This is a genomic window from Cohnella sp. WQ 127256, from assembly GCF_024519285.1.
In the GTDB taxonomy this organism is placed as follows: Bacteria; Bacillota; Bacilli; order Paenibacillales; family Paenibacillaceae; genus Cohnella.
Genome location: NZ_JAMZCY010000005.1, coordinates 460,728 through 518,398 on the forward strand (window position 1 = coordinate 460,728; position 57,671 = coordinate 518,398).

Genomic DNA, 57,671 nt, shown 5'->3' on the forward strand with positions numbered 1-57,671 from the left:
GGCCAGTCCTTATGGTGTCTTCTGGAGAATTGTGCTGCCTATGCTGAAGCCCATGCTGGTCACCGTTATCATTCTCAATAGCTTGTGGGTCTGGAATGATTACTTGCTACCTTCTCTTATCCTGCAAAGTCAGGAGCTTCGCACGATTCCAATCGCGACGTTCGCTTTCTTCGGGCAGTATACGAAGCAATGGGACTTGGCACTTCCTACACTTGTTCTAGGAATTACTCCGATTGTGGTGTTCTTTCTGTTCATGCAACGATATATCGTCGAAGGCATCGCGGCCGGTTCTGTTAAAGGCTAAGCTAGCAACACAAGTCTGAATTTCATATTGGTTTTACGTCATTGTTAACATACATTCAAATCAAAACCGGGGGGGATTACAAATGAAAAGAATGAAGCTCGTATCTCTATTACTATCCTTAACAGTTGTTCTATCTGCATGTGGCGGCAACAACAATGAGGGCAGCGGTAGCAACAACAGCGGCAGTACCAAGGAAGCAGGAAGCTCTACGGAAATTAAGACAGTAAAAGTATTGCAATTGAAAACGGAGATCGTGGAAGGTCTTAATGAGCTGAAGGTTGAATTCGAGAAAGAGTACCCGAACATTAAGCTGGAAATCCAAACTGTAGGAAGCGACTACGGAACGACACTGAAGACGAAGTTTGCTTCCGGCGATGAGCCAGATATTTTCACAAACGGCGGTTATACGGACATGATGACTTGGATTGATAAGATGGAAGACTTGTCAGATCAGTCTTGGGTAAAAGATGTAGTACCGATGGCTAAAGAGCCAATGACCTACGAAGGCAAACTATACGGTATGCCAATGAACCTAGAAGGCTTCGGATACATCTATAACAAGGATTTGTTCGCAAAGGCAGGCATTACGGACCTTCCTAAAACGTATTCCCAATTGGAGGAAGCGGCTAAGAAGCTTGAAGCAGCTGGTATTACAGCATTCTCGAACGGTTATCAAGAATGGTGGATTATCGGTAATCAGGGCATTAACCCTCCTTTCGCCCAACAGGACGATCCGGATGCTTTCATTAAGCAGGTTAATGAAGGTGGAATAAACTTGAAGGACAATCAGAAGTTCACGGATTGGGCGAATTTGATTGATCTGACGGTCAAATATGGCCTGAAAAACCCGCTGACTATAGACTATAATACGCAAGTCGCTGAATTCGCAAATGGCAAGGCGGCTATGATGCAACAAGGGAACTGGGCGCAGCTGCAGATTGATGAGATCAACCCTGACTTAAACGTTGGCATTCTACCAATGCCGCTTGGGGAAGATGCAACGGCGAATGATAAGATCAATGTGGGTGTTCCTGCTAGCTTGGTTGTCAACAAGAACTCAAGCGTGAAGGAAGAGGCTAAAATCTTCTTGAATTGGTATGTCACTTCCGATATCGGTAAAGAGTACATCGTTAAGAAATTCAAATTTATCCCGGGCCTATCTACTATCGCTGTTACTGATGAAGACTTGGGCGATGTGGGGGCGGAAATTTGGAAATATATCCAAGAAGGCAAAGTTCAATCGCTTAATGCTCCTAAATTCCCGGATGGTGTTGCGGAGGAGATTGCTTCCGCAGTGCAGGCACACATCGGTGGTAAGCTAGATATCGCTCAAATGTACGACCAGATTAACGCATCATGGAAAAACTTGAGTAAATAATAACGGGAAAGGACCATGCCTCGATCTAGTCGAGGGGGTCCTTTCTGTATATAGGAGTGAACAACAATGAAATTTAGCGATGGCAATTGGTTGATTCAAGGGGACTATAACATTATTAGTCCGATCCAGGTGCACTCTGTTAAACAGCAGAACAATGCTTTAATTGTCTATGCAGCACCGAAGTCCGTTACTGAACGATTATCTCAACTGGACGTTCCGCTTATTACGATTACTTTATTTTCCCCGCGCGATCATATTATTGGGGTCAGAATCGAGCATTTCGCAGGTGGCTATGAGACGGGGCCCAACTTTGAGTTGGAAACAGATCCGAATGCAAAGATCACCACAGAGGATAATGAGCATGAAGCTTCACTGACGAGTGGAAAAGCGAGGGTGACAGTTCGTAAGGGCCAAGAATGGAGTATTGATTTCTATTTTGACGGCAAACGGATTACAGGTAGTGGCCCTAAATCAATTGGCTACATTGAATCGAACAAAGGAGAAACCTTCGTACGTGAGCAATTGGATCTGGGCATCGGAGAATATGTATATGGCTTAGGTGAAAGGTTCACTCCCTTTATCAAAAATGGTCAATCCGTCGACATTTGGAACAATGATGGTGGGACAGGTACACAGCAATCATACAAGAATATTCCATTCTACGTGACGAACAAAGGCTATGGCGTTTTCGTTAATCAGCCTGACCTGGTTTCCTACGAAATCGCTTCGGAGCGGGTGTCCAAGGTGCAATTCAGCATTCCTGGTCAATCGCTGGAGTACTACGTTATTGGTGGACCAGAAATGAAGGACGTACTGGAACGCTATACGGATTTGACCGGTAAGCCGGCACTGCCTCCAGCGTGGTCATTCGGCCTATGGCTTACTACGTCTTTCACGACGAATTATGACGAAGCTACGGTCAATTCTTTCGTAGATGGCATGAGGGAGCGGGATATCCCACTGCACGTCTTTCATTTCGACTGCTTCTGGATGAAGGCATTCCACTGGACGGACTTCGAATGGGACCCAGAGGTTTTCCCTGAGCCGGAGGAGATGCTCAAGCGGTTAAAGCAGAAGGGTCTGCGTATCTGTGTATGGATCAATCCGTATATTAGTCAGCAGTCTCGACTCTTCGATGAAGGTAAAAGTAAAGGTTACTTGATTCGTAAGCCGAATGGTGACGTCTGGCAAACGAATAAATGGCAGCCGGGTATGGGAATTGTAGATTTCACCAACCCAGAAGCGTGCGAATGGTATAGAGGCTATTTGCGCCAGCTGACGGATATCGGTGTGGATTCGTTTAAGACCGATTTTGGCGAGCGCATTCCAACGGACGTGGTCTATCATGATGGCTCCGATCCACACAAAATGCACAATTATTACACGCATCTCTATAATAAACTTGTGTTTGACGTATTAGAAGAAAAGCGTGGTAAAGGAGAAGCGGCTGTGTTCGCTCGCTCGGCCACGGTCGGAGGTCAGAAGTTTCCCGTGCATTGGGGCGGTGATTGCTACGCTCATTATGATTCGATGGCGGAGAGCCTGCGCGGCGGGTTGTCCCTGAGTCTGTCGGGCTTCGGCTTCTGGAGCCATGATATTGGAGGCTTTGAGAACACCTCCTCAGCCGATGTGTACAAGCGGTGGACCGCATTCGGCCTGTTTTCCAGTCACAGCCGTCTTCACGGCAATAATTCGTATCGTGTACCGTGGTTATTTGATGAGGAAGCCGTCGATGTTATGCGTTTCTTCTCACAGTGGAAATGCCGTCTTATGCCTTATCTCTTCCATTCTGCTGTGTCTACAGCGCAGACAGGCGTCCCGACGATGCGTGCGATGGTCCTCGAATTCGGCCAGGACCCGACGAGCGTCCTGCTGGATCGTCAATATATGCTGGGAGAATCCCTGCTGGTAGCGCCCATTTTCAACGAGCAAGGAGAGGTATCCTTCTACTTGCCGGAAGGTCGCTGGACCCATCTATTCACGGGTGAAGTCGTGGAGGGAAGACAGTGGAGAGACGAGCGACATGACTATCTGAGCTTACCTGTTTATGTCCGTCCTAATACGCTGCTCGCTATGGGCAACGATGCAACAAAACCTGATTACGCTTATGCGGAAGGTGTTGAGCTACACGCGTTCGAGCTGGAGGATGGCTTAGATGTAACGGCAAATGTACCTACCCTAACAGGGGAAACAGCGTTGACTGTAACGGTAAAACGGGAAGGCTCGATTGTAAGCGTGAAAGCGGACAAAGTAGGCAGCTGGAGCGTCGTGCTTCGAGGTGTTAAGTCCTTTGTATCTGTGGACGGTGCTAGTGTGGAGGAGACAGAATTCGGTCTCCGTTGTACGCCTGAGGACAGTGTAGCTTCGTTCTCGATTACAATTAATTAAATTAAACTTGCTAAGCTGGCATTGCCAAGAGTTCGTCCTATAGTTATGTCTCTGGCAAAGTGATTAACGTTGTCCGAAGTCCCGAATAATGGGGGCTTTGGACAGCGTTTTTGTTTGCGGCTTTTTCGAAGATTAACACACCAATTCCGAATGAATAATTCCTGCGTATAACCCGAAATTCAATTGATCATCCATGTCATCACCATCTTGAATTAATTGTTAGCCTGTTGCCGTGCACGCAAAGCTCGAGTCGCCCAAATACAGGTCATGAACATTAACACTCCTGATAAAATAAACAATCCCTCAATGCCGATAAGACCTGATAACGCCCCACCCATAATCGGTCCCATCATATTGCCGAGGCTCAGAGCACTGCTATTAAAGCCGAAGGCACGACTTTCCAGACCGTCTGGCGTATACCGCCGTACAAGTGAGTTGACGGTCGGAATTAAGCCTCCCATGAAGCACCCGAGCAGAAAACGGAAAATAAGCAATTGACTTACCGACCCGACAAAAGCCTGTGGAATGAGCATGATAGCTGCTCCAGCAAGCGATACTAAGAGAATGCGTATTGAACCAATGCGATCGCTTAATCGACCGAGCAGGGGAGCGCAGATCATATTGGAAATCCCCGTTACAGATCCGACGAAGCCAGCATAGAAGGCCAGATTCTCAGATGTACCATGTAATTCCTGAACATACAACGGAATCAGCGGCATCGGGCTCAACATCGCGAATTGAATGAGGAAGGTTACAGTAAGTAGCACCGGTAGCTGCCGAATGACCATTAGCTCACGAAAGCCTTTGAGCACACTCATCTGTTTCTTAAGGGCGGCTGCCGTACGATCGAAATTCTCACGAACCAACAACCAAGAGATGACCGAAGCCAAGAAAAGCAGCGCACCTGTAATATAGAAAATTGGACGGAATCCGAAGGTGTCTGCAAGTAATCCACCGATAAATGGACCAAGGATAGCCCCAGCTGTACCTCCAGATTGCAAAGTCCCCATGGCGAAGCCCATCCGATCCTTTGGCGTTGAGACGGACACAAGGGAGACAGCGGCCGGTGTATATCCGGATATGACACCGTTTAACATCCTTAGAGCGAGCAAATGCCAAGGGGTTGTGGCAAAGCCCATTAATACCATAACGATGGACATTCCGAAGCCGGATCGTAGTAGCATCATTTTACGACCGTATTTATCTGAGAGCTTGGCCCACAGAGGCTGAAACAGGAATGAGGTAACAAAATTCGCAGCAAAAATAAATCCCGCCCACACCCCAATTTCATGCTTATCCGTTAAGCCTAGATCCTGTTGCAAATAGAGGGAAAGGAAGGGAATGATCATCGTCATGCCCGCCATAACTAAGAAATTACCGCTCATTAATACGATCAGATTAATTTTCCAACGTTGCATCGGTTGCTCCTTTGTCTGCCATTCTTATGTCTAATTAGTATATCACAATCGATAAGAACGCCTTAATCGATGGATTATTTGATCATTGTCAAACTATTGTCATACTCCAGAGGGACTGTGAGGTTGTTCAAGTGAGCTAAAAGGGGCATAATGGAAGCAAAGACAGCCAATTACTTAGATAAATGAGGCAAACCTAATGATTAAAAATGATCAGTTTTTGCGTGCTTGTCGAGGAGAGTCCGTAGAACGAGTACCTGTGTGGTATATGCGCCAAGCCGGACGGTACGATCCTGATTATCGTAAAATAAAAGAGAAGTATTCGTTACTTGAAATTTGTAAGCAACCAGAGCTTGCGGCCGAAGTAACCTTAATGCCGATACATAAGCTTGGAGTAGATGCAGCGATTCTCTATTCCGACATCATGAATCCCGTTGCTTCAATAGGTATCGATTTCGATATTGTGAAGGATGTCGGGCCAGTTATTCATAATCCAATTAGAAGTGCAAGTGACGTGGAACGCCTTAAGCCAATTGATGTAGAGAGTGATTTGTCTCATGTTTTAGAAACGATTAGGATATTGGATCGTGAGCTTGAGGTTCCGCTTATCACATTTGCTGGCGCACCGTTTACGCTTGCCAGCTACTTGATCGAAGGACGTCCGTCCAAATCTTATATTCGGACGAAGACGCTCATGTATAGCGAGCCAAAGATTTGGCACAGCTTAATGGGCAAGCTAGCGGATATGGTTGCAACATACTTAAGAGCGCACATTAAAAACGGAGCCAAAGCCGTACAGCTATTTGATAGCTGGGTGGGTACTCTTGCGCCTCATGACTTCAAGGAATTCGTACTTCCTCATGTGGAGCATATTTTCGCGAGCTTGTCCGACCTGGACACTCCGAAGATTTATTTCCCGGGTGTGAGCTCAGGGGAATTGTTACCGCATCTAGGTAGCTTGCAGACAAACGTCATTGGACTGGATTGGCGCGTTTCAATATCAGAAGGTAGACGTCGTTTGGGAGGCAAATTTGCCGTCCAAGGAAATCTCGACCCTTATGTCCTGAACGCACCGACATCTGTCATTCATGAGCATGCACGTAGAATACTTGATGAAGGCATGATGGAGCCTGGGTTTATTTTTAACTTAGGACACGGTTTGTACCCAGAAGCATCACTGGAAAAACTAAGGGAGTTAACCGATTTCATTCATGCTTATAGTGAGCAGAAGATTGCGGCAGGGGTGACCTTATGAATAAGGTAGGAAGCAAAGCAATAGGTGTTCTTGTGATGTCCTATGGAACACCAGACAGTCTAGACGGAATAGAAGCGTATTACACACATATTCGTAGAGGTCATCCACCTACAGCAGAGCAACTGAAGGACCTTACGGATCGTTACAATACAATCGTGGGTGGCGTGTTTCCGTTACGTGAAAATACAAATGGTCAAGTCGAGGCGTTGCAGCACACGCTTGATCAATTGGCAGGCAAGGGAGCATACGTTTGTTATCAAGGCTTGAAGCATGCGGCTCCTTTCATTGAAGATGGAGTGGCGGCGATGGCATCAGACGGCATTACTGAGGCGATCGGAATCGTGCTCACGCCTCAATATTCCGCTATGAGCGTCGGAGGTTATATGAAACGCGCTCAAGAGGAAGCCGATAAACAAGGGATCGTATTCAAAGGGGTTCAGGAATATCATCTTCATCCTGAGCTAATTGATGCGTTGAGCAAGCGAGTGACTGAAGCATTAGATCGTTTCGGCGAGCAACGTGCAGACACGTTAGTATTGTTCAGTGCTCACAGCCTTCCCGCAAAGATCCTGGAAATGAACGATCCATACGCGGATCAATTATTGGCTACATCAGCTGCGATTGCTAAGGCGGCAGGTGTAGATAAATGGCAATTCACGTGGCAAAGTGCCGGTCAGACGGGACAGCCTTGGCTTGGACCTGACATTCTAGAGACACTTGGGAATCTTAAAGCCGAGGGTGTAAATTCGGTTCTAGTAACGCCTGTTGGATTTGTCTCGGATCATCTAGAGGTTCTCTATGACATAGATATCGAGGCGAAGAAATTTGCCGATGAGCGAGGCATTCACTTGGCAAGAATTCGTATGTTGAACGATGATCCTCAGTATATGGCTGCATTGGCAGATTCGGTTATGGGTGTGAGGAACGGGAGGACGAATGTATGACAGAGCAAATTCGCCAAGTGGCGGTGCTAGGCGGCGGTATTACCGGGCTTAGCGCCGCTTTTTATTTATTGAAGCAAGCCAAGGAAAGTGGAGAAAAGGTTGCAGTAACGGTTTTCGAAGGCTCTGATCGACTAGGTGGCAGAGTGAATACTTTGCGCCGAGATGGATTCGTCATCGAACGAGGACCCGACTCCTTCTTAGGGCGTAAGCTACCTATGATCGAATTAGCACGCGAGCTTGGCATCGATGGGGAGCTTACAGGGACAAATCCAGAAGCGAAAAAAACGTATATTTCGATGGATGGGAAGCTTCATCCGATGCCGGAAGGGCTCACGTTGGGTATCCCCTCCGATCAGGAGAAGTTTGGTAAGACGGAATTAGTGTCTGAGGAAGGTAAGCTCCGTGCGCTAGAGGATCTAATTATCTCCTCAGAAGAAGATGCGGGTGATGAGTCTGTTGGAGCATTTCTTGAGCGTCGAATGGGTAAAGAAATGGTGGAGCGCATATTTGAACCGTTACTTGCAGGTATTCATGCCGGTGATTTGTACCGACTTGGCTTGCAGGCCACATTTCCTCAGTTCAAGCAGATGGTGAGAGAGCACGGAAGCTTAATTGCTGGGACTCAAGCGACTCAGCAAGCAGCCGCAGCTAAAGCGAAGGAAAATCCGATTTCAAATGTTAATACAGCTGCCTTGAATGCGAATCAATTACCATCCACTGTCTTTATGACATTTCGGAACGGTTTGTCTACCCTTATTGAAGCATTAGAGTCGCGTCTAATAGCCGAAGAGTGCACGATAAGAGTAGGGGCGCAGGTAGAGACTATCGAACGAGTTTCAGGAGAAGATGCTAAAGCAAAGGAGTCCTATCGACTCGAGCTAGCTGATGGAACGTTAGTTGCTGTAGATGACGTACTGATCACTCTACCTGCCTATACAACAGCACAATTGCTTGCACCCCACATGGATGTAAGTGCGTTAACGAACATTCGATATGTCTCCGTTGCGAACATTGTCCTTGCTTACGATGAGGTCGGATTTAACCATGAGCTTAACGGTTCTGGATTTCTCGTACCTAAAGGTGAGCACAGGCATATTACAGCGAGTACGTGGACATCGTCCAAATGGCTTCATACAGCACCTAAAGGCAAAAGATTAATTCGTTGCTATGTCGGTCGCGCAGGGGACGAGCGAGGTGTTGAATTGAGCGATGAAGTATTGGCTGGGGTCGTTCAACGTGACTTGTATGATCTCATGGGCTTGACAGCGACTCCAATATTTGTTGAAATAACTAGACTTCGTCACTCTATGCCGCAATATCCAATAGGACATATAGATGCGATAGCATCATTCCGAGAAAACATGAAAGATGAGCTTCCCGGCGTTCTAACTACTGGAGCAGCTTTCGAAGGTGTTGGCTTACCGGATTGCATTGCTCAAGGGAAGCAAGCAGCAGAAGCTTTGCTAGCGAATCGTTAACCAATTAGCAGGGAGCTACATCTTAATGGAAACGATAGATCAACTAGACCGGTTTCGGCGAACAGCGCTGCTCCCAGAAGAAGCACAGAAGCTCATTCTAGATCGGGTTAGCCCACTTTCATCTGAATGTGTCCCATTAGCTGAAGCATGGGGGAGGAGGTTGGGGGAGCGTCTTGTCGCTCCTCATCCTTTTCCGCCGTTTCGTCGATCCGGAATGGATGGTTATGCGGTTCGTGTGGGGGATCTGGCACAAGCAACTTCAACAGCACCCGTTTCTTTGACCGTCTTGGAGTCATTACCCGCAGGTGTTGTTCCTTTGTATGCACTTCACTCCGGAGAGGCGACAAGGATCATGACAGGCGGGATGGTGCCGGAAGGTGCGGATGCCGTTGTGATGCTGGAAATGACAACAGTAGAGGAGAGAGAAGGGCAATCCTTCGTCTCGATATCGAAGAGTGTTCCTGTCGGCTTAAATATTGCGGAGATCGGCTGTGAGATTAAGCAGGATGAAGTTTTATTACCAGTGGGCCAAGTAATCGGGTCCGGTGAGTCCGCCCTGCTAGCCTCTTGTGGGTTTGCAGAAGTAGCCGTGATGAGGCGACCGCGCATCGGGATACTCTCAACTGGTAGCGAATTACTGGAGGTGGACGAGCCTTTGCTTCCGGCAAAAATTCGGAATAGCAACGCTCCGATGCTGGCTGCATTAATCAGGGAATGTGGCGGCGAGCCCGTGATGCTTGGTAAGGTTCCAGATGAGGCGACCTCTGCCCAAGCAATAATTAGGCAAGGTCTACAAGCTTGTGATTTGCTGTTGACCTCTGGTGGCGTGTCCGTCGGGGATTATGATGTCATGGTTGATGTTCTCGCTGCATCAGAAGTAGAGCTGCTGTTTAACAAAATCGCGATGCGCCCAGGCAGTCCGACGACGGTTGCCCGACTTCATAACAAGCTAATCATCGCGCTTTCCGGAAATCCTGGTGCTTGCTTCGTTGGTTTTCATTTATTTGCCTCACTCGCTCTTAAAGCGATGCAACAAGTGGCTCAGCCTTGCTTGCAACGCTTTAAGGCTTATTTAGGAACGGATTTTCTTAAAGTTAATGCTTACCGTAGATACATCCGAGCTCGAATAGAGCTACGAGACGGAACGATATGGGCTATACCAACTGGCGACGACAAATCAAGCCTCATGACCACGATTGTGAATGCAGATTGTCTGATCGAGATTCCTCCATTGAAGGAAGGTCTGAATAAAGGACATCTAGTTACGGCGTGGAAATTGTGATGTGAGGGGGGAGAAACGTGCAAATCCTACAAGTTGTTGGTTACAAAAATGCGGGCAAAACAACACTAACGTGCGAAATCATTCGGTTGTTAACCTCAAAAGGCAATCAAGTCGGAAGCTTAAAGCATGATGTCCATCATTTCGAACCTGACATCCCGAGCAAAGACACTTGGCAGCATAGGCAAGCCGGTGCATATGTAACGGCTATTACATCGCCAGCTCGTACAGCTTGGGTGCAGGAGCGGTCGACACCCATAGAGCAGCTAGTGTCTGAGATGGAAGCACGTACTCTCGATTATTTAATTATCGAAGGCTTTAAATCTGCGCCATACCCCAAGCTTGTCCTTATTCGTAAGGAAGAGGACTTGGACCTCTTAAAGTTATCAAACATTCAAGCGGTATGTATTCGCGAGCCGAACGAGGTTATAGAAGCTGCGGTTGTCGCACAGAAACTTCCTCTCATTATTCAATCGGATACTCTATCATTTGCTGGTATACTTAAGGTAGTCTTCAATTCATAATCATAATAAATCAGATATCGTAGAATAGGATAACGACTTCAAATGGATTTTTTCTCACTTAAGGAAAGTGAAATCGGCGTCGCTCTGAATGAAGTCCAACAGCAAGCTGTGACTCATACGGAAGGCGCCTTACTGCTTCTTGCCTCTCCCGGTTCAGGAAAGACGACAACAATCATTATGCGAATCGGCTATTTGATCGAAGTGAAAGGTGTATCCTTCTCACGGATTAAGGCTGTTACATTCAGTAGGGCTTCGGCACAGGATATGAAAGAACGGTTTAGACGCTTTTTCCCGAAGTTAGGTCATCAAACACCTGATTTCTCCACAATTCATAGCCTTGCATTCGAGGTGGTAAGGGAGCATTTTCACAATAAGAGAACCTCCTATCGAATGATCGAAAATAATACTGAGCTCGCGAGTGGGCAAGGGAACTATGAGGGCAATGGTCAAGCTGTTCCATTAAACAAGACAAGAATCCTCAGGGATTTATATAAAAGAATTAACAACGATAATATTACGGATGATCAGATGGAGGATTTGACCAGCTATATTAGCTTTATCAAAAATAAGCTAATCCCCTTGGATCAGCTGTCTCAAGCTAAGTGTGACGTTCCAAAAGCAGAACAGATTTTCAAGGAATATGAGCATTTCAAACAATCGGGTACGGCCCAACTGCTCGTCGATTTCGACGATATGCTAACCATCGCACACAAGGCATTCTCGAAGGATACTTCGCTGCTTCGGAAGTTTCAACGTCGTTATGATTATGTGTTAACAGATGAAAGCCAAGATACATCGCTTGTTCAGCATGCGATTATTGAGCAGCTTGTTCAAGCGCATGGCAATTTGTGTGTCGTGGCGGACGATGACCAGTCCATTTACACATGGCGTGCGGCGGAGCCTCAATATTTGCTTGATTTCAAACAGGTGTACAAGGATGCTGCCATTCTGAAAATGGAGCAAAATTATCGTTCCTCTCCGAATATCGTAGACGTGGCGAACCGCTTCATCAAGCGCAACAAAAACCGCTACGACAAAAACATGTTCACGCTGAATCCGCAACATACGCCCATTACGATTACGGGGCTGCCGGACTATAAATATCAAGCGAAATATGTGGTGGAGAAAATCGCACATAAGAATGACTTGAATGAGGTAGCTGTGCTTTACCGTAACAACTCTTCTTCAATTATGTTAATGAATGCATTAGATCGAGCGAGCATTCCTTTCTATATGAAGGATGGGGACAATCGTTTTTTCTCCCATTGGGTTGTGGAGGATATTTTGAATTTCATGCGAATGACCTTTAACGATAGACGTCCCGATATTTTAGAGAAGATTCATACGAAATTTAATGCTTACATTACAAAGCAACAAATGAACATGCTTATTGAGCTAAATGAGGATACGGACGACTCTGTTTTTGATCGATTGCTTAAGCATATTCCCTTACAAGAATATCAGATTAAACAAATAGAAGCAGGAAAAGAAACCATCCAACAGCTGCAAGGTGCAAAGCCTCAGCATGTGATCCAGACAATACGAGATAAGCTAGGGTACGATAAAGCGATCGAGAAAATGTGCGAACGGTTAGGTTTTCGTAAGGAGTATCTCATCGGGATATTGAATACGTTAGAGGAAATTGCGGAGCCATTGAACACGATGGAGGAATTCGCTAAGCGGTTGAAATATTTAGAGCAAAGCATGAAAAATTCCAAGTTCAATAATAACGGAAGCGCCGTAACGTTATCTACTCTTCATAGTTCAAAGGGGCTGGAGTTCGAATACGTCTATATGATCGACTTGGTAGAGGGTGTTATTCCTTCAAGCGATGATCACAAAAAGTTTGAAAAAGGTCAGCTTGAGGAAATGGAGGAGGCTGTTCGGCTTTTCTATGTGGGAATGACCCGGGCCAAACAGCAGTTAGAGCTGCTGTCGTACAAAATGAGAGATGGGGAGCAAGTCCAAACTTCTCAATTCGTGACGAACGTGCAGCACATTCAGAATCCCCCGAAGGATATCCCAAGTCAGCAAGCTGTTGGAACGAAGGTTCGCCAGCTCAAGCCCAAGGCTTCGGTTCCCTACAATCCGAATGCGTTAAAGGATATCGAACAATTCGTAGCCGGTAGCAAAGTTCAGCATCGTGTTTTCGGTAGCGGTGATATCGTTCTGGTCGATGGAGATAGCGTAGAGATTGAATTTCAGGCAGAGACCAAAAGGTTATCCGTTAACATCTGTATAGAGATGGGGTTATTGGAGCCCCATTCGTCATGATCCGGTAGAACGATAGTGTCGGACTCCGAATCTCCACAGAAGCAGACAAGGTATGATGAAGACACATCCTGCAAGAGGTGACAGCATGTACAGGACTGGACTGCCTTCTGTTCGGTCCAGTATATACATCAGTGGCAAATAATTGACGCAACCAAAAGGGATGACATACGTGAAGAAACGGGTAACCCACTTCTGATATATATTTAGCGGGTACTGCGCCATTTCTCTGCCGCCATCGGTGAAAATGCTTGAGATTTCTAGTCCTTGGATCGTCCAGAAGCACATTGTTGCCATTAAGATAAATATACCTGTAAAAATAAAGACGCCGCTCATAATCATGAGAATCAGGGTAACTATTTTCGCGAATGTCCAATCCATGTGGATTTGACTAACCGCCCATGCTAGCACGAGTACACTTTGTAGCAGTCGTCCTATTCGAGTGAATTCGAACTTGGATCCGAGTACCTGAAGGACGGTATTCCTTGGACGTACGAGCAGTCGGTCGAACTCTCCATTAATAACTAAGCTGGAGAACATATCGAAGCCACGAGCAAAGCATTCACTAAGGGCAAAGGCCATATGAATAACGCTAAACACAAGGGCAACCTCATAGAAATCCCAGCCTCTGATTTGTCCAAATCTCTCGAACATGAAGTAAAGCCCAGCGAACACGGAGAAGGGGATAAAAAACTGGCCAAATGATAGTAGCCAGAAAGATGTGCGATACTGCATCTGTGATTTGAACAAAATGAGCAGGTATTTGCCGAACAGTCTCATTTTCCTTACCCTCCTTGTACAACGACTCTTCGAAGGGCTTTACCCATCGTATATTTTCCTAATGCGACTAACACGGTGAGCCACAATAGCTGAAGCGGGATGATCTTCAATGCTTCACTTGTAGAAATATGTCCTGAATACACGCGGAAAGGAAAATCTGCGGTTAATCGAAAAGGGAGAACGTTTACGATAGCTTGAAGCCAATCGGGCATCAATGGAACGGGAATGATCATTCCTGCTAGGAATTCTCCGATGACCGAGAACATAAGCAGTGAGCCAGCAGCGGACATCGTTACAAAGGTAGAAATGTAGATGAGCATGGAGATGGAGATGATGATGAATAGTCCAAGAATAAGGGTGATAACGAATAATAAAGCTGTGACAGCATCGACAGGCATTGAAAGTCGATAGGGTTGCGGTAAGAAAGCGGCGATGAGGATAACAGGAAAGCATCTTAGCATAGCACTCGCTAGGCGTTGTGCAAGCAGCTTAGCGTACCAGAAGCCATAAATACCAGTTGGGCGACATAATTCGTAGGCGATATTACCGCTCGTGATAAGCTGAAACAGCTCATTGTCCCTGAACCAAAGCATGATTAGCGAGAGGAAAGCTTGCTGAAGCCATACATACGTAATAAGCTGCGGTAGAGAGATGGGTTGGGTGACAAGCGCTTGGCTGTAGAAAGCTTCGAATACCATAATGAGGATGAAGCCCCAGAAAAATTGCGTGGCAAGTCCTGCAAGTGCGGCGGAACGATACTGGAGACCATTGACGAGACGCAATCGGAATACGGAGACATAGGCTTTCATGTGATCTGGTACTCCTTGTACATACGGACGATGATTTCCTCAATTGTAGGAATAGAGGCTGCGGAGTCTTCCACATACTGGTCTCTCAATGTGTTTAAATTTCCATCGAAGAGTAATTTTCCTTTACCAATGAGTAGAATTCGATGGGCAAGCGCTTCGATATCGTTCATGTCATGGGTAGTAAGGATGACAGTTACACCCTTCTCCTTGTTAATCCGTGTAATGAATTTTCTGACTGCGATTTTGGAGACGGCGTCAAGCCCAATCGTTGGCTCATCGAGGAACAGAATGCTGGGGCTATGCAGGAGCGAGGCTGCGATCTCGCAGCGCATTCGTTGACCAAGGCTTAACTGTCGAACGGGAGTACGAATAATATCCTCAAGATCTAGTGTTTCTGTAAGTAACTTAAGATTACTTCGATACTCTTCTTCCGGCACATCGTAGATATCGCGTAGTAGCTCAAAGGAATCGATGACGGGCACATCCCACCACAGCTGGGATCTTTGTCCGAATACGACACCAATGTTCTTCACGTAAGCAACGCGGTCAAGCCACGGTGTGTAGCCCATGATGCTGCAAGTACCCTGATCCGGTACGAGTATACCGCTCATTACTTTAATCGTCGTAGATTTTCCAGCCCCATTCGGTCCGATATATCCTACGATTTCACCAGGTGCAATCGAGAAGGAAATATCGTTTAATGCCTCAACCTCTGTATACTCCCTACGAAATAACGCCTTAACTGCACTTCGAACTCCTGAGGTTCTCTTCGCAACCTTGAAGCTCTTGCTAATTCCACTTACGGTTATCAATGGTTTATCCTCCTGATTGGAATAAAAACGAAAGGAAGAAGATATTAACACCTATCTGCAAACGTTGTCAATATGGATTTGGACATTGCTTTTCTCTGCATCTCCCACCTAAGGGTTTTTAAACGGAAAATGGCAGGAGCTTGAGGCAGGAAGCGGCTGGAGATACCTATGTCCCGCGTACTGCCGCTTTAAGCTCCTGTTTAATCTTTCCTATTCAAAACCACTATCCATTTTTATCCCCACATAGTAGAAATGATAACTTATCGCTGAAATCTTCCCTCTTTATAATAGAAGGATAGTAGTTACTTTCAATCTAGCAGTTCTTACAGCTCTTCCTCCTGCTATAATGAGATCACATTCCCCGAGAGGACGGGCGTCAACAGATGAGCTTGAGCAAACGAATTTTCGCCGCTTTTGTCGCGTTTATTATCGTTCCATTGTTTGTATTAGGCAGCGTTTCTTACTTGATGTTCCAGAACGTGACGCAAGAAAAGTATGCGGAACAAACAGAATTGACGCTGAAGGCGATCGGTCGAAACATAAATAACATGATCAAGGAAGCAAACTATTTTTCCGACTTTTGGGTAACGACGAAGGACAGTATAGAGTACGTAGAAAAGTCCATAGACGGTAGCACGCCCGTAGGTACAGAGGCTCCCAAAAGTCCAGATTACGATCAGATGCTTGAGAAGGAGATGCTTCGTAAGCGAGTTCTCCTAACCTATCCGGGTATTAAATCCGTTACGTTATACCGGAACGACAATCAGCAAGTATCCGTTAATTTTACGAACGACACCCCGATTTCTCGTAAGGATTTGGAGAGCAACCCAATCTATAGTGAGGTGTTGAGGAAGAACGGTGCTCCTGTTTGGGTCGGGCCTAATGAAGACGTGAAGCTAACCGGAGAACATGATTATTTCACACAAATCCGTGTCATGCTTGACATTGATTCGCTTAAAAGCAAAGGGATACTCGTCACTCGTTTCCAAATGAACGAGCTGAATCGGATATTTAGCTTCTATAATACCCAAGGTAAAATTGATCGTCGTTTTATGATCGTTTCAGGCAATGGTAATATCGTGTTTGATAATGAAAAGGTCGGTGAAGGCCAACAAATTTCGAAGTTTGTCGATACTGTCAAAGGCATTAAAATGAACAGCGACAAAACGCAAAGCAAGACAATATCTTTCGATGGTCACAAAAGCCTAGTTTCAGTTCAGGATTTGCAGCTGCAACGTCTTGGGGTCGGAGATTGGAAGCTGGTCATGGTTACCTCTTGGCAGTATTTATCAGGGGACATGGCCGTCGTGCTCCGTTGGATGGTTGCCGTGACATCGATTTCGCTTATCCTGGCTTTAGCATTTAACCTCATGTTCATTCGCCGGACGGTCACTTTCATTGTTCGCGTTGTAAGGGCGATGCGCCAAGTGGAGAGAGGGGATCTTTCAACCCGAGTTACAGTTGTCGGGAATGATGAAACGACCGCTCTATCCAAAGGTTTCAATAGCCTGGTCACGCGGGTTGCCGAGCTTCTCGAAGATGTTAAACAGGAGCAGTCACGCAAGCGGAAAGCTGAGATGTTGGTGCTTCAGGCCCAGATTAAGCCTCATTTTCTGTTTAATGCGCTCGAGTCCATTAATATTTTGGCTGTCCAGAACGAAGGGCGCAAGGTAAGTAAGATGGTGCAGAGGCTGGCGAATATTTTCCGTATTAGCATTCAGCAGAAAGAAGAAATTACGATCGAGCAGGAGCTAGAGCATTTAACAAGCTACTTAGAAATTCAGAAGTACCGTTTCGAGGAATTATTCGAATATACATTGGATATTCCAAGAGAACTTAGGAGCAGCACCATATTGAAGCTAACGCTGCAGCCTCTTGTAGAGAACAGCATCCAGCATGGGTTCGAAGGGATTGATTACATGGGTCAGATCCATGTTAAAGCCCGCGAGGAAGGCAACAATATCGCTTTTTATATTGAGGATAATGGCATCGGTATCCCTGAGCAACAGATGGCGAAATTCGCAACAAGCGGAATAACAACTTTGCTCGAAATGTATGAAGAATCACCGGAAACCGGTGAACGTCGGGGACTCGGAGTTGGCAATGTCGCGGATCGCTTGCGGATCCATTACGGGAACGGTTACGGAATTATTTTGTGCAGCGCACCGGGACAAGGTACAGTCATTAAATGTCTGATACCACAAAGCAGTGGGGAGTGACGATTAATGAGACTTAAGGCGCTTTTAGTAGATGATGAAGTGAATATATTGAAAAATCTGCAAGCTGTTATTCCATGGGATGCCCTCGACATTGAATTAATCGGAACAGCTCGAAATGGGGAGCAAGCTCTCGAACTGGCAAAGGCGATGAGACCGCAGCTTATATTGTGCGATATTCGCATGCCAGTGATGGATGGTATCGAATTTTTGGGTGCCCTACGCGAATTCGATACTGAAGCTGAAGTCATCATGATGACAGGATATCAGGATTTCAGTTATGTTCGCTCTGTTATTCGATATGAAGTGAAGGATTATATTCTAAAACCGATCGATTATGAGGAGCTTGTGGAGACGATCAAACGTCTTGCAGAGGGAGTTCGGGAAAGAAGTCTTGAGCAACACTCTATGCAGCAGGAATGGAAGCAAGTATTTCATCTGGCATACGAGAAGGTACTATATGATCAGATTGTTGATCTCGGGGGCTCCTCAGGTCGTCCCTTCGTGAAGCTAAATGAACTAGAAAGCGATAACTTAGCATTTGCCATGATGCTTATTGATGTAGCTGATTATTCTAAGCGGGAGAGATCCTGGGATGACAAAGAACGCAAGCTCTGGAACTTTGCCATTCAGAATATTTTGCAGGAGAATCTTACAGCCTTCGGTGTGTCTTATGCCGTGCTACAAGTACGTAGCGGGGAATGGTGTATACTAATAGAGCGAAATCCGCCGGATTTCTACGACCTCCAACTATGCTTGACCTGGGCAGAGAAGCTTCGCCAAGCCGTGGAAAGTTATCTTAAGCTTAGTATTAGGGTTGCTCTTCATCCTTCGGAGGTATGTCTAAAGCAGCTAGCTAAGACGTATAAAAGCTTGCAACGTTCATTAAATTTATCTCCATCAGCCAATACGAGTGTCATTGTGTCAGAGAAGGTTAGAGGAAATGCAGATACTTCCCAGCATCTATGGGATCGGATAGAAGAGATGGTTACAGGGTTGAAAAGGTGCGATCGCCATCGAACTGAAACCGCTTTGAAGGAATTAAACGATAGCTTTCGTTTGCTGCCCGAGACATCATTCGAGCGTGTTGTCCCGATCTTACATTATTTGTGTCTTCATCTCCTACGTGAGATGAAGGAGATGGAAGTTATAAATCGTGATGAAGAAGTTGCGGTATGGAGCCAGATCGATCAGCATCAAGGCATTCGTGAAACGCTACTCGTTATTAACCGACTTATGGATCACTCGCTGGAGGTCGTGATGAAGAAGAAGACCAGTGATGTTCTTATGTTATCGGCTAGAGATTATATCGAACGGAACTTGTCAGCAGAGCTCAGCATCGATCTGCTTGCCGAGTATTTAGGAATAAGCGGAAGTTATTTCAGCCTCCTGTTCAAGCAGCATATAGGTGAAACCTTTGTTGAATATGTAACGAAGCAGAGGATGGAAATGGCCAAATCGATGCTCTCTCTGAGTGATAAGAGCGTCACGCAAGTGGGTCAGATGGTTGGTTATGTAGAAAGACGTTATTTCACCAGAGTATTCAGTAAATACACAGGGATGCTTCCGTCGGAGTTTCGTGAACGGCAACAGAATCAAGTAGGATCAGAACCGCCAGCATGGACGAATCATGAGGAGAGTGTAAAATGACGACAAATATAAGCTTCGATCAATTAGATTTAAAAGGTAAAATTGGGCAACTATTTATTTGCGGATTCGATGGCTTGGAGCCAACGAGTGACATTATTCATTTAATTAAAGATTACGGACTTGGCGGTATTATTTACTTCCGTAGAAACTTAAGTGACGCAGCTCAAGTAGACGAACTGTCAAGCAAGCTTCAAGAGGCTGCTACTCATCCTTTGTTTATTGCGATCGATCAAGAAGGTGGCATGGTTGTTCGCTTAGAGGAAGGCGTAACCGTTATGCCGGGAGCAATGGCACAAGGCGCAGCGGATAATGTGGAATTATCTTTCGAGGCAGCTAAGTGGTCGGGAGCGGAAATGCGCGAGATTGGCATAAACATGAACTTTGCTCCTTGTCTTGATGTTAACAACAATCCTCAGAATCCAGTTATCGGAGTCCGTTCCTATGGAGAGGACCCGAGTCATGTTGCTAAATTAGGAACAGCTGCTATTGATGGCTATCGTGAAGGGGGTATCGTTGCAGTCGCTAAGCATTTTCCAGGCCATGGGGATACGGCGGTTGATTCCCATCATGAAGTTCCTTTAGTCCCTCATGGTATTGACCGACTAAATGAAGTTGAGCTCCTGCCATTCCGACGGGCGATTGAACAACATGTTGATGCGATTATGACGGCTCACGTTGTGTTCCCTGCCTTCGAATCCGACAGCATCCCAGCAACTCTCTCGGAACGCATATTGACGGGCCTCTTGCGCAATCAATTAGGATTCCAAGGTGTTATCGTAACAGACTGCCTGGAGATGAACGCTATTGCAGAGACACTAGGAGTAGCTAGAGGTGCGGTAGAAGCCATTAAAGCGGGAGCGGATCTCATCTTAGTGAGCCACCGTGTAGTCCGTCAGAAGGCTGCTCTTGAAGCTGTAATGGAAGCTGTAATGACCGGTGAAATTCCTGAGTCGCGAATAAATGAGGCTGCTAAGCGAATTTGGGAGCTTAAGCAAGCACGAGGATTGTTCCAGAATACAGTTACGGAAACAAATCTAGCTCGGGCTGAGGAAGTGAAACGACAGCTATGTGAAGCCGCGGTTACGGTAGTGAAGGGCCATAACGAAATTCCGTTGTCCAAGGATGGCAAAACAGTTGTCGTATGGACCGAGGCGCGTGTGGGTACAGAAGTCATTGAGGTCATCTCTCAAGAGTGGACGATAGGCGCTGCTCTTGCCGAATTGGGCTATGAAATACAAGAGGTTAGAATTGGCATTGATCCGACAGCTGAAGATGCGGCAGCGGTTCGTTCAGCGGCGGAAGGATGCAAGTCCGTCGTATTTGCCTCCTACGATGCTGGATTCTCCTCTGGACAGACGGAACTGATCCGTGAGTTGTCGGGGAATGGAAGCTATAAGTTCGTATGGGTGTCGACGAGAACGCCATATGATTTATTAGTTGCCCCAGAAGCTCCAATTTATTTATGCACCTATGAGAATAAGCCGGCTATGATGACAGCATTAGCAGGTGTATTGTCTGGTGAAATTCCTGTTCAAGCGAAATTACCAGTTACGATTGGTGACTATAAGCGGGTATCCGCAGGGGAGTAATTATGGGCTACCGAATTGGGATGGATGTTGGCGGAACGAACATCGTGGCAGGGATCTTTGATGCTGACGGAAAGCTGCTTCGGCGAAGTAAAACACGTACAGTTAAATCAAGCTCGAATGAGCTATTGGAGCAATTGGCTAGCTTGTGCAAGGAATTGCTAACTGTAGAGCAGATTTCGGAGGAGCTTCTAATCTCTGTTGGAATTGGACTTCCAGGGTTTATCAATAAGGAAACAGGCTTGGTAACTGCTGCGAACTTACCCTTTAACGATATTCCAGTTGCCGAGCGTCTTAATGTCTTGATCGGAGTACCCGTAACAGTAGAAAATGATGTGAAGATGATCGTATACGGTGAATCCTTAAAGGGAGCCGGAAAAGCCTATTCACATGTTTTGGGCATTACGTTAGGTACGGGGATGTCATCGGCTTGGGTGACTAATGGTAGCTTGCATGGAGGAGCTGGGGGCTTAGCAGGAGAAATTGGTCATATTGCTTTTGCTGATATTCCTTACGTCTGTGGATGCGGCATGACTGGTTGCTTAGAAACGGTCGTTTCCGCATCCGGCGTTGCTAGACAAGCACGGGACGGATTAGCTGCTGGCTGGGTAGGCTTGCTCGCGGACCGATTTCCTTCCGAACTGCGTGATGAGCTAACATCTAAAGACGTGTGGCAAGCCTATATGGATGGCGATGCATTTGCCGGCCAAGTGTTCCAGCGAACGGCGAGTTGGTTATCAAGAGTCATCATACCCTCCGTTGCCTTGCTTAGCCCAGATGTTATTATTGTGGGTGGTGGAGTTGCTGCGGCTGGGGATGTATTCTTTGAACCCTTAAGGGCCTATGTTTCGGAAAACCTACATCCTCTATATCGGGAGCGTCTCCTCATTGTCCCAACATTACTTGGAGAAGACTCAGGAATTTATGGAAGTGCAGAATATGCTGCTAGGCAACGTATAGCGTAAAAAATAGCAAATAATGACGATTTCCCTCTCATTTTGTACGAGAGGGAAATCGTCTTTTTCATTGTGTTGATGTATAATAACTGGCAAGGGAGATAGGAGGACGGATGAAACGATGACTTATTCGCGATCGCGAACGCAACATCAGCAGAAAGCCAAGAAGCGCAGTAAAACTCGATTTTTGCTCATTGTTAATGGAGTTTTAATAACCTGTATTGTAGTGGTCGCTGCTCTGGTATGGAAAGCTAAGGACGACAATGATGGGCAAGCTAATCAGGGTAAACCATCGCAAACACATAGCATTGCCTCACCTTCAGGTGAACAACCTTCGACGATCCCGCCGGAGCCAAGCGATGAAGTTGATGAAGTCATTTCAACACCTACAACGGAGTATTTAGAGCCAGAGGGTACGGCCGACACCATAACCTTAGCACTTGTTGGAGATATATTACCCGCTGCAAGGGTATTGGAGTTGATGAAAATCAATGGCTTCGATTATCCTTTCCGCCAAGCCAAAGCTATTTTGGAAGCAGCGGATATTACAGCCGGAAATCTAGAAGCGCCGATTACGAAGCGGGGGACTCCGGCGCAGGACAAGCAGTATGTATTTCGTGGGAGTGAAGAGGCCATTCCCGAGCTGAAGGCAGCGGGTTTCGACTTCTTATCACTTGCGAACAATCATACTTTGGATTATGGCTGGGAAGGACTAAGTGATACGATGGATGCACTGGACGATGCTGATCTCAAGCATGCGGGCTCAGGTAATGACGATCGTGAGGCTTTCTCGCCGGCATACATAGAAAGTAAAGGGATTACCGTCGGGTTTGTAAGTGTGACGCGGGTCGTACCGGAAGTCTCTTGGAAAGCCGATCGTAACCATCCAGGTGTTGCTGAGGCTTACTCGCCTGAGCGAGCAGTTGCAGCGATCAAGGAAGCAAAGGAAAACGCGGACGTTGTTGTTGTGATGGTGCATTGGGGGGTAGAACGTGCGGATCGCCCAGTTGAACATCAGAAAGATCTAGCTCATCGCTTCGTGGATGCGGGTGCTGATTTGGTTGTTGGTGGCCATCCGCATGTGCTGCAAGGCTTCGAAGCATATAAGGGGAAATGGATCGCATATAGCTTGGGTAACTTCGTATTCTCGACGACGGGAACCAAATCCTCGGAAACCGGTGTGTTGAATGCTGAATGTGGTAAGGATGGAGCATGTACACTATCGTTTAACCCGCTATTCGCCAAAAACTCTCAGCCTGCTCCGATGGGTGAACTTGAAGGTAAAGCGTTGCTGGCGCGATTATCAGAATTATCCTATGACTACGGAGCATCTGTAGAGGAGGATGGGAAGATTGTTGCACGGGATTAAAAGCTTTATGAAGGGACTCAGAAATTTGCCTTTTCGATTTTATACAAGAGGGGGAAGTATGATGGATAAGAATACTCGTGCTAAGCTACATCCCTGTGTTGCTCATCGTGGCTTCTCGGGGATGGCTCCTGAGAATACGATGGCTGCATTTCGACTAGCAATGAGCCAGCCTGATGTAAAATGGATCGAGCTAGACGTTCATCTTTCACGAGATGGTGTACCTGTCGTTATTCATGATGGCACTTTAAAGCGGACGGCGAATATCGAAGGGCGCGTGATCGACTTTACTGCTACTGAGCTTGGTCGATTGGATGTGGGCAGCTGGTTTAATCCCTCTTTCTCCAAGGAAGGGATCCCTACTTTGGATGAGGTATTAGCTTTAACAAAAGGGAAATGCGCATTAAACGTAGAGCTCAAGGGGGATGACTCAGATCCAGAGCAACTCGCACAACGGGCAGTCGATATCATTCGTTCCCATCAATTAGAGCACGATATTGTCATTACTTCATTTCATCCGAATATTCTTCGTGCTGTACATCGCTGTGCTCCAGCCTTGAAGACTGGACTTATAATTGACGATAACCCTAAGGATCTTGTAGAGTCGCTTATCGCGCTTAATGCGTCGTATCTTTCTATCGGATTTCGGCATATTAATGAGCAGCTTCTTAAGCAGACTTCAGAAGCCTCTATCGATGTGATGGCTTGGACGGTTAATTCGGATGGAGATTTACGCAGGCTTGCTAGCCGACCGGAAGCTTTTCAGCTTTGTACAAACTATCCAGACCGTTGGCTGACCGCAATTAAAGAAGGTGAATAATTCCATGAATGATAAAAGTAAGCTATCACTATTGGATGTACGCAATATCTATTGTGTAGGACGGAATTATCGGCTGCATGCCGCTGAGCTGGGTAACGATGTACCCACCTCTCCAATGATTTTTACGAAACCCACGCATGCCCTTGTTGAAATGAATGATGATGTTGTTGTTTTTCCCGGTTCCCGAGGAAGCGTTCATTATGAAGCGGAGCTTGTATTCGCGGTTGGGCGAACCTATGAAGCGGGTATGAGCTGTGACGAGCTATTTTCTGCCTACACCGTGGGACTGGATCTTACACTCCGTGATGTTCAAGATCGCTTAAAAGCAAAGGGACACCCATGGCTTGCGGCCAAAGGCTTTCGGAATTCTGCAACGATTGGACGATGGGAAAGCTTTTCTAGCACTATGGCGATGGTAGAGAATGATTTTGGACTACGTATCAACGATAAAGAGGTTCAAAGAGGAAATGTTAAGGATATGGTGTTCGATCTGCAGCAGATTGTTAACTTTGTTGGGATTAACTATGGACTTGCTGCTGGAGACGTTATCTATACCGGAACCCCAGCTGGGGTTGGAGCACTAAGCGAAGGGGATAAGCTTGAGGTTTGGTGGGCCGATCAGAGCCTGGGCCGATTAACGGTCAAGCTGGACAGTTAAACAAGAAAAAAGGAGCTGATCCAGTAAATTATTTACTGGATCAGCTCCTTTTATTAATGTTTATGCTTGATCTTGCTTATTTTCTGTATCCATAAATCTTTGGCGAATTTCGAGCAGCTTCGGCAATTGTGCGAAGAAGACATCGACGAGCTCAGGATCAAAATGACGCCCGCGTTCTGCGTGGAAGAGCTTCTCGATCTCCTCGAGTGTCCAGGCAGCTTTATAAACCCGTTCCGCGCTCAATGCATCAAAGACATCCGCAACGGCTGTTATTCGACCGTAGATATGGATTTCCTCGCCCTTTCTTCCTAAGGGGTATCCCGTTCCGTCCCATTTCTCATGATGCTGCTCAGCGACGATAGAGGCTGCACGCAACAGCTCCCGCTTAGATCCCCGAAGCAATTGATGTCCTATCTTCGCATGCGACTTAATAATATTGAATTCTTCCGCGGTTAATTTCCCGGGTTTATTCAATATCGCATCCGAGATGGCAACCTTACCGATATCATGCATGGGAGACACGGTCCGAAGCAATTCGGCTTGATCCATACTTAACCCAAGGCCCAGGGCCAGCACATAGGAGTACTCAGCTACGCGTTTAACATGATTTCCGGTTTCCTTGGATCGAACCTCACCGATCTCACCCATTGCAAATATGATCTCGCGCTGAGTATCAACAATTTCCTGAGTTAGCATGACGGATTCTAATGATTTGCCAGCGTAAGAGGCGGCCAACGAAAGCAATTCCAAATCTCGTGAAGTAAAATAACCAACTTCAGTTAATTTGTTTATCGCCTGAAATGCACCGATAATTTCCCCGTTATTATTGCGGAAAGGAACGGAGATGATCGATTTTGTAAGATAGCCTGTTTTACGATCGTTCTCGGCATTATGTCGCGGATCATTATAGGCATCCTTGACAATGATCGGCTCCCCGGAGACGATTGCGCTTCCGACTAAACCTGTCCCATACGGGATGCGGATTTCATCGATACCATGAGCGACAGTTGTATATTGTTGTTTGTTTACTTCGTCAATTAGCCATACCGTGCATCTATCGGAGAGAATCATTTCGCGACCCATATCAGCCATATGGACAAGTACGCCATTTAATTTTCGTTCACTTGCAATCTTAGCAGTATAGTCAAATATTATTTTTAGTAAATCTTCTGGTGACAGTTCTTTTTTGTACACTCCGGTTCACTCCTTAAGCCATTCCCTTTCCAAATATTCGTGAGAATTTTGTCGATTCCTGCCATATGACAATAAAAAACAACATCTTCTTGATAGAGATGTTGTTTTTAGCTATTGTTGTCCTGTTCAATTGAAATGAGCACTCATGCCGTCAATATAGTAGGTGATGGATTTGGATATGCTCTCCATGATGTCTTCAGACATTTGAAAACCTCCGATCGCTTCTAACGAAGCAAACCCATGCACCATGCTTCGCAAACCACGAATGGCATGTACGGCTTCCTCTTGAGGTACCCCAAGAGGCTGCATAAGACGAATGAACAAGTTTAAGATGCCTTCTTCAGCTTGTTTGAATGGCTCTGGCTTTGGTTCCGCTACGCGGTTGATGGCTTCATAGAGACCTGGATGCTGACGAACGAATTGAATGTAAGCGTGGCCCACTTCAATAAAAGCTTGCTTGCCGGATCGACCAATGGCTGCATCATTCAATTGATCTCTTAACAAAATAGAAGCATGTGTGGCGAGCTTCTGGCGTAAATCGGGTAATCCCTCGACATGGTTATATAGGGAAGGGGTTTTAATGCCTAGCTTATCTGCCACGTACGCTAAAGTAACTTGTTCCCAACCCATGCGGTCAGCTATGTCAGAAGCAGCTGCAATGACAATTTCGGGTTTAATGCCTGCTCTCATCTACTATTCCTCCTATCTAAGCGTAGTTGGGCTTCATTAATCGCGTGTTGAATGGAAGGAGCAGGTTGTAGGAGTGCGGAGCCATGACCCACGACAAGGACGGTTGGATTTAGCTCTAACATTCGCTTTGCACTCGCGATAGCCGTAGGAGCGTGCCATGTCGCCATTGCAGGGAAGGGGAATGCCCATTTCATATGCCCTGAAACCGCAAAGCCTCCCTTGCTTTGGAAAGCGTCACCCGCTATAAGTGTTTGACTTAATGTTTCCAGATAAGCAAGATGACCAGGTGAATGTCCAGGTGACGATACGGCTAATAAAGAACCGATGTAGTCATTGTCTTGTATGAGAAAGTCAGGAGTGAAGAGAGCTTTCTTCGGTATTCCGCCTTTCAGTGGGGTTTGCGGCTCATGCGGAAGAAGGGAATGGTCGCCTTCCAGAATAGAAGCTTCCCGACTAGACATCCCAATCTTGACATCAGGATATTTCTCTTTCAAGAAAGGGATGGCGCCAAGATGATCCTCATGCGCGTGCGTCAGCAAAATGCGAGTGAGTGGTTTCCCCGTTGCTTGAATAGCTGCGTATATTCCTTTGGCAACAAACGGCATACAAGCATCAATGAGGGTTATGCTATGGTCATCTTCTACCAGAAAGCAGTTTAAAGGGAACAACCTTGGCATGAAAGTCAGTTGCGTGACAGGGCCCCATTGCGATTTTTTCATTATCATCGCCTCCATATACTAATCATGTTATTATAATAACTAATCTAATTAGTTTAAGCAAGAGGGAATTGCTTAGTTCTGTATAATGAGTAGCGAAAAATGTAAAATAATGACGGATCCTGTAGCTGAAGCAAGATAATCTTATCCCTATGTTATGTGTTTGACTCCCTTACTTTAAGGGAGTTTAATTCTACAATAAGGATGTAGCCAAATAAAAAACCCATTGGGAGGGTCTTACGAATGAAAAAGAAAACAATTACGATTGCAGCTTCCGTACTAATGCTATCTTCGGTCTTGTCAGCGTGCGGTAGTAAAGAAAACAACAATGCATCACCATCTGCTAGTTCAAGTGCAAGTGAGAGCAGCAGCCCAAGTGAATCAGCAGCAGCATCATCACCTGCGGCAGTTGAGAACTTTGATATTTCACTGCGTCACATCCAAATTAGTGATCTTCAAAAATTCCGTAAAGCCATTCTTGAAGAAGTTGTTGCAAAATCCGAAGCAGACGTTCCAGGAGCTAAATTCGAAATGGACCCTGTAGAAGATAGCGTTCAACGTTTTACAAAGCTTCCTGCAGAGATGGCTGCTGGAAACCCACCGAAAATCTTTGACTTGTTCGGCGGTCCTGGTGACGGTCAAAAGTATGCTCGCGCTGGTAAATTGCTAGATTTGACTCCAATCCTTGATGAATTGGGAATTAAAGATCAATTCACTGACTTCTCAACATTTGTTGTAGATGGTAAAGTATACGGCTTGCCAATTGGTGCTAGTTCCGAAGGTTTCTTCTATAACACAGAAATCTTAGCAGCGAACAACATCGCTGTTCCAAAAACAATGGATGAGCTAGATGCAGCATTTGCCGCTCTTAAAGCAAAAGGAATTACACCGATGGCAATGGGTTCATCCGCTGCATGGGTACCTTTCATGCTTGTAAACACACTAGTCGCTCGTTATGCGGGTCCTGAAATTCAAGCTGGTGTTGGTGACGGTTCACGTAAATTGACTGAGCCTGAAGTCGTTAATGCATTTGCTAAATACGAAGAGTGGATCAAAAAAGGCTACTTCACTAAAGGTGAGCTTGGTATTGATTACACAGGTCAAATCAATGAATTCATCGGTGGAAAAGCTGCATTCTTGTTCGATGGAACTTGGAGAGCATCGGCGTTCACAGCTGAAGGCGACGGTAAAGCTCTAGCTGGTAAAGTTGGTTACTTCGCAATGCCTTCTGCTACAGGCGGTAAAGGCGATCAAACAGCTGTTAACTACAACCAAAATAACGGTTATGGTTTCTCCGCTGACGTAAATGACAATGAAAAAGCGGCTATCAAAGCGTTCATCAAAAACCTGTACTCAGAAGAATACCAAATCCGTGGTTTCAAAGAGGATGGAGTTCTTCCTTCCATGAAGGTTGATCCTTCTAAGCTTCCTACTGAAAACCCACTTACTAAAGAAGCGATTGCAATTAACGCAGCAGCTGGATCTGTATTCCCTCACTTTGATTCTCTAGTCGCTGCTACAGTAAACGGAGAGTTCGAGAAACAAATCCAGAACCTAATTGCGGGTAAAGCAACTGCACAAAAAGCTACTGAAGCCATTCAACAAGTTCAAGATAAAGAATTAGCTGCTCTTAAATAGACTAATACAAGTGATAAAGGCGTTGAGGTGCCGCCGCCCCGTGTGGGTGGTACCTCAATCGTCATAGGGTGGGGGAACCATGAACAAAACACTGCGAAATCCATACGTATACCTGCTCTTTGTAGTGCCGACGATCGGTCTGTATTTCTTATTTTTCGTATATCCAGTCTTTCAATCGGTCGTATATGGAGTAACCGATTGGGATGGATTGAATCCTGCGAAATTCGTTGGGTTAGAAAACTTCATTAATGCTTTTAAGGATGCTGATTTCACAGCTTCAATCAGAAACAACATGTATTTCATTCTCTTTTCCATCTTCATCCAGGTTCCACTTATCATCACATTCTCGCTACTAATTAGCGGTGTGAAACGATTTCAAGGTTTTTATAAGACAACAGTATTTATGCCTTCTATTTTATCAACGTCAATTATTGGGATTTTGTGGCAATTTATGTACCATCCAAGTATTGGGTTTTTCAACAAATTCCTCGGTTGGTTTGGTATTGAACCGATTTATTGGTTGTCCGATCCGAAATGGGCGATGCTATCCGTTCTAGTAACGAACGCATGGCAGTGGATGGGTTTCTACATTGTACTCGTTCTTGCAGCCATCTTGGCTATTCCGAAGGAAATCAACGAAGCGGCTGAAATCGACGGTGCAACCGGCATACAGCGGGCCATCAAGATTACTACGCCACTTATTATGCCAATTATATCTGTAGTCGTCATGCTTTCCATTGCAGGAGCTATGCGTGTCGTTGATATCGTACTCGTCATGACGAACGGTGGTCCTGCTGGTGCAACAGAGGTTATGGCGTCCTATATGGTCAACAAAGCGATTAGGTTTGGTCAATATGGTTACGGTACAGCCCTTTCCATTATTATTTTCGCAATCGCATTGATCCTGACGGCTATTTACCAACTCGTGTTTGCTAGAAAGTCAGAAAGGGTTGAGTACTAATGCCGAAAATCTTTAAAAAGGGCGTACCCCATCTGTTGTTGATGATCTATGTTATTATCATTTTGTTCCCGTTCGTATTCATCTTGTTTTCTTCTTTCAAATATTCGAACGACGCGATCGTGAATGCTCCTTTCGGATTGCCGGATCGTATTTCATTCGAAAATTACGCCGAAGCTTGGAAGAAAGCTAAAATTAGTACGTATTTCTTTAACAGCGCCTACTTGTCCTTATCCGCTGCTGTTGTAGCCATCTTCCTCGCTGCGGCAACGGCATATGCGATTGCTCGGATGAGATTGAAAAGGATAAGTAATGCGGTGTACCAATTTATCCTAATCGGCATGCTTATACCTTCTAACGTTCTGTTCATTTCTCAGTATATTTTAGTTAAAGATCTAGGAATATTAGGCACACACTGGTCGTTGTTCTTCCCTTATGTAGCGGGTGCTTTACCCTTCAGCGTGTTATTGATCGTTGCTTTTATGAAGGCTATTCCTTCTGAAATGGAAGAAGCTGCAATCGTAGACGGATTAGGGGTCATAGGTTCTTTTCTCCGAATCATTCTCCCGCTATCCGTTCCTGCACTTGTAACGGTATTTATCATTAACCTAATGGGGAACTGGAACGAGTATCTACTCTCCAACTTCTTCATCAGTAAGGATTATCTCAGAACGCTTCCGACCGGTATGGTTGGTTTCAGGGATTCGTTCAAGATGAACTATCCTTTGGTATTTACCGGAGTCGTCATAAGCGTATTGCCAATTCTGGTCCTCTATGGATTCTTACAAAGAACAATCATTGAAGGTCTAACCGCTGGTGGCGTTAAAGGTTAAGGTATGCTTGTTCTCATAGGTTGGACTAGCTAGCAATAACGTTTGTATCCTCAAGAAGACGAGGAGCAAGCGTTTTTTGCTATTTCAGGGGTTTGTGAGAAAATAACGAGAGAAGCTTAACGGGGGAGGTACACCAACTGAACATATCTTCTTTTCCGCCGATCGTTGATTCCAACTCGCGTATTCTGATTCTTGGCAGTATGCCTGGAGTAGCATCCTTGCAAGCGCACCAGTATTATGGCAATGCCCGAAACTATTTGTGGTCGATTATATATGCGCTCTTCGGTGAGGGAAGGGAACCAGAATCAGAGTATGAAAATAGGCTTGCATTCGCTTTGAGTCATGGGATAGCTTTATGGGACGCTATAGCGACCTGTGAGCGGAAGGGGAGCTTGGACAGTGATATTAAGCAGGCGGTTCCCAATGATATCCCAGGGCTGCTACAGCGGTATCCAGGAGTAGCTATCATTGCTTGCAACGGTACAAAGTCGTATAAAGAGTTGAATAAACACTATGGCTCGCATCCGGAGATCATGAAGCGGAAGGTCGTATGCATGCCTTCGACGAGTCCGATCCCGACGAAAAATTATCGTGGACTGGAAGACCGTCTTGCGACTTGGAAACTCCTATTGGAAATGTAAAAAAGGTCAGATGAGGGAGCCCCTCATCTGACCATTTTAAGTCTATATGCTGCTTCTAATGCTACATAGCCTCAGGAGTGTCTAGGAGCTGTTTATTTGGTCAATTGCTCCATTTGCTCAATAAGCCCTTCAAACACACTCATCGCTTGTCTAATCGGCTCTGGGGTGGACATATCGACGCCAGCTTCCTTGAGAATATTGATGGAGTAGTCTTTGCCACCACTTTTCAAGAAGCCAAGATAACGATCGACTGCCGGCTTGCCTTCATCGAGAATTTGTTTTGCAAAGCTCGTTGCTGCAGAAAACCCCGTCGCATACTTATAAACATAGAAGCTGTTGTAGAAATGAGGAATACGCGCCCATTCCATCTCGATATCTTTATCCACAACCATTCCTTTGCCATAATAATTGACATTGAGGTCGTAATAGATGGAGCTCAGTTCTTGCGGAGTTAGTGCTTCGCCTTGTTCTGCTCGATCATGGATGATCTTCTCGAATTCTGCGAACATCGTTTGACGGAACACCGTCGTGCGGAACTGGTCGGCGTAATAAGTAAGCAGGTACATTTTTTCCTTCGGATCGGTCGACTTCTCAAGTAAGTTATTCATGAGCAACGCTTCATTCAGCGTAGAAGCAACTTCCGCTAGGAATATCGTGTACTGTGCATCGCGATAATCGTTATTTTGATCAGAGTAATAAGAATGCAACGCATGACCCATCTCATGAGTTAACGTGAACATGCTGTTTAGGTTGTCGTTATGGTTGAGAAGTACGTAGGGATGCGTGCCGAACGCGCCCCAGCTGTAAGCACCGCTACGTTTACCTTCGTTCTCGTAGATGTCAATCCAACCGTTGTCGAAGCCTTCTTGAAGCACCTTGCGGTAGTCATCGCCAAGTGGAGCAAGACTTTCGTATACTTTTTTCTTCGCTTGCTCATACGTAATTTCCATATCGAACTCTTCGACTAGAGGGGCGAACAAGTCATACATATGAAGCTCGTCAAGCTTGAGCAGCTTTTTGCGTAAATCCATATATCTATGCATGAGCGGCAAATATTCATGGATGGTTGAGATCAAATTGTCGTATACAGACTGTGGGATATTATCTCCAAACAACGACATTTCCAAAGCAGACGGATAATGACGAGCTTTGGCATAGAACAGGTTCTTGGTCACATTAGCGCTTAAAGTTGAAGCAAGCGTATTGCGCCATTTGCCATAGGTGTCGTACATCGCTTTGAAAGCAGCACTACGTACGTTTTGGTCCTTGCTTTCAAGAAATTGTATGTATCGGCCGTGTGTGAGTTCGACTTCCTCACCTTTCTCATTTTTCACCTTCGGGAATTTCAAGTCTGCATTGTTCAGCATCCCAAAAATCGTCCCAGGTGCTTGAGAAACATTGCCTACTTGTGCAAGAAGCGATTCCTCATTTTTTGATAAAATATGAGGCTTCTGACGGAGCATCTCTTCTAAGGTGCGCTTGTACTTCGCTAGAGAGGGGTCAGAGATAAGTCCAGTTAGCTGTTGTTCAGACAAGCTTAGAATTTCAGGAGTGATGAAGGAAGTTGCTTCGCTAACTTCAACGCTAATTTTTTTGGATTTTTCGGATAGAGCTTGGTAGCTAGGCTCAGCTGTATCTTCATGATGACGCATGTTGGCATACACATAAAGTCGTTCTGTTAAGAGGGAGATATCATCATCTAGGTCGAAAATGCGAGCAATGGAGGCTGCATCTTTAAGCTTGCCTTGATAGCTAGTGATATCAGAGATCATACCTTTGACGCGGTTGAGTTCTGCATCCCAAGCGGCTTGGTTCGGATATAAATCCTCCAGCTTCCAACGATGCTCCTGTGGGGTTTCATTTCTATTGGCTACTTGTTTCATGGGTAAGCTCAACCTCCTGAATAAAGTATCGTGGGTAATACTGGTGCCAAATAAAGACATGACCACCAGAGAGGCGGTCAGTGGTAAGGCATACATTTTCATAGGACGCCTCCGGAAACGGAATGAGTTACCGGAATAGTATGTCCTTACCAGCATTGTTTATTAGCTTAAGACGAGCGTCCTCTAGGATCCTACTTTGAAGAAGGTATAGACAATAAGGAAAAATGCAAAAAGTACGAATAAAATGGAGAGGATGGCCATGGGTCGGCGCATGGTCTGAGGAATCTTCTCTCGTGACAGGATGAGAACAACCGCCAAACCAAAGGATGCAACAATAAAAATAATATTCGCTTCAGTAGCCAACTTGCGGAAACCTCCTTTCCAATGGAATTAAATTTCCTTTAGCTTTTCCATCGTAAGACGGAGACCTTCTTCACCATCAGGGAAGTCATCGGGAATAAATCTCTTCTCAGCCCAATCCATTAATTGAGGGCGGCTTAAGAATTTGTGGCAAACCTCACCCCATTGGTCCGAGATTTCTCGAACGACAAGCGTTTTACCTTGAACCTCTACAGTCAGCATATTGTAATTGTCGTGCTTATAGACGGTATGTTTAGTGAACATGTTAGTCTCCTGATCTTGGCAGTCGTTGCCGTTTTTCTCATCATAGAAGAGATGGGCGGAGAAATCAATGTGAGCTTGGAAAAAACAGGTTGACAGTATGTGGAAGTTATGTGAATCTAGTTGAAATCCACATTTGTGGAAGTAAGAAATAGTCGAGTTTAGCTGAGTTGAGATTGATGAGCTGAGAGGAGTAGTTGAAATGGAAAACAAGTCAATATTGCAGGCCTATCCGCAAACGGGTGTTGCCTCAACCTGTCGTTCGTATGAGGAATATACCGCGATGTTTAATTTAGTAGGGACGGATTGGAATGAAGGCCCAGTGTTAGATGTGGCAGGAGGTGCATCCTCTTTCACAGCACAATTAAATGCTAGGGGATTCGAGGCCTATGCTGCAGATCCTTTCTATGAAGGGTTGAACGAGGATGTTATTGCCGCAGGACACAAAGAAATTGAGGTGTCCTCTGCCAAAATCGCAGCTGGAGCGGCGATGTACGATTGGAGCTTTTACGGCTCCCCAGAGCAACACCGCAAGCTTAGAGAGCATTCATTAACATTATTCGCAGAGGATTTTCGACAGGATAGCGCGAGAACAAAGTATTACTCTGCAGCACTTCCTAATCTCCCTTTTGAGAGTGGTACGTTTGGTTTGATCGTATGTAGTCATTTTCTATTCTTATATGCGGATACTTTCGGAAAGCAATTTCATGAAGAGGCGCTTACGGAGCTTATTCGTTTGTTACGCCCTGGTGGCGAGCTGCGAATATACCCATTAATCACTTTGAAATGGGAGGAATGTCCTTTCATTTCTGAGCTATTGGGAGAGCTTAAGGGAGTAGATCTAATAGAGTTTTTGCCAACGGGTTTACCCTTCATGCCGGTTGCGAGTCCCTTGCTACGCTTGGTTAAATCGGTATAAAGGTGAGCTTGAATATATTGCTGAAATGGGTAATTTCGGTTATAATTAGGGTATTCGCCGACTGACGGCGAGATTTTAGGAGGTTTTTCATTTGAGAGGAACAGTAAAGTGGTTTAACGCGGAGAAGGGCTACGGTTTTATCTCCATCGAAGACGGCAACGATGTATTCGTTCATTTCTCAGCCATCCAAGGCGACGGCTTCAAAACCTTGGACGAAGGTCAAGCTGTAGAATTTGAAATTACTGAAGGAAATCGTGGCCCTCAAGCATCTAACGTGATTAAACTGTAAGTCACGCGAGCGCGTCGATTTATTATATATCACGGATTTGCAATTAAACTCCTAGCTTCTGCTAGGGGTTTTTCTTTATGTCCCTTTGACCTATTCGGCGGCAAAATGGTACACTTATTATAGAATTTATTGATACTGATGTCTCTCGGGGGTAAATGGTTATGCCAAAATTTAAGCTTTTTGCAGGCCGTAAAGGTAAAGCAGATCAAGCCAAAAACAATCAATTCGTAAAGCTAGGACGTGAGATCTATGTGCAAGCGCGTAGGGGAGGGACAAACCCTGAGGCTAACTATGGTCTAAAATCCGCGATTGCTAGTGCTCGTGCGATTCAGATGCCGGCTGATAATATCGAAAGAGCGATCAAGAAAGCAGCTGGTGGAGCTGACAGCGTTGATTATGAAGATGTGCTGTATGAAGGATATGGACCGGGCGGAGTAGCCGTTATGGTGAAGTGTCTAACGGATAATCGTAATCGTACAGCTGCGGATGTTCGCTCCACTTTCGGTAAACGTGGCGGTAATTTGGGTGAATCCGGCTGCGTAGCTTATATGTTCGACCAGAAGGGGCTTCTAGTTATTGCTCGTGACGAAGATGTTTCAGTAGATGAAGATAGCTTCATGATGGAGGCGCTAGAGGCTGGGGCGGAAGATGTCGTCAGTGGTGCCGACAGCTTTGAGGTTCTGACTGCACCTGAGGAGTTTGAAAAAGTGAAAAACAACTTGGAGTCAGCGGGATACACTTTCGAAACGGCAGGAGTTCGTTGGTTACCCCAAAACACGGTAGCTGTCGAAGGAGAAAATGCCGAGAAGCTATTGAAGATGATGGAAGCCTTTGACGATAATGATGACGTCCAAGATGTATACCACAACTTCGAGATTAGCGACGATGAAATGAGTCGATTAGGTTAATCCACCACAGAGGGGCCGCAAGGCCTCTTTTTCAATTTCAATCGGTAAAATAGAAAGCCGCTATCCCCAAAAAGGATGAGCGGCTTTCCATTTATCTATCTCATCAACCTGCGGTTGAATCGGAGGGCTGTAGCATATGGACTTTATCGATAGTGCCTCCACCGAGACATACTTCTCCATCGAAGAAAACGACTGCCTGGCCAGGGGTGATCGCTTTCTGAGGAATATCGAATTCAACGAGATAAGTTCCGTTATCCTGAGGAATTAGCGTTACCCCTTGATCGGGCTGGCGATATCGGAACTTAGCTGTGCAACGGATCGAGGTCGTAGGTAATACAGGACTAATCCAATTTACCTCTGTTGCTGTTAATGCGGACGAATAGAGGCTGGAATGTGTATCTCCTTGTACGACGTATAATGTATTGCTTTCTAAGTCCTTATTCGCCACGAACCATGGCTCACCGTTACCAGATCCCCCGATACCAAGACCTTGACGTTGGCCAAGCGTATAATACATGAGTCCATCATGACGGCCTTTAATTTCTCCAGAGACGAGATCTACCATATTACCTGGCTTAGCAGGGAGGTATTGGCTCAGAAACTCTTTGAAATTACGTTCACCAATGAAGCAAACGCCTGTGCTGTCTTTTTTCTTGGCCGTCGCTAAACCTGCTTCGTCAGCAATTTTACGTACATCCGGTTTGTTGAGATGCCCGATCGGGAACATGGCACGCGCAAGCTGGGACTGATTAAGGGCATGAAGGAAGTAAGATTGATCCTTATTCGTATCAATACCACGTAACAATTCGTATTTACCTTCACGAAGTTCGACTCGTGCGTAGTGTCCTGTAGCGATCACCTCGGCACCTAGATCTAAAGCCTTTTGCAGGAATTCACCGAATTTGATCTCGCGATTGCACATGACATCGGGATTTGGTGTTCTACCCCGGCGATATTCCTCAAGGAAATATTTAAATACCTTGTCCTGATACTCTTCTTCAAAATTAACGGTATAATAAGGGATTCCGATCTGATTACAAACTCTGCGAACGTCTTCCGCATCTTCTTCTGCGGTACATACGCCGAATTCATCCGTATCGTCCCAATTTTTCATGAATACTCCGATTACGTCAAAGCCTTGTCTTTTTAACAAAAGTGCCGTCACCGAAGAATCCACGCCACCAGACATGCCAACGACGACTCGAACTTTGGATGGATCAGAGAATCGATCTTCGGACAAAGGCAATAAAACCTCATTATTACTCACAATTCATCTCTCCTTACGACTAGCAGTTACAAAACCATCATTTTATATTAACATATAAGCTGCGGATTCTCACATAGGGGGAGTTTGTCAGGAATAGGCTACGTATTTTATGAGCAAAAAGTAAATAGATGTGATAACATAGATTTAAGATGGGGATACTTATCATTTAGCAGATCCAACTAGAGAAAAGTAACTAAAATATATACATTTTTTGCGAAAGCGGGTGTTTGGAATGAAGATTTCAACAAAAGGTCGTTACGGCTTAACGATCATGATGGAACTTTCGGCTAAATTCGGTGAAGGTCCAATTTCCTTGAAGAGTATTGCGGAGAAGAATAGTCTTTCCGAGCATTATTTAGAGCAGCTTATTGCCCCTTTGCGAAATGCTGGTCTAGTTAAAAGCGTAAGAGGAGCTTACGGCGGATATATTTTGTCAAAGGATCCAGCAACGATTTCTGCTGGCGATGTCATTCGAATATTAGAAGGACCGATCAGTCCGGTCGATTTTACTGAAGAAGATGATCCGGCGAAACGAGACTTGTGGCTGAGAATTAGAGACAGTATTGCAGAAGTTCTTGATTCCACGACTCTTAGTGACCTCATTACCTTTAAAGGTGAGGACAAGCTTAGCAACTATATGTTTTATATTTAGAAGAAGGTGCAAGGCATGAACTCTATTTATTTTGATCACGCTGCAACTACGGCGATGCATCCAGATGTTCTGAACGTATATGTAGAAGCTGTAAGGAGTGGACCTGGTAATCCTTCAAGCTTACATGCTCATGGGCGTGCGGCGAGGGAACGAATATCCCAAGCCAGGGATTCCTTGGCAAGCTTACTTCATTGTGAAGCTTCCGAGCTAATATTTACCGGCAGCGGAACAGAGAGTGATAATTCGGCATTGTTCGGAGCAGCTCTCGCGCAAAAAAAACGCGGACGTAACGGAATCGTAACGACCGCAATTGAACATCACGCCGTCCTGCATGCATGCCGCCAGCTAGAGTCTCAAGGATTCTCGCTGACGGTATTACCTGTTGACGAATTTGGACGTGTGTCTCTTGAGGACGCGAAATTGGCCATCAATGATACGACGGCAATCGTTAGCATTATGGCAGGCAACAATGAAACGGGTACATTACAGCCGTTTGCCGAAATCGGCGAATTGGCTCGCAAGCATAAAGCATTAATGCACGTTGATGCCGTACAAGCGTTTGGTTATCTCCCTTTTAATCTCAAGGAACTGCCTATTGATTTCCTCAGTCTATCCGCACACAAAATTAACGGACCTCAAGGCGTTGGGCTACTCTATGTCCGTAAAGGAACCCCGTTTCAACCCATACTTCATGGCGGCTCGCAGGAGCGTAATCGCAGAGCAGGGACAGAGAACGTTGCAGGAATTGTAGCTTTTGCGAAAGCTGCGATGATCGCATGTGGACAGCTTCAATCCCGGTGGGATCATGCAGAGGATATTCGTATTACAGTGCTAGAAAGATTATCCGAGCTGTTCGGACCCGAGCAATTCGTCATCAATGGACATCTGGAAGACCGGCTTCCACACATACTTAATATTAGCTTTACCGGTATTTCCGCGGAGAGTATGTTGATGAATCTCGATTTGGCTGGAGTGTCCGCTTCTGGCGGTTCAGCTTGCAATTCAGGCTCCTTAAAACCATCGCATGTCCTGTCGGCTATGAAATTTTCTTCGGAAAGAGTGTCATCTGCTGTACGTTTTAGCTTCGGATTGGGCAATACTAGAGAAGAAGCCGATAAATTGGCGAAAATAACTGCAACCATTTCCGCGCGTTTGCGTATTAATTAACAGGGCGCGAGAATTGTTAGGAGCCCGGTTATGATCCAAGTACAAAGGATTCTCGGCTTACCGGTGCTCTTCGAAAACGGTAAATGCTTGGGGAAAGTCAAAGACGTGTGGTTTGACGAGTTTTGGAAGCTAGTTGGTGTTGTCTTAGACAAGCACGCTCGTTCAGGATTAATTCGTAAATTACCTAAGATCGTTTATTGGGATAATATCGTTCACTGTGGTGAAGATGCCCTGTTGATTCGCAATAGTTCGATTATTGCGACTAAAGACAACAAACAACTACTGCGAACATTCCATACCGGTGTAGTAAAGTTGAAAGATATGCCGGTTTATACGATTGAGGGACAATATTTAGGCAAAGTATCAGACGTTTACTTAAAGCAGTCTGAGGGTACACAAATAGTAGGATATGAACTAACGGACGGTTTTCTCACGGATGTGTTCGAGGGAAGGCGGAAACTATTTCTGCCGGAATCACCTGAGAATATTACTTTGGGCGAGGATGCCATTCTGGTACCGGCTTCGTACGAGCGGATACTTACGAGAGACCATTCATGGAAAGTGACAGGTGAAGACGGATGATGAGATGCCCTAATTGCAGCTCCAAAGATATTGGGAAAATCGGTTCCCATCAGTTTTACTGCTGGAGTTGTTTTATCGAGTTGACGGTAAACGGGGAGAAAATGTCCGTATACCAAGTGGAAGAAGATGGGACGTTAAGCTCGCTTGACGACTTGTTCTTCGATGAGCCTATGCCAGCTGAGATTCATGCAAACTGATTGTAATTCAGCAATTAAACTAAGAAATGGGTGGTACAGGGAGTCATTCCTGTGCCACCCATTTCTTATTTGGGTCAAGTTTTAAACAAACGCTTATCCGTCGTGCGTTGCTGAAGGCTGTAACCCACGACTTACCCTCAAAAAACATAATCGATAGGAAATGCAAAGGGGGTGTCCCATAGAGTTACTTATGAGACACCTCCTTTTTTATTTGTAATGGTTTATGAGTCGGGACAAGTACATATACTAATACTAAAGCGAAGAGAAACAGTCAGGTTAACAGCTCTGGCAGGTCGGGCAAGGGGTGGAGAGATGGATCGGTTTACTCAGAGCCGTTTTTTTAGCGTGCTAATCTATACGATTCTTTGTTTGGTGGTTTTGTTTCTCGTGGTGTTAGTGCGTCCCATGTTGAGTTCTGTCTATGATTTTCTGAAGGCAGTATTAGCCCCCTTTCTCATCGCCATGGTCATTTCGTATATGTTGAATCCGATCGTTAATATGCTGCATGATCGCAAGGTTCCACGAACTGCTGCCGTTCTTCTTATTTATACGGTGTTCATTTCAGTTTCTATTGTCATTCTGATGAATGTCATTCCAATGTTTATGAATCAGGTGGAAGAACTGAACGAGCACATGCCGGAATTAACGATGAAAGCGCAAAGTGTTGTTGATCATTTCAATAATAACAACGTTTTTCCGGAGACTGTCCGAGATGGGATTAACAGCTCAATTAGTAGCATGGAGAAGCAGATTGAGAAAAGAATCTCCGATTTCCTGAATAATATTGGCGCTGTCGTTAATGTTTTGTTTATTGCGATGATCGTACCTTTTCTCGCTTTTTACATGATGAAGGATTTGGATGTATTCGAACGCGCAGCATTGCAGTATATCCCTCGAGCGCGGCGAAAGCATGCAATTAGGCTTATGAAGGATATTGACGCCGCGCTAGGCAGCTACATACGGGGACAACTGATCGTTTCCTTGTGCATCGGAGTGCTTGCATATATAGGGTATTTGATCATAGGCATGCCTTACCCGTTATTAATGGCGGGTTTTGTATCCCTGTTCGATATTATTCCATACCTTGGGCCGTTCTTCGGGGCACTGCCAGCGATGATCATGGCTTCTACAATTTCTTGGAAAATGGTACTCATGGTCATCGTTGTGAACATGATTTGCCAGAACCTCGAAAGTAATGTCATTAGCCCTCAAGTTGTCGGGAAATCAATGAAAATGCACCCTTTAACAATCATATTGGTGCTGCTTATTGGAGGGGAATTGGCAGGCATTGTTGGCATGATTTTGGCGGTTCCTTTCTACGCAGCTATGAAAGTCGTTGTGCAGCATGTTGCTGCCTACTACATCCACAGAAAAACCGTTTGACAGCTTCGAAAGACGTTGTCTATAATTTAGATTATATATATTGAAACACGTTGACGAAACATAAGTACTTTGTAGTCCGCATGACCAGAGAGAAGATTTCAAGTTGTAGGATCATAGCTCTATCGGGCGTGATTGATGGCTTGGCTGGGAAAATCTTCAATGCGAAGGACGAAGGAAGCTCGTTTCGGAGTGCGGGCTAAGTCCGCCGGTGAGGGCCGTTATCCCTGTAAGAGGAGATTGCATGTTGTTTTATGCAATAACCAGGGTGGTACCGCGATGATTTCGTCCCTGATTTAAGGGGCGTTTTTTTATTTTTTTTGTGAAATTAGAGGAGGATTATCCTGAATGAAACCGATGAAGGCAGCAGAAATCCGCAGCAAATGGTTAACGTTCTTCGAAAGCAAAGGCCATAAAATAGAGCCAAGCTCACCACTTGTTCCCCATAATGATCCTTCCTTATTGTGGATCAACGCTGGGATGGCGCCGCTCAAAGCTTATTTTGACGGACGCGTAAAGCCGGAAAATCCCCGTATTGCGAATTCGCAAAAGTGTATCCGTACAAATGATATCGAGAATGTAGGGAAAACACGTCGTCATCACACTTTTTTCGAAATGCTGGGTAACTTCTCGATAGGGGACTATTTCAAAGAAGACGCGATTACTTGGGCGTGGGAGTTTCTTACGGGCCCAGAATGGATCGGATTTGATTCTGAGAGATTGTCTGTAACCGTATATCCAGAGGATGAAGAAGCTTATCGCCTTTGGAATGAGAAAATTGGCCTTCCTCCTGAGCGTATTGTTAAGCTCCAAGAAAACTTTTGGGATATCGGAGAAGGACCATGCGGACCCTGCACGGAAATCTTCTATGATCGTGGAGACAAGTATGGTGATCTTTCCGATCCTGACTGCACGACAGGTGGGGAGAACGAGCGCTTCCTGGAAGTGTGGAACATCGTGTTCTCCCAATTCAACCACAATAAGGATGGCAGCTTCACGCCACTTCCTAACAAGAACATAGATACAGGTGCGGGTCTCGAACGTTTTGCTTCCATCCTCCAAGATGTTGATTCTAACTTCGACACCGATTTGTTTATGCCAATGATCGAGCGTACATGCGGAATCGCTAATGTAAAGTATAAGGTGAACGAAGAGCATGATGTGGCCCTGAAAGTCATTGCCGATCATATTCGGACGGTTGCTTTCTCGGTAGGAGACGGGGTTCTTCCATCGAACGAAGGTCGTGGCTACGTCATTCGCCGCCTGCTTCGTCGTGCGGTTCGCTACGGCAAGGTGCTAGGCATTGATCGTCCGTTCCTATGGGAGCTTACACCTACCGTGGGCGAGATTATGGGCGTCTACTATCCTGAAGTGTTAGAAAAGCGTGAATTTATCGAAAAGGTCATTCGTACCGAGGAAGAACGCTTCCATGAAACATTGACAGACGGCTTGGCGATATTAGCTCAGCTTTGTCAGAAGGCAAGCTCAGAAGGTCAAACCAAAATTTCTGGATCAGATGCCTTTAAGCTATACGACACCTATGGCTTCCCGTTCGACTTGACGGAAGATTATGCAACTGAGCAGGGAATGACTGTTGATCGGGAAGGCTTCGATGCTTCGATGCAGGAGCAACGCGACCGTGCCCGTGCAGCACGCCATGAAACAGATAGCATGAAGGTTCAGGGCGGACCTTTAGCGGATTACACAGAAAAGAGCGAATTTATTGGCTATGAGGGCTTAACCGCTGAGGCGCGTGTATTGGCTATCGTTGCTGACAATCAGTTTGTAGACGTTGCCGGTGTTGACGAAAAAGTACTCGTTGTTCTTGATCGCACACCGTTCTACGCGGAGAGCGGTGGACAAGTAAGTGACCGTGGTGTTCTATTCGGTAAAGGTGTCAATGCGGAAGTAAACGGTTTAAGCAAAGCGCCGCATGGTCAATCCGTTCATCAGGTTGTTGTAACGGGTGGGCATCTGAAGGTAGGCGACACGTTGACGGCATCCGTCAACGCCACCGAGCGTAGCGAAATCGTTCGTAACCATACGGCTACCCACTTATTGCACAGAGCTTTGAAAGATGTGCTTGGTGAGCATGTTAATCAAGCTGGCTCACTCGTAGAGCCAGAGCGTCTTCGTTTCGACTTCTCCCATTTTGGTGCAATCACAGCCGAAGAGCTGGCGGAAGTTGAGCGTCGAGTGAATGAACAGATCTGGATTGGCACGGAGCTCGATATCGGATTCAAGCCGATTGCTGAAGCGAAAGCAATGGGAGCCATGGCGTTATTCGGAGAAAAATATGGCGATATTGTCCGTGTAGTTCGGGTTGGAGATTATAGCCTAGAGCTATGTGGTGGCTGTCATGTTCGGAACACTTCGCAAATCGGACTCTTTAAGCTTGTGAGCGAAGGCGGTATCGGCTCTGGCGTTCGCCGTATTGAAGCGGTAACGGGACGTAACGCATACAACTATCTTGACGACCAGTTAAATATTCTTAAAGGCGCTGCGGCTCAATTAAAATGCGGAGTTAATGATGTCACGAAACGGATCGAAGCCGTACAAGGTGAAGTACGCCAATTACAACGTGACAATGAATCGTTGCAAGGCAAGCTTAGTCGCTTGGAAGCAGCGGATCTCGTCTCAGCGGCGCGAACAGTTAGTGGTGTCACATTGCTCGCTACTGAAGTAAATGCTGGAAATATGGATGCATTACGTGGTGTCGCAGACGAGCTTAAGCTTAAGCTCGGATCCGCTGTACTTGTGCTCGGTGCAGCTGCTGAAGATAAAGTGAACTTCGTTGTTGCTGTAACCCCTGATCTCGTGAAGCAAGGATTGCACGCAGGTAAACTGATCAAAGACATTGCTGCTATTTGCGGTGGTGGTGGCGGAGGCAAGCCTGAGCTAGCTCAAGCGGGCGGTAAGGATCCGTCTAAGCTGTCCGAAGCACTTGCGGCTGCAGAACAGTTGGTCATTGCACAGATTAGCTAACCACTAATTTCCTGTCCATCAGAGATTATGTTATTATAGGAGTAAGTGCTTAAGAGTTTGTCAGTGAAAGCGAGGTGCTGGAGATGAGCTCACCGGACAAGAATCACCTAGATCAGACCGTTAAGTTTGACGTCGTAGCGGATCCTCATGAGGTATCTTCCCGCGACATTTTTTTCACGGTACATGATGCTTTAGTAGAAAAAGAGTACCATCCGATCAATCAAATTGTCGGTTATTTGCTTTCGGGCGATCCTGCCTTTATTCCACGTCATAACAATGCCCGTAGTCTGATCCGCAAGAAGGAACGCGATGAATTGATCGAAGAACTCGTTCGTTTCTATCTTCAGCAGAATCGATAATTATGCGCATAATGGGACTGGATTATGGGGAAAGACGGATCGGTGTAGCGATGAGCGATCTTTTTGGATGGACCGCTCAAGGCTTGGAAGTGATCGACCAGAAGGTCATCACCGATCCGATGGCTCGTATTGCAGAATTGATCAAACAATATGAAGTGGAATCTATTGTTGTCGGACTGCCTAAGAATATGAATGGTACAGTCGGCCCAAGTGGGGAATATTGCATCGCATTCGCGGAAAGTATTAAGCAGACACTATCCTTACCTGTAAAGCTCTGGGATGAGAGACTGACTACCGTATCTGCAGAACGCACATTACTTGAAGCTGACGTAAGTAGACGTAAACGTAAACTAGTCATCGACAAGATGGCAGCAGCAATTATGCTGCAAAGCTATCTTGATTCGATATCGAAATGAGGGAATAGTCATGACAGACTTAAACAACAACATCAATGAAGAAGAAGAAGCAGAAATTATTTATATCCCTGATGATGAGGGGAACGATGAAGCGTTTGAGGTTATTATGCGCTTTGAATTAGATGATGGAACAGATCGTAAATATTTGATGGTTGTTCCAGCTGACGAGGACGGCGATGAAGAGCAGGAAGTATTCGCGTTCCGTTATGATGAAGAAAATGATGAAATAAAGCTTTATCCAATTGAGGATCAGGCTGAATGGGATATGGTTGAAGAAACTTTCAACACCTTGATGGGCGAATTCAATGCAGCAGAATAATGTTTCCACCTTGCGGCAAGCCTATGGCGATCATGTAGAGCTACATGGTGAAGATGGAACGGCAGAAACCTACACCATACTAGCTGAGTTAGACGTTGAAGGAAGCGATTATGCGATTCTTCAATCGAAGACGATGCAGCAAGAGGATGAATTCGAAGTATTCAGAGTTGTGGTATTAGCTAATGGTGAGGCGCAGCTCGAAAATGTTACAAATGAAGAGGAATGGGAGCTTGTTGCCGAAGCTTTCGATGATTTACAATTTGGCAGTGATGATCAGCCCTGAGTAATTAGGGGAAAGGGAGCGGGCAACCGCTCTTTTTCACGAAATCAGGGCTTGTTGGAGGGGAAAAGGCGTGGATAGAGATGATGAGCCGAATACGGGTTGGAAATCCATATATGGCAATAAGGTGAATGGCGACGAGGAAAAAACAACAGGAAATAAAGAGACAGCTGCGGCAACGGAGTTGAGCAGATTCAATCGGATGTCGAGACCCACAACATTGAATACAGAACTTCCGCGGTCCGAGGCGCCTGCTAGTTCTTCTAAGCAACCTGAAGCTGTTGCACGTACGACAACGATTCCACCCATTCGCCGTCGCAAGCCACGTGTCTTGCTCTGGTCTTTTCTAATTGCGTCTGGACTGGTATTGTCTGTGGCTGCTGGAGTGGTGTTTTTTTTATGGAATGGCCTGCGGCCTACATCGGCATCGGCAACCCCCGTACAAGTTACGATCAGTTCGGGAATGCGTGCCCAGAAAGTCGCTGAAGTGCTTGAAGAAAACGGACTTATTCGTAATGCATTCTTATTCAGCGGCTGGTTGAAATTGGAGGGCGAGGGCTCAAGATTTCAAGCGGGTGTGTATGAGCTAGAACCAGGGATGACGCGTGAGCAAATTGTTGCAAAGCTGAATACTGGGGATATTGTAGCCGCGGCTACCATACGTTTTACGATTCCGGAAGGGTTCACGGTTCAACAAATCGCAGCCAGATTGTCGGAAACTGCGGGTGTAGACAAAGCCAAGTTTATGGAAGCCGCAGGGAATTCGGCGTTATGGACGGGATCTCTCTGGACGAAAGCTTTGCCAGTTGATAATAGCTTAAGACAACCTCTAGAGGGGTATCTATTCCCAGATACGTACGAGATGAAGCATGGCAGTACAGAGGTTGATCTCATAAACCGGATGCTCTCTGAGCTTGATAATAAGTTAGATCAATTGCCTGAGGATTGGCAGAGTCAGTTAGAGGAGCGTGGCCTAACGGTACATCAATTGTTGACAATCGCTTCCTTGGTGGAACGTGAAGTCGTTGTTGATGAAGAACGCCCTATAGTAGCGAGTGTCATTCAGAATCGCCTCAAGAAGAAAATGCCTCTTCAAATCGATGCTACGATTCAATATTTGCTCGATAAACAGAAGGAGCGCTTGCTCGAGGTTGATCTTAAAGTGGATAGTCCTTATAATACCTATCTGAATCAGGGATTACCCCCAGGACCAATCGCCAGTCCAAGTCTCAAATCCATTGAGGCTGCGCTGTATCCCGAGCAGACGGATTACTTGTATTATGTAACAAAGAAAGACGGAACGAATTCTCACCTATTCGCTCTAACCTACAAGCAGCATCAGAAAAATATTAAACTCAGTGAGAAAAACGTTAAAAAATAATAAAGACACGTTCCATCGGACGTGCCCGACCCGACGAGCCTAATCGAAGTGCCTATATGGCACCTTGGATAGGCGCGCCGGGTCGAAGACTTCTCGGAGGTGTATTTCCATTCCAACAGTTATTCCCGAATTGCTTATATCCGTAGGCTCTATTGCACAAATTGAACGTTTTATCCAAGCTGGTGCGACAGCTGTGTTAGTTGGTGAGTCGCGATTCGGCATGCGTCAGCCTGGTGAAATTAAGTCGACAGACCTGAAGGAAGCCGTCTCCACAGCTCACCGCTTGGGTGCCAAGGTTTATGTTAATATGAATAAGCTATTTCGTAATGACGAGCTTAGCTTGCTGCCTGAATATCTAAAGGCGGTTCAAGAAGCAAAAGCGGATGCCATCGTTTTCGGTGATCCCGCAGTATTGATGAATATTAGGCAATATACTCCCGAAATGAACTGGTTCTGGAATGCAGAGATGACGGGAACGAATTCCTCATCCGCATCATATTGGGGGCAACGGGGGGCAATTCGCGCAGTTGTTGCTCGGGAATTGAATGAGGAAGAAATCATTGATCTCAAGCAGAAATCTGCAATGGAGGTCCAGATTCAAATTCACGGAATGACTAATATTTATCATTCCCATCGCAATCTCGTACAAAGCTATTTAGAGCATCTTGGTCGTGAAGCTACTCTTATACGTAAAGGTCCGGATAAAGGGTTATTTTTGGTTGAAGCTGAGCGTCCGGATGAGAAGTTTCCTGTCTATGAGGATGATAACGGTACTCATGTCATGAGTCCTGATGATATTTGTTTACTAGAAGCATTGCCGGAGCTTATTAACGCTGGGGTTGATAGCTTATTTGTGGAGCCTCTACTGAAATCGGACGAGTATAACGAAGCTGTACTAAAGGGGTACCGACAAGCTCTAGATTTGTGGAGTGAAAACTCTAAGGCATACAAATTTGACCCCAAGTGGTTGGCTAATATTCAAAAGCTTCAAAATCCCGATAGAGAGCTAGGATTCGGGTTTTTGTACAAGGAACAGGTTTACTAAGACAATTGCAGGGAGGGTTAAGGATGAGCCAAGCTCTTACGCAGGATAAGCCCCTTACTAAGGGGAAGAGGCAGCGCTTAGCCAAGCCGGAGCTATTAGCTCCAGCAGGAAGCTTGGAGAAATTGAAGTTTGCGGTTCATTATGGTGCTGATGCGGTTTATATTGGAGGGCAAAAGTACGGACTGCGTTCCAATGCGGATAACTTTAGCTTCGAAGAAATGCGAGAAGGTGTACAATTCGCTGCAAAATATGGTGCGAAAGTGTTCGTAGCGACGAATATCTATGCGCATCAAGAGGACTTAGAAGGGATTGCGGAATACCTCAAGCAACTAGAGGAGGTAGGGATTGCGGCTATCATAGCAGCTGATCCGGCAATCGTGGAAACGGCGCTGAGAGTCGCCCCTAAGCTAGAGGTTCATTTGAGCACTCAGCAATCGACGATGAATTGGCAAGCAGTGCAATTTTGGAAAGATGAGGGTTTGCCTCGCGTTGTACTCGCTCGTGAAACGACGATGGAGGAAATTCAAGAAATAAAAGCTCGCGTAGATGTCGAGATTGAAGCGTTCATCCATGGTGCTATGTGTTCTTCTGTTTCCGGGCGTTGTGTATTGTCCAACCATTTTACAGACCGAGATTCTAACCGTGGGGGATGCTGTCAATCCTGCCGATGGAAATACGATTTGCATGCGGATGAAGAATCTGTCATGGATGAGGGGCAAAACCCGTTTACAATGAGCTCTAAAGACTTAAGCATGATTCAACATATCCCAGATCTTATTGAAGCTGGAATAGATAGCTTTAAGATCGAGGGTAGAATGAAGAGCATACATTATGTAGCTTCCGTTGTTAATGTTTATCGACAAGCAATCGATGCTTATATGGCTGATCCTGAGGGGTATGAGCTAAGGCCTGAATGGGTAGAGGATATTGGTAAAGCGGCGAATAGACCGCTAAACTCGGGGTTCTTCTATACGACTCCAGGTGTGAAGGAACATATCTATGAGGCGGAAGAGAAGCCGGCTCCTTATGACTTTGCGGCTATTGTGACAGATTATGATGAGGCAACAGGTATAGCGACTGTGCAGCAGCGTAGCCCATTCAAGCCGGGTATGGAAGTGGAGTTTTTTGGACCTGGAGGCAGACAATTTACTCAGCAAATAACGGAGATTATGGATGAGGAGGGGAATCCCCTTTCTGTTGCGCGTCATCCTCTACAGATGGTCCGTTTAAAAACGATGTATCCTGTAGGTCCATTGGATTTAATGAGGAAAAGACTATTCTAAAATAAATAGTACAAAAATAATAAAAAAAACAAGGATTACGAAAGAACTTGTCGAAATTGTCACATATAAAGTTAAACGTTGATGCCATTGTGGCCGATATAAGCTTTATAGACATCTTGGCAAGTTCTTTTATCTGTCACTTGTCATTCGTCACTACATAGTTGGAGGTCTCCTATTGCATGAGTAAATCGTGGCGTGAGAAGTTGAAAACGGAAGGTTTGAAAAAAACTGTTAAAAATGTAAGCGATTTATCAAAGCAGATGGGTGGTCAGATCAAAGGGACGAAGTTTGAGAACCCCATCCGTTCCGTGGGTATGAAGCTGTTTTTGCTTATTTTTTGTAGTATTATTGTGTGTGTTCTATCTTTAGGATGGTTTTCCTATTCTAAGTCCAGTACGATCATACAAAATAAAGTAGCTGATTCAAGTAACCAGACTGCTATACAGACTGCAGGCAAGATTTCGCTATTGTTAGATGGTTATGAGCGTCAATCTCTTCAATTTATTACAGACTCAACTTTTCTTAACCTATTAAGCTCTCTTACAATTACAACGGATGACTTTGAAGCCTTTGATACGGCAAGGAAACTCACTGAGAAGCTGAACACCGTAACGATGGCTGATTCCAGCTATGAGTCTATCTCTTTGGTTCCAGCGGATCGTGCAGGCCAGTTTATCACAACGGGTAGTTCACTTAATCAAGAAGAAGTTGTGAAGTTACCTTTCTTGAAAGAAATTTCCGAGGGTAGTGGCAAAGCGAAATGGAGTCCAACTTTGGCCAAAGGATTGGATGGAAGTCGGAATACACCAACTTTTGCTGTAGGTCGGTTATTGAATCAAGGTTCCTCCTATTATTTGATTCTAGAGATTAAAGCTAAAGTATTGGAAGACCAGATGAAAACCGTTAATTTCGGAGAAGAAAGCTCCGCTTATATCGTTGCACCAGATGGCACAGCCGTATACGACCCAGATATAACTAAAATGGGATTGAAGTATGAGTACGATTTACCAAGTGAAGAAGGCTCCTCAACAATAAACGTTAAGGGGACTAAGACATTATCATCCGCAGGATTAATGGGGAATGACTGGAAGCTTATCGGTAATATCCCTGTTTCTTCTCTTGTTAAGGATGCTAAAGCAATTAGCAACCTGACTTGGATTATGACATTCATAGCTGCCTTGATCGCTGGCGCTATCGGTATGATCGTGATGATCTCGGTTGGACGACCGCTTTCTCAGCTTCGTACGCTAATGAACGAAGGGGAACGAGGAAATTTAACTGTCCGTTCAACTATTCGTAAGAAAGACGAGATTGGTCAAGTATCCGATAGCTTTAACCGGATGATGGAGGAAATTACTAAACTCGTTCGTCAGACAAACTTATCGGCACAAGAGGTGTTGGACACTGCGACTGCACTGACAGAGTCTTCTCGTAAAACCGCTGGTGCTGCTAAGGAAATAGCCGTAGCTACAGAGGAAATCGCAAATGGGGCGACAAACCTTGCGATGGAATCGGAGAAAGGCTCTGACCTTACTTACGAGATCGGAACTCAAGTTCAATTGGTGATTGATTCCAACGTTGAAATGGGACAATCTGCGAATGAGGTTGAAGAAGCCGGTCGACAAGGGTCGCTTTATATGGGATCACTCATTGAGAAGACGGGTCAAACGGAAGATATGACTCGTTCGATGGTTGAGAAAGTCGATAATTTGAAAGATAGCACTCGTTCGATTAGTAAAATATTAGATGTTCTAGGCAATATGACGAAGCAAACGAATATATTATCCTTGAACGCAACGATTGAAGCGGCAAGAGCAGGGGCAGCAGGTAAAGGCTTCATGGTTGTTGCGGATGAGATCCGCAAGCTAGCTGACCAAACCCGTGACTCTATTGGTGTCGTGGGTGGTATCGTAGAAAAAATTCAACGAGAGATCGACGAGACGGTTGGTGTCTTATCCAAGGCATATCCGATCTTCCAAGAGCAGATTCATTCCGTTCGCGAAGCGAATCAAATATTCGTTACCGTTCAAGACAATATGAGTGGTTTCGTTAGCCGTTTAGAGATGGCAACGGGTTCGGTACGTCAATTGGAAAATGCACAATCCACTCTATCTTTGGCAATGAGTAATGTTAGTGCGGTTGCGCAGCAATCCTCAGCTACCTCAGAGGAGGTTGCATCACTCAGCAACGAGCAATTAGGTATTAGTGATGGCTTAGTTCAGCTGTCCAATCGCTTGGAGGCCGTATCCGGTCAGTTAAGAGAGTCTTTGAGCCGTTTTACCGTATCCTAATCCTTAATAGGAAGAAGCAGGCAGGGGGAAATCCTTGCCTGCTTCTTTTTGTTGTGATTTGGAAATAATAGAGACTAGCGCTATAAGGAAGGAGCTGGTTTCATGAACCGCGGTATTGCGACGAGAGGTTTCCGATTATTATTGTTGATCGCCTTAATTATGGGTATAGAAGGAGCTAGATTGGCGTGGCTGCAACTCGGATTAGGAGGCTCGCAGACGGCTAGTGGGTCACTTAGCGTAAGTGCTAACCATCAGCGCACGGATGAGCTTCTTGTCGACAGCGGGCGTGGGCAGTTCCGTGATCGTAACGGTAGGTTACTGACTGGTGAGACGGTACATAGTCTAGCGGCTTTTCCCGACAATGGTATGCCTCGGGGAACGAACAATGAAATGCAGCAATTAGCAACTGCTTTAGGACTTGATTATGAGCAACTGGACAACTGGCTTATGAAGTTGCGCGAACCCGAGGTATTGAAGGATAAGAACACGTTGAGAGTTCTGAATCTCACGAAGCAGCAGATTAAGACGGCTGAACAGTCCAAGCTACTTGGTGTAGCGGTTCTTCCATTCATAAATCGATACCCCTTAAGCTTTACTCCACTTCATGCGATTGGATTTATTTCTCAGCATCCAGAAAGAGTTCGTCAGGTGTACGGTGAGCAATTAGTTAATCAGAAGATGAAGCTAAAGGTTCCGATCGGAGGGTCTGGTCTAGAGAAATCGATGGATCGATTGCTTCAGGGACGAGCTTTAACCACGGTTAGGCAGGTTACAGATGCGACTAGGCACCCATTAGAGGGGCTTGGTCTTCGGATAACGGCTCCCAATAACCCTCATTTTCCATTACAGGTAACTACGACAATAGACTTGGACATCCAGCGTATTGTAGAAAAGGTCTTGAGCATATACAACATTAATAAAGGTGCGGCTGTTGTGTTAGATACGACAAATGCGGATATTTTGGCTATGATGTCGCTCCCTCGTTTGGATCCTTATCATATCGGTGCAAAAAATACGGATGAGCGTAACCATGCACTTGTTGCTTCCCCTCCTGGATCAGTTTTCAAAACAGTTACTTTAGCCGCGGCAATTGAGTCCGGTGCTACGACTTGGGAGGAGAAGTTCCATTGTGATGGTCATTACGGTAAGTATGGATTGCAATGCTGGAAAGAAGATGGGCATGGGGATTTAACATTAGAGCAGGCTTTCGCACAATCTTGTAATGTCGTGTTTGCTACTTTAGCTGAACGCTTGGATCCGGCATGGCTGCAGATCACGGCTGAACGAATGGGATTAGGAAGGCAAATTGGTTGGAGTACAGCCCATTTTGTAGATGGTGAGCCATTGCGCTTGTTAGGAGAGGAAGAGGCGGGATCGATCTTCTTAAGCAAGAAAACTGCACAGGATGGTGGAGTAAGAACGGGTACTGGTATTGGTCAACGAGACGTACGTGTCACTCCGCTGCAGGTGGCGAATATGGCTGTTACGATTTTACACGATGGTAAAGTTTTTTCTCCTCGACTTGTGAAGGAGGTACGATACGCGGATGGGGGATTGATGGCTTCACTGAAGGTTCAATATAGCAAGTCTAAATATGGCCAAATTAAGCCAGAGACAGCCGCATTATTGAGACAGGGAATGAGGTCTGTTGTACTAGAAGGTACTGCTGAGAACGCCCTGAAGGGAGCTGTGTGGTCATTAGCAGGAAAGTCGGGGACAGCGGAACTGGCAGGCAAGCAAAAAGGCCGTAACGACCAATGGTTTGTCGGTTACGGCCCTGTGGCAAGCAAGCCACGATACGTTGTAGCGGTGCTGATAGAAAATCAACCAGCAGGTCTGAGGAATCGTGGAGCGACGCTATTCGGAGCAATTATGGACGGGCTTCGCCTTCAGGAGCAACAGGATCGGACACTTGCGGCGCGAATGGAGAAACGTTAAATTCGTCCTTAGGGAACCGTATCCATCTATGGAAGTAGCCTTGATCATATAAAGCTTTAAGTAAGATCATAAGAATCGGGGCTAAGATCAGCCCTGCGACACCAAATACAGATAAAGAAACCATCATAAAGGCAAGCATGGTGAAGGCGGAAACACCAACGGTCTGGCCTGTAATACGAGGTTCAAGAAATTGTCTTGTCAGAGTTACAACCAGTAGGAGTCCTGTTAGCCATATGGCTAAATTGGTTTCTCCAGTAACGAATAAGTAGACAATCCACGGAATAAACAACGTACTAACTCCAAGCAAGGGGAGAACATCGAAAAAGCCTGCAAGTAATGCGATCGAGAAGGCGTTATTAACGCCTAACGCTAAGAGTGCGATAAAGATAACAATGAAGGTTATACTAATGAGCTTTCCTTGAGCTTTGAGGTAGGCACCAATTCCCTTAAATACATTAAGTCGTAAAAACTCGAAAGCTACTTTGATGGTTTTAGGTGACCGTTCCTTGCCGAGTCTTTTCCATGTGTCAATCTCGATGCTTAAGAAATAGGCAAGGATGATCGCGATCGAGAAGTTTAACACGAAAGAAGAGAAGGAGCTTAGAAAGCCGACAAGACTATTGAGGAAGCCACCAGCCCATTTCGCTCCTATTGCTGTTATTGAGTCAATAGCTTGTGTTATTTTCTCAGTAATGTCAGGGGGGAGAGCTTCGATTTGCATTTTCAAGTCATCAGATATATTGCCAATTTGTTCTTGTAGAAGCTTCTGATATTCCGGTAAATCCTTGGCTAGCTGTGTGATTTGCATGGTGAAGATAAAGCCCAGTCCGATAAAAATCGCCAAAATGATTAAGGTGAAGAGGAGAACGCTTATTCCGGAAGCGATTGATTTTGGCATCCCCCAGCGATTAAGACGTCTAGCCAACGGTTCAATAATCCAAAATACCAAGAAGGATAGAAAAACGGGAGTTGCGAGATTGTATAAATAACTGAATATGTACATCGTAAGCCAAACCGTGAGGACGATCATACCGATATCGAATGCAGTCCTCCAATATTTCTGATACAACGACAACATCTCTATAGCCACCCTTTTCTATGTACTTTTACAAGCTTGCAATTCCATTTATTGTTCATTGTACACGATATCAAAAAAGATGCCTATAAGGATGCCTATTTTAGCCGCTTATATGATAAAATAGAGGACAGGCAATAACCTCAGGCAGTATACTATGGCAATCAAGATGGTGGGGAAGGCATGGAAATCATCCTATGGATCGGTTTTTATTTTTTGACTTTTTATGCATTTTTACCGGCTTTGGTCAGTCGAATTTTTGGTTTTAGGGTATTCATGAAAGGTAAGTCGGAGACGGAGATTGCATTAACATTCGATGATGGTCCAGATCCGGTGTACACACCTAAGCTGTTGGATTTGCTTAAACGCTATAATGTACAAGCAACCTTCTTTGTAGTCGGTGAGAATGCAGAACGGAATCCGGATATTATCGCGCGCATACATGAGGAAGGCCATATTATTGGCATTCATAATTATGTTCATCATACGAATTGGCTTATGCGACCGCGAACGGTTAAACGACAAATTCATCGTACTTCGGATGTTATTAAGCAAGTCACAGGAACTAGACCTATGTATTATCGTCCTCCTTGGGGGATTGTCAACGTATTCGATTATGCTAATCTAGGCTACCTGCAAATCGTGTTATGGACTTCCTTGTTCGGAGATTGGCGCAAGCGAGTGAGTGCCGACAAGCTGTATCGGAGAATGAAGCAGAAGCTCAAACCAGGTGAGGTTTTCCTATTGCACGATTGTGGAATTACTTTTGGAGCAGATCCTGATGCACCTGCGAATACGATCTCAGCATTGGAAAGGATACTGGAGGATGGGCGTCGAGCTGGATATGATTTTGTAGGCATCGACAAATTGATAGCGAGTACGGAGCGAGCAAAGGGTAAGAAGATGGATAAGCATCAAGCTGTGAGGAGAACGAATATGAACAATAATGAGTCCACAGCGGAGAAAAGTCATACCATCGGACCACTCAAGAAAGTAATCGTTAAGCTATGGATGATCTATGAGAAAGGTTTCCATATCCTATTTAGGCTTCGTCCCGTCGGTCAAGGGCACTTTTTCAATTATCGAATTCGTAAGTATTCGGGACCCCCGTTGGATCTGAGTGACAAGCAAACTCTTCGTTCTGGAGATAAGATTATGGAAATTCACTTCGAGAATCAGATGCTATTTGACCTCGGTATGAATTCCAAGTCGACTTTGCAAATTGGGATCAGGATCATTCGTGAGATGGAGCACGCTCTTCCTGAAATGGCAAGGGAGCTTGCTAAGGCACCAAAAGGAAATGAAGTAAAAGCATTGTATGGCGTATCAATGATTCATCGAGGTGCAGAATCACTTGGGTACAGAACATTCGAATTACCTCGCGGCTTTTTCGCTTGGACGACGAATATTTACTTACGGATTCTTATTCGGGTTATTCATCCCTCTGGAAATCAAAGAGTTCGGGATAGAGGGGAAACGATGAATCCTCGTATGCTCATTATGCCAAGGGATGTACTACTGGGATGGGCTGACGAGTCAAGAACGAAACGGCGACCGAATCGCGATCGGACAGCTTCAGCTAAATTGGACACAAGTAAGAAGGTATCTACTGAAGCGGAAGAGATCGAAGTCAATTTCGAGGATGGCGCAGTCGGTAAGCTTATATAGCACATAACGGCGGGTACTAGGATATAACCTAGTACCCGCTTTTTTATTTATTACTTATTGCTGCATCTACATAGAGAAGGAGGCTGTACCCAAGGTGGAACACCTTAGGTACAGCCTCCTGTAATAAGAGCTCAAACTACATTTTCATGACGCCGCCCTTGCTGGCATTGGTAACCATCGCGGAGTAACGTGCAAGATAGCCGCGTTTGATCTTCGGCTCGAAGCCTTTCCATTCGGAACGACGACGATCTAGTTCTTCATCGCTAACTTCAAGCGTAATCGAACGATTATTCATATCTAGCTCGATCATGTCACCATCGTTAACGAATGCAATCGGACCGCCTTCAGCAGCTTCAGGGGAAATATGACCAATGGCGATACCGCGTGAAGCGCCAGAGAAACGACCATCAGTAATCAAACCAACCTTCGTTCCAAGGCCCATACCGACGATTTGGGAAGTTGGAGCGAGCATTTCTGGCATGCCTGGACCACCTTTAGGTCCTTCATAACGAATAACGACGACATGACCTTCTTTGACCTTACCTTCTGCAAGTCCACGAAGAACATCTTCTTGGGAGTCGAAGCAGATCGCTGGTCCACGGTGGTAGCCGCCAACAGATTTATCTACAGCGCCGACTTTAATGATAGAGCCGCCTGGAGCAAGATTCCCGAATAGGACGGACAGACCGCCTTCTTTAGAATGCGGATCATCGATAGGGCGGATAACGGAATGATCTGTAATCTCAGCACCCTCAACGTTCTCACGGAGAGTCTTGGCAGTTACAGTCATCACGTTGCCTTGTAGCGCGCCTTCTTTTTTGAACAATTCGTTAATAATTGCGCTTACTCCACCTGCATTATGCAGATCTTCGATATGGTGGTCGGAGGCAGGAGCTAGCTTGGACAGATAAGGAACGCGTTTAGCAACTTCGTTGATACGTTCGATAGGGTAATCGATATCTGCTTCATGCGCGAGCGCTAGGGTATGCAGAACAGTGTTTGTAGATCCACCCATAGCCATATCGAGTGCAAATGCATTGTCGATTGAATCTATGGTCACAATATCGCGTGGCTTGATATTCAGCTTGATCAGTTCCATAAGCTGTGTTGCCGATTTTTTTACGAAATCGCGGCGTTCTGGTGCGACAGCGAGAATTGTTCCGTTGCCCGGTAACGCAAGACCAAGTACTTCAGCAAGACAGTTCAT

Annotated in this window: 52 protein-coding genes (2 of these 52 cut by a window edge); 39 read left to right on the forward strand and 13 right to left on the reverse strand. The window is 45.5% G+C overall.

Going from position 1 to position 57,671, the window contains the following annotated elements; all coding sequences use genetic code 11:
* The 3 genes from M1K58_RS17090 to yicI form a co-directional block, all read left to right on the forward strand.
* A protein-coding gene (locus M1K58_RS17090; protein WP_256760336.1) for a carbohydrate ABC transporter permease crosses the window boundary here: on the forward strand, window positions 1–304 show its end. It extends 530 nt beyond the left edge of the window; the window shows 304 of its 834 coding nt (coding positions 531–834); its start codon lies off the left edge, out of view; its stop codon occupies window positions 302–304.
* 82 nt (window positions 305–386) lie between these two features.
* Window positions 387–1,682 carry an ABC transporter substrate-binding protein gene (locus M1K58_RS17095; protein WP_256760051.1) on the forward strand — a complete coding sequence of 432 codons (1,296 nt, stop codon included), beginning with the start codon at window positions 387–389 and terminating at the stop codon, window positions 1,680–1,682.
* Between the two features lie 66 nt (window positions 1,683–1,748).
* Window positions 1,749–4,070, forward strand: coding sequence for an alpha-xylosidase (yicI, locus tag M1K58_RS17100; protein ID WP_256760052.1), 2,322 nt, complete (start codon window positions 1,749–1,751; stop codon window positions 4,068–4,070).
* 212 nt (window positions 4,071–4,282) lie between these two features.
* On the opposite strand, the gene M1K58_RS17105 is transcribed toward yicI, so the two are convergent.
* The gene (locus M1K58_RS17105) at window positions 4,283–5,488 is read right to left on the reverse strand and encodes an MFS transporter (RefSeq protein ID WP_256760053.1); all 1,206 of its coding nucleotides are present in this window, start codon (window positions 5,486–5,488) and stop codon (window positions 4,283–4,285) included.
* A gap of 196 nt (window positions 5,489–5,684) precedes the next feature.
* On the opposite strand from M1K58_RS17105, the gene hemE reads away from it, so the two are divergent.
* From hemE to M1K58_RS17135, 6 genes are read left to right on the forward strand one after another with little or no spacing between them, the layout of a single operon-like run.
* Complete coding sequence (hemE, locus tag M1K58_RS17110; RefSeq protein ID WP_256760054.1) at window positions 5,685–6,740, forward strand: uroporphyrinogen decarboxylase; 1,056 nt, start codon at window positions 5,685–5,687, stop codon at window positions 6,738–6,740.
* Window positions 6,737–7,684, forward strand: coding sequence for a ferrochelatase (gene hemH / locus M1K58_RS17115; RefSeq protein WP_256760055.1), 948 nt, complete (start codon window positions 6,737–6,739; stop codon window positions 7,682–7,684). The genes hemE and hemH overlap by 4 nt, the downstream gene beginning before the upstream one ends.
* Window positions 7,681–9,162 carry a protoporphyrinogen oxidase gene (gene hemG, locus M1K58_RS17120; protein WP_256760056.1) on the forward strand — a complete coding sequence of 494 codons (1,482 nt, stop codon included), beginning with the start codon at window positions 7,681–7,683 and terminating at the stop codon, window positions 9,160–9,162. Before hemH ends, hemG begins: the two co-directional genes overlap by 4 nt.
* 25 nt (window positions 9,163–9,187) lie before the next feature.
* Window positions 9,188–10,444 carry a molybdopterin molybdotransferase MoeA gene (locus M1K58_RS17125; protein WP_256760057.1) on the forward strand — a complete coding sequence of 419 codons (1,257 nt, stop codon included), beginning with the start codon at window positions 9,188–9,190 and terminating at the stop codon, window positions 10,442–10,444.
* A 17-nt stretch (window positions 10,445–10,461) separates the two neighbouring features.
* Window positions 10,462–10,965, forward strand: coding sequence for a molybdopterin-guanine dinucleotide biosynthesis protein B (gene mobB / locus M1K58_RS17130; RefSeq protein ID WP_256760058.1), 504 nt, complete (start codon window positions 10,462–10,464; stop codon window positions 10,963–10,965).
* A 42-nt stretch (window positions 10,966–11,007) separates the two neighbouring features.
* Window positions 11,008–13,239 (forward strand): ATP-dependent helicase, encoded by a 2,232-nt coding sequence (locus M1K58_RS17135; protein WP_256760059.1) that lies wholly within the window; start codon window positions 11,008–11,010, stop codon window positions 13,237–13,239.
* Here M1K58_RS17135 and M1K58_RS17140 read toward each other — a convergent pair.
* Genes M1K58_RS17140 through M1K58_RS17150 form a run of 3 tightly spaced genes read right to left on the reverse strand, consistent with a single transcriptional unit; the run spans window position 13,234 to window position 15,637 of the window.
* Window positions 13,234–14,016, reverse strand: a complete 783-nt coding sequence (locus tag M1K58_RS17140) for an ABC transporter permease (RefSeq protein WP_256760060.1) — start codon at window positions 14,014–14,016, stop codon at window positions 13,234–13,236. The two genes, M1K58_RS17135 and M1K58_RS17140, sit on opposite strands and share 6 nt — an antisense overlap.
* Window positions 14,017–14,021: 5 nt before the next feature.
* A complete protein-coding gene (locus M1K58_RS17145) occupies window positions 14,022–14,825 on the reverse strand; it encodes an ABC transporter permease (RefSeq protein WP_256760061.1) in 804 nt (267 codons plus the stop codon).
* Entirely contained in the window at window positions 14,822–15,637 is an 816-nt protein-coding gene (locus M1K58_RS17150; RefSeq protein ID WP_256760062.1) for an ABC transporter ATP-binding protein, read from the reverse strand. Before M1K58_RS17150 ends, M1K58_RS17145 begins: the two co-directional genes overlap by 4 nt.
* Window positions 15,638–16,020: 383 nt before the next feature.
* Here M1K58_RS17150 and M1K58_RS17155 point away from each other — a divergent pair, with 383 nt between their 5' ends.
* The 7 genes from M1K58_RS17155 (at window position 16,021) to M1K58_RS17185 (ending at window position 24,889) form a co-directional block, all read left to right on the forward strand.
* Complete coding sequence (locus tag M1K58_RS17155; RefSeq protein WP_256760063.1) at window positions 16,021–17,856, forward strand: cache domain-containing sensor histidine kinase; 1,836 nt, start codon at window positions 16,021–16,023, stop codon at window positions 17,854–17,856.
* 6 nt (window positions 17,857–17,862) lie between these two features.
* Window positions 17,863–19,503: a response regulator gene (locus M1K58_RS17160; protein ID WP_256760064.1), complete on the forward strand. Its 1,641-nt coding sequence runs from the start codon at window positions 17,863–17,865 to the stop codon at window positions 19,501–19,503.
* On the forward strand, window positions 19,500–21,092 hold the full coding sequence (gene nagZ, locus M1K58_RS17165) for a beta-N-acetylhexosaminidase (RefSeq protein WP_256760065.1): 1,593 nt from the start codon (window positions 19,500–19,502) through the stop codon (window positions 21,090–21,092). Before M1K58_RS17160 ends, nagZ begins: the two co-directional genes overlap by 4 nt.
* 2 nt (window positions 21,093–21,094) lie before the next feature.
* Complete coding sequence (locus M1K58_RS17170; RefSeq protein WP_256760066.1) at window positions 21,095–22,054, forward strand: ROK family protein; 960 nt, start codon at window positions 21,095–21,097, stop codon at window positions 22,052–22,054.
* A gap of 112 nt (window positions 22,055–22,166) precedes the next feature.
* Window positions 22,167–23,414, forward strand: a complete 1,248-nt coding sequence (locus tag M1K58_RS17175) for a CapA family protein (protein WP_256760067.1) — start codon at window positions 22,167–22,169, stop codon at window positions 23,412–23,414.
* 58 nt (window positions 23,415–23,472) lie between these two features.
* On the forward strand, window positions 23,473–24,231 hold the full coding sequence (locus M1K58_RS17180; protein WP_256760068.1) for a glycerophosphodiester phosphodiesterase: 759 nt from the start codon (window positions 23,473–23,475) through the stop codon (window positions 24,229–24,231).
* Window positions 24,232–24,235: 4 nt separating this feature from the next.
* Window positions 24,236–24,889, forward strand: coding sequence for a fumarylacetoacetate hydrolase family protein (locus M1K58_RS17185; protein ID WP_256760069.1), 654 nt, complete (start codon window positions 24,236–24,238; stop codon window positions 24,887–24,889).
* A gap of 60 nt (window positions 24,890–24,949) precedes the next feature.
* Here the strand turns inward: M1K58_RS17185 and M1K58_RS17190 are convergent, their stop codons facing one another.
* The 3 genes from M1K58_RS17190 to M1K58_RS17200 all read right to left on the reverse strand — a co-directional run bounded on the left by M1K58_RS17190 (window position 24,950) and on the right by M1K58_RS17200 (window position 27,492).
* The gene (locus tag M1K58_RS17190) at window positions 24,950–26,083 is read right to left on the reverse strand and encodes an HD domain-containing phosphohydrolase (RefSeq protein ID WP_256760070.1); all 1,134 of its coding nucleotides are present in this window, start codon (window positions 26,081–26,083) and stop codon (window positions 24,950–24,952) included.
* Between the two features lie 126 nt (window positions 26,084–26,209).
* Window positions 26,210–26,773, reverse strand: a complete 564-nt coding sequence (locus M1K58_RS17195) for a TetR/AcrR family transcriptional regulator (protein ID WP_256760071.1) — start codon at window positions 26,771–26,773, stop codon at window positions 26,210–26,212.
* Window positions 26,770–27,492, reverse strand: a complete 723-nt coding sequence (locus tag M1K58_RS17200; RefSeq protein ID WP_256760072.1) for an MBL fold metallo-hydrolase — start codon at window positions 27,490–27,492, stop codon at window positions 26,770–26,772. The genes M1K58_RS17195 and M1K58_RS17200 overlap by 4 nt, the downstream gene beginning before the upstream one ends.
* A 240-nt stretch (window positions 27,493–27,732) precedes the next feature.
* On the opposite strand from M1K58_RS17200, the gene M1K58_RS17205 reads away from it, so the two are divergent.
* The 4 genes from M1K58_RS17205 to M1K58_RS17220 all read left to right on the forward strand — a co-directional run bounded on the left by M1K58_RS17205 (window position 27,733) and on the right by M1K58_RS17220 (window position 31,559).
* Window positions 27,733–29,127, forward strand: coding sequence for an extracellular solute-binding protein (locus M1K58_RS17205; RefSeq protein ID WP_256760073.1), 1,395 nt, complete (start codon window positions 27,733–27,735; stop codon window positions 29,125–29,127).
* Window positions 29,128–29,206: 79 nt separating this feature from the next.
* Window positions 29,207–30,088 (forward strand): carbohydrate ABC transporter permease, encoded by an 882-nt coding sequence (locus M1K58_RS17210; RefSeq protein ID WP_256760074.1) that lies wholly within the window; start codon window positions 29,207–29,209, stop codon window positions 30,086–30,088.
* Window positions 30,088–30,918 carry a carbohydrate ABC transporter permease gene (locus M1K58_RS17215; protein WP_256760075.1) on the forward strand — a complete coding sequence of 277 codons (831 nt, stop codon included), beginning with the start codon at window positions 30,088–30,090 and terminating at the stop codon, window positions 30,916–30,918. The genes M1K58_RS17210 and M1K58_RS17215 overlap by 1 nt, the downstream gene beginning before the upstream one ends.
* A 161-nt stretch (window positions 30,919–31,079) precedes the next feature.
* Window positions 31,080–31,559, forward strand: a complete 480-nt coding sequence (locus M1K58_RS17220; RefSeq protein ID WP_256760337.1) for a DNA-deoxyinosine glycosylase — start codon at window positions 31,080–31,082, stop codon at window positions 31,557–31,559.
* Between the two features lie 92 nt (window positions 31,560–31,651).
* On the opposite strand, the gene pepF is transcribed toward M1K58_RS17220, so the two are convergent.
* The 3 genes from pepF to M1K58_RS17235 form a co-directional block, all read right to left on the reverse strand.
* The gene (gene pepF, locus M1K58_RS17225; protein WP_256760076.1) at window positions 31,652–33,442 is read right to left on the reverse strand and encodes an oligoendopeptidase F; all 1,791 of its coding nucleotides are present in this window, start codon (window positions 33,440–33,442) and stop codon (window positions 31,652–31,654) included.
* A gap of 183 nt (window positions 33,443–33,625) precedes the next feature.
* On the reverse strand, window positions 33,626–33,805 hold the full coding sequence (locus tag M1K58_RS17230) for a hypothetical protein (RefSeq protein ID WP_256760077.1): 180 nt from the start codon (window positions 33,803–33,805) through the stop codon (window positions 33,626–33,628).
* A gap of 27 nt (window positions 33,806–33,832) precedes the next feature.
* Window positions 33,833–34,066, reverse strand: coding sequence for a hypothetical protein (locus M1K58_RS17235; RefSeq protein ID WP_256760078.1), 234 nt, complete (start codon window positions 34,064–34,066; stop codon window positions 33,833–33,835).
* 199 nt (window positions 34,067–34,265) lie between these two features.
* Here M1K58_RS17235 and M1K58_RS17240 point away from each other — a divergent pair, with 199 nt between their 5' ends.
* The 3 genes from M1K58_RS17240 (at window position 34,266) to M1K58_RS17250 (ending at window position 36,179) form a co-directional block, all read left to right on the forward strand.
* Window positions 34,266–34,982 carry a class I SAM-dependent methyltransferase gene (locus M1K58_RS17240; protein WP_256760079.1) on the forward strand — a complete coding sequence of 239 codons (717 nt, stop codon included), beginning with the start codon at window positions 34,266–34,268 and terminating at the stop codon, window positions 34,980–34,982.
* A gap of 91 nt (window positions 34,983–35,073) precedes the next feature.
* The gene (locus M1K58_RS17245; RefSeq protein WP_256760080.1) at window positions 35,074–35,271 is read left to right on the forward strand and encodes a cold shock domain-containing protein; all 198 of its coding nucleotides are present in this window, start codon (window positions 35,074–35,076) and stop codon (window positions 35,269–35,271) included.
* A gap of 161 nt (window positions 35,272–35,432) precedes the next feature.
* Window positions 35,433–36,179 carry a YebC/PmpR family DNA-binding transcriptional regulator gene (locus M1K58_RS17250; RefSeq protein WP_256760081.1) on the forward strand — a complete coding sequence of 249 codons (747 nt, stop codon included), beginning with the start codon at window positions 35,433–35,435 and terminating at the stop codon, window positions 36,177–36,179.
* A gap of 103 nt (window positions 36,180–36,282) precedes the next feature.
* Here the strand turns inward: M1K58_RS17250 and mnmA are convergent, their stop codons facing one another.
* On the reverse strand, window positions 36,283–37,419 hold the full coding sequence (mnmA, locus tag M1K58_RS17255; protein ID WP_256760338.1) for a tRNA 2-thiouridine(34) synthase MnmA: 1,137 nt from the start codon (window positions 37,417–37,419) through the stop codon (window positions 36,283–36,285).
* A 259-nt stretch (window positions 37,420–37,678) separates the two neighbouring features.
* On the opposite strand from mnmA, the gene cymR reads away from it, so the two are divergent.
* The 15 genes from cymR (at window position 37,679) to M1K58_RS17330 (ending at window position 53,721) form a co-directional block, all read left to right on the forward strand.
* Complete coding sequence (cymR, locus tag M1K58_RS17260) at window positions 37,679–38,098, forward strand: cysteine metabolism transcriptional regulator CymR (RefSeq protein WP_256760082.1); 420 nt, start codon at window positions 37,679–37,681, stop codon at window positions 38,096–38,098.
* A 15-nt stretch (window positions 38,099–38,113) separates the two neighbouring features.
* The gene (locus M1K58_RS17265) at window positions 38,114–39,265 is read left to right on the forward strand and encodes a cysteine desulfurase family protein (RefSeq protein WP_256760083.1); all 1,152 of its coding nucleotides are present in this window, start codon (window positions 38,114–38,116) and stop codon (window positions 39,263–39,265) included.
* A 30-nt stretch (window positions 39,266–39,295) separates the two neighbouring features.
* Window positions 39,296–39,847, forward strand: a complete 552-nt coding sequence (locus M1K58_RS17270; protein WP_256760084.1) for a PRC-barrel domain-containing protein — start codon at window positions 39,296–39,298, stop codon at window positions 39,845–39,847.
* A complete protein-coding gene (locus M1K58_RS17275; RefSeq protein ID WP_256760085.1) occupies window positions 39,844–40,044 on the forward strand; it encodes a hypothetical protein in 201 nt (66 codons plus the stop codon). Before M1K58_RS17270 ends, M1K58_RS17275 begins: the two co-directional genes overlap by 4 nt.
* A 312-nt stretch (window positions 40,045–40,356) precedes the next feature.
* Window positions 40,357–41,427, forward strand: coding sequence for an AI-2E family transporter (locus M1K58_RS17280; protein ID WP_256760086.1), 1,071 nt, complete (start codon window positions 40,357–40,359; stop codon window positions 41,425–41,427).
* Window positions 41,428–41,781: 354 nt separating this feature from the next.
* On the forward strand, window positions 41,782–44,409 hold the full coding sequence (alaS, locus tag M1K58_RS17285) for an alanine--tRNA ligase (protein ID WP_306220549.1): 2,628 nt from the start codon (window positions 41,782–41,784) through the stop codon (window positions 44,407–44,409).
* A gap of 83 nt (window positions 44,410–44,492) precedes the next feature.
* Window positions 44,493–44,768, forward strand: a complete 276-nt coding sequence (locus M1K58_RS17290; protein WP_256760088.1) for an IreB family regulatory phosphoprotein — start codon at window positions 44,493–44,495, stop codon at window positions 44,766–44,768.
* 2 nt (window positions 44,769–44,770) lie between these two features.
* Window positions 44,771–45,184, forward strand: coding sequence for a Holliday junction resolvase RuvX (ruvX, locus tag M1K58_RS17295; RefSeq protein ID WP_256760089.1), 414 nt, complete (start codon window positions 44,771–44,773; stop codon window positions 45,182–45,184).
* Between the two features lie 10 nt (window positions 45,185–45,194).
* Entirely contained in the window at window positions 45,195–45,503 is a 309-nt protein-coding gene (locus M1K58_RS17300; protein ID WP_256760090.1) for a DUF1292 domain-containing protein, read from the forward strand.
* Entirely contained in the window at window positions 45,490–45,786 is a 297-nt protein-coding gene (locus M1K58_RS17305) for a DUF1292 domain-containing protein (protein ID WP_256760091.1), read from the forward strand. The genes M1K58_RS17300 and M1K58_RS17305 overlap by 14 nt, the downstream gene beginning before the upstream one ends.
* Window positions 45,787–45,856: 70 nt before the next feature.
* Window positions 45,857–47,164 (forward strand): endolytic transglycosylase MltG, encoded by a 1,308-nt coding sequence (mltG, locus tag M1K58_RS17310; RefSeq protein WP_256760092.1) that lies wholly within the window; start codon window positions 45,857–45,859, stop codon window positions 47,162–47,164.
* A 130-nt stretch (window positions 47,165–47,294) separates the two neighbouring features.
* Window positions 47,295–48,209 (forward strand): peptidase U32 family protein, encoded by a 915-nt coding sequence (locus M1K58_RS17315; protein WP_256760093.1) that lies wholly within the window; start codon window positions 47,295–47,297, stop codon window positions 48,207–48,209.
* A 23-nt stretch (window positions 48,210–48,232) separates the two neighbouring features.
* Entirely contained in the window at window positions 48,233–49,492 is a 1,260-nt protein-coding gene (locus M1K58_RS17320; protein WP_256760094.1) for a peptidase U32 family protein, read from the forward strand.
* Between the two features lie 179 nt (window positions 49,493–49,671).
* The gene (locus M1K58_RS17325; protein WP_256760095.1) at window positions 49,672–51,783 is read left to right on the forward strand and encodes a methyl-accepting chemotaxis protein; all 2,112 of its coding nucleotides are present in this window, start codon (window positions 49,672–49,674) and stop codon (window positions 51,781–51,783) included.
* 102 nt (window positions 51,784–51,885) lie between these two features.
* On the forward strand, window positions 51,886–53,721 hold the full coding sequence (locus M1K58_RS17330) for a peptidoglycan D,D-transpeptidase FtsI family protein (protein WP_256760096.1): 1,836 nt from the start codon (window positions 51,886–51,888) through the stop codon (window positions 53,719–53,721).
* On the opposite strand, the gene M1K58_RS17335 is transcribed toward M1K58_RS17330, so the two are convergent.
* A complete protein-coding gene (locus M1K58_RS17335; protein WP_256760097.1) occupies window positions 53,654–54,799 on the reverse strand; it encodes an AI-2E family transporter in 1,146 nt (381 codons plus the stop codon). The two genes, M1K58_RS17330 and M1K58_RS17335, sit on opposite strands and share 68 nt — an antisense overlap.
* A gap of 180 nt (window positions 54,800–54,979) precedes the next feature.
* Here M1K58_RS17335 and M1K58_RS17340 point away from each other — a divergent pair, with 180 nt between their 5' ends.
* Window positions 54,980–56,464 carry a polysaccharide deacetylase family protein gene (locus M1K58_RS17340; RefSeq protein WP_256760098.1) on the forward strand — a complete coding sequence of 495 codons (1,485 nt, stop codon included), beginning with the start codon at window positions 54,980–54,982 and terminating at the stop codon, window positions 56,462–56,464.
* A gap of 136 nt (window positions 56,465–56,600) precedes the next feature.
* Here the strand turns inward: M1K58_RS17340 and ilvD are convergent, their stop codons facing one another.
* Window positions 56,601–57,671, reverse strand: partial view of a dihydroxy-acid dehydratase gene (gene ilvD / locus M1K58_RS17345; protein WP_256760099.1) — the 3' portion only. The gene runs 615 nt beyond the window's last position; the window shows 1,071 of its 1,686 coding nt (coding positions 616–1,686); its start codon lies beyond the right edge, outside the window; its stop codon occupies window positions 56,601–56,603.

Bases quoted from the DNA above. Each gene is read 5' to 3' on its own strand.
- yicI (WP_256760052.1), top strand. From the start codon at position 1,749: ATGAAATTTAGCGATGGCAATTGGTTGATTCAAGGGGACTATAACATT.
- M1K58_RS17175 (WP_256760067.1), top strand. From the start codon at position 22,167: ATGACTTATTCGCGATCGCGAACGCAACATCAGCAGAAAGCCAAGAAG.
- alaS (WP_306220549.1), top strand. From the start codon at position 41,782: ATGAAGGCAGCAGAAATCCGCAGCAAATGGTTAACGTTCTTCGAAAGC.
- M1K58_RS17145 (WP_256760061.1), bottom strand. From the start codon at position 14,825: ATGAAAGCCTATGTCTCCGTATTCCGATTGCGTCTCGTCAATGGTCTC.
- M1K58_RS17210 (WP_256760074.1), top strand. From the start codon at position 29,207: ATGAACAAAACACTGCGAAATCCATACGTATACCTGCTCTTTGTAGTG.
- pepF (WP_256760076.1), bottom strand. From the start codon at position 33,442: ATGAAACAAGTAGCCAATAGAAATGAAACCCCACAGGAGCATCGTTGG.
- cymR (WP_256760082.1), top strand. From the start codon at position 37,679: ATGAAGATTTCAACAAAAGGTCGTTACGGCTTAACGATCATGATGGAA.
- nagZ (WP_256760065.1), top strand. From the start codon at position 19,500: ATGACGACAAATATAAGCTTCGATCAATTAGATTTAAAAGGTAAAATT.
- M1K58_RS17135 (WP_256760059.1), top strand. From the start codon at position 11,008: ATGGATTTTTTCTCACTTAAGGAAAGTGAAATCGGCGTCGCTCTGAAT.
- M1K58_RS17335 (WP_256760097.1), bottom strand. From the start codon at position 54,799: ATGTTGTCGTTGTATCAGAAATATTGGAGGACTGCATTCGATATCGGT.
- M1K58_RS17105 (WP_256760053.1), bottom strand. From the start codon at position 5,488: ATGCAACGTTGGAAAATTAATCTGATCGTATTAATGAGCGGTAATTTC.
- M1K58_RS17185 (WP_256760069.1), top strand. From the start codon at position 24,236: ATGAATGATAAAAGTAAGCTATCACTATTGGATGTACGCAATATCTAT.
- ruvX (WP_256760089.1), top strand. From the start codon at position 44,771: ATGCGCATAATGGGACTGGATTATGGGGAAAGACGGATCGGTGTAGCG.
- M1K58_RS17290 (WP_256760088.1), top strand. From the start codon at position 44,493: ATGAGCTCACCGGACAAGAATCACCTAGATCAGACCGTTAAGTTTGAC.
- hemG (WP_256760056.1), top strand. From the start codon at position 7,681: ATGACAGAGCAAATTCGCCAAGTGGCGGTGCTAGGCGGCGGTATTACC.
- M1K58_RS17140 (WP_256760060.1), bottom strand. From the start codon at position 14,016: ATGAGACTGTTCGGCAAATACCTGCTCATTTTGTTCAAATCACAGATG.
- M1K58_RS17240 (WP_256760079.1), top strand. From the start codon at position 34,266: ATGGAAAACAAGTCAATATTGCAGGCCTATCCGCAAACGGGTGTTGCC.
- M1K58_RS17200 (WP_256760072.1), bottom strand. From the start codon at position 27,492: ATGAAAAAATCGCAATGGGGCCCTGTCACGCAACTGACTTTCATGCCA.
- M1K58_RS17235 (WP_256760078.1), bottom strand. From the start codon at position 34,066: ATGTTCACTAAACATACCGTCTATAAGCACGACAATTACAATATGCTG.
- hemE (WP_256760054.1), top strand. From the start codon at position 5,685: ATGATTAAAAATGATCAGTTTTTGCGTGCTTGTCGAGGAGAGTCCGTA.
- M1K58_RS17095 (WP_256760051.1), top strand. From the start codon at position 387: ATGAAAAGAATGAAGCTCGTATCTCTATTACTATCCTTAACAGTTGTT.
- M1K58_RS17305 (WP_256760091.1), top strand. From the start codon at position 45,490: ATGCAGCAGAATAATGTTTCCACCTTGCGGCAAGCCTATGGCGATCAT.
- M1K58_RS17340 (WP_256760098.1), top strand. From the start codon at position 54,980: ATGGAAATCATCCTATGGATCGGTTTTTATTTTTTGACTTTTTATGCA.
- M1K58_RS17180 (WP_256760068.1), top strand. From the start codon at position 23,473: ATGATGGATAAGAATACTCGTGCTAAGCTACATCCCTGTGTTGCTCAT.
- M1K58_RS17125 (WP_256760057.1), top strand. From the start codon at position 9,188: ATGGAAACGATAGATCAACTAGACCGGTTTCGGCGAACAGCGCTGCTC.
- M1K58_RS17280 (WP_256760086.1), top strand. From the start codon at position 40,357: ATGGATCGGTTTACTCAGAGCCGTTTTTTTAGCGTGCTAATCTATACG.
- M1K58_RS17160 (WP_256760064.1), top strand. From the start codon at position 17,863: ATGAGACTTAAGGCGCTTTTAGTAGATGATGAAGTGAATATATTGAAA.
- M1K58_RS17270 (WP_256760084.1), top strand. From the start codon at position 39,296: ATGATCCAAGTACAAAGGATTCTCGGCTTACCGGTGCTCTTCGAAAAC.
- M1K58_RS17330 (WP_256760096.1), top strand. From the start codon at position 51,886: ATGAACCGCGGTATTGCGACGAGAGGTTTCCGATTATTATTGTTGATC.
- M1K58_RS17265 (WP_256760083.1), top strand. From the start codon at position 38,114: ATGAACTCTATTTATTTTGATCACGCTGCAACTACGGCGATGCATCCA.
- hemH (WP_256760055.1), top strand. From the start codon at position 6,737: ATGAATAAGGTAGGAAGCAAAGCAATAGGTGTTCTTGTGATGTCCTAT.
- M1K58_RS17300 (WP_256760090.1), top strand. From the start codon at position 45,195: ATGACAGACTTAAACAACAACATCAATGAAGAAGAAGAAGCAGAAATT.
- M1K58_RS17215 (WP_256760075.1), top strand. From the start codon at position 30,088: ATGCCGAAAATCTTTAAAAAGGGCGTACCCCATCTGTTGTTGATGATC.
- M1K58_RS17195 (WP_256760071.1), bottom strand. From the start codon at position 26,773: ATGAGAGCAGGCATTAAACCCGAAATTGTCATTGCAGCTGCTTCTGAC.
- M1K58_RS17205 (WP_256760073.1), top strand. From the start codon at position 27,733: ATGAAAAAGAAAACAATTACGATTGCAGCTTCCGTACTAATGCTATCT.
- M1K58_RS17325 (WP_256760095.1), top strand. From the start codon at position 49,672: ATGAGTAAATCGTGGCGTGAGAAGTTGAAAACGGAAGGTTTGAAAAAA.
- M1K58_RS17275 (WP_256760085.1), top strand. From the start codon at position 39,844: ATGATGAGATGCCCTAATTGCAGCTCCAAAGATATTGGGAAAATCGGT.
- M1K58_RS17155 (WP_256760063.1), top strand. From the start codon at position 16,021: ATGAGCTTGAGCAAACGAATTTTCGCCGCTTTTGTCGCGTTTATTATC.
- M1K58_RS17170 (WP_256760066.1), top strand. From the start codon at position 21,095: ATGGGCTACCGAATTGGGATGGATGTTGGCGGAACGAACATCGTGGCA.
- M1K58_RS17250 (WP_256760081.1), top strand. From the start codon at position 35,433: ATGCCAAAATTTAAGCTTTTTGCAGGCCGTAAAGGTAAAGCAGATCAA.
- M1K58_RS17320 (WP_256760094.1), top strand. From the start codon at position 48,233: ATGAGCCAAGCTCTTACGCAGGATAAGCCCCTTACTAAGGGGAAGAGG.